This is a genomic window from Leclercia sp. UBA5076, assembly GCF_002416465.1.
In the GTDB taxonomy this organism is placed as follows: domain Bacteria; phylum Pseudomonadota; class Gammaproteobacteria; order Enterobacterales; family Enterobacteriaceae; genus Enterobacter.
On record NZ_DIAO01000023.1, the window covers coordinates 1 to 57,671 of the forward strand.

46 protein-coding genes and 2 rRNA genes (1 of these 48 running past the window's edge) are annotated in these 57,671 nt (G+C 56.3%); 21 read left to right on the forward strand and 27 right to left on the reverse strand.

All coding sequences use genetic code 11. From position 1 onward, the window contains the following. Positions 1-165 (forward strand): 23S ribosomal RNA (locus B3X29_RS21980); the annotation flags it as partial. A 196-nt stretch (positions 166-361) separates the two neighbouring features. Further along, positions 362-477 (forward strand): 5S ribosomal RNA (gene rrf / locus B3X29_RS21985). An 88-nt stretch (positions 478-565) separates the two neighbouring features. Here the strand turns inward: rrf and mobB are convergent. Continuing rightward, positions 566-1,072, reverse strand: coding sequence for a molybdopterin-guanine dinucleotide biosynthesis protein MobB (gene mobB / locus B3X29_RS21990; protein WP_159340280.1), 507 nt, complete (start codon positions 1,070-1,072; stop codon positions 566-568). Next, the gene (mobA, locus tag B3X29_RS21995; RefSeq protein ID WP_103177588.1) at positions 1,069-1,653 is read right to left on the reverse strand and encodes a molybdenum cofactor guanylyltransferase MobA; all 585 of its coding nucleotides are present in this window, start codon (positions 1,651-1,653) and stop codon (positions 1,069-1,071) included. Before mobA ends, mobB begins: the two co-directional genes overlap by 4 nt. Before the next feature lie 68 nt (positions 1,654-1,721). Here mobA and B3X29_RS22000 point away from each other — a divergent pair, with 68 nt between their 5' ends. The 3 genes from B3X29_RS22000 to dsbA all read left to right on the forward strand — a co-directional run bounded on the left by B3X29_RS22000 (position 1,722) and on the right by dsbA (position 3,704). Next, positions 1,722-1,991, forward strand: coding sequence for a YihD family protein (locus B3X29_RS22000; protein WP_039032193.1), 270 nt, complete (start codon positions 1,722-1,724; stop codon positions 1,989-1,991). Between the two features lie 75 nt (positions 1,992-2,066). Next, positions 2,067-3,053, forward strand: a complete 987-nt coding sequence (locus B3X29_RS22005) for a serine/threonine protein kinase (protein WP_103177587.1) — start codon at positions 2,067-2,069, stop codon at positions 3,051-3,053. 27 nt (positions 3,054-3,080) lie between these two features. Then, a complete protein-coding gene (gene dsbA / locus B3X29_RS22010) occupies positions 3,081-3,704 on the forward strand; it encodes a thiol:disulfide interchange protein DsbA (protein ID WP_159340281.1) in 624 nt (207 codons plus the stop codon). Between the two features lie 15 nt (positions 3,705-3,719). Here dsbA and B3X29_RS22015 read toward each other — a convergent pair whose 3' ends face one another. Further along, positions 3,720-4,628, reverse strand: a complete 909-nt coding sequence (locus B3X29_RS22015) for an acyltransferase (RefSeq protein ID WP_159340282.1) — start codon at positions 4,626-4,628, stop codon at positions 3,720-3,722. A gap of 436 nt (positions 4,629-5,064) precedes the next feature. Here B3X29_RS22015 and polA point away from each other — a divergent pair, with 436 nt between their 5' ends. Next, positions 5,065-7,857 carry a DNA polymerase I gene (polA, locus tag B3X29_RS22020; protein WP_103177584.1) on the forward strand — a complete coding sequence of 931 codons (2,793 nt, stop codon included), beginning with the start codon at positions 5,065-5,067 and terminating at the stop codon, positions 7,855-7,857. A 311-nt stretch (positions 7,858-8,168) separates the two neighbouring features. Here the strand turns inward: polA and yihA are convergent, their stop codons facing one another. Continuing rightward, positions 8,169-8,795 (reverse strand): ribosome biogenesis GTP-binding protein YihA/YsxC, encoded by a 627-nt coding sequence (gene yihA / locus B3X29_RS22025; protein WP_103177583.1) that lies wholly within the window; start codon positions 8,793-8,795, stop codon positions 8,169-8,171. A 581-nt stretch (positions 8,796-9,376) separates the two neighbouring features. Here yihA and yihI point away from each other — a divergent pair. Beyond that, positions 9,377-9,889 carry a Der GTPase-activating protein YihI gene (gene yihI, locus B3X29_RS22030; protein WP_103177582.1) on the forward strand — a complete coding sequence of 171 codons (513 nt, stop codon included), beginning with the start codon at positions 9,377-9,379 and terminating at the stop codon, positions 9,887-9,889. A gap of 188 nt (positions 9,890-10,077) precedes the next feature. Beyond that, positions 10,078-11,451, forward strand: a complete 1,374-nt coding sequence (hemN, locus tag B3X29_RS22035) for an oxygen-independent coproporphyrinogen III oxidase (RefSeq protein ID WP_159340283.1) — start codon at positions 10,078-10,080, stop codon at positions 11,449-11,451. A 74-nt stretch (positions 11,452-11,525) separates the two neighbouring features. Here hemN and B3X29_RS22040 read toward each other — a convergent pair whose 3' ends face one another. The 4 genes from B3X29_RS22040 to glnA all read right to left on the reverse strand — a co-directional run bounded on the left by B3X29_RS22040 (position 11,526) and on the right by glnA (position 15,830). Continuing rightward, positions 11,526-11,648 carry a YshB family small membrane protein gene (locus B3X29_RS22040; RefSeq protein ID WP_139156310.1) on the reverse strand — a complete coding sequence of 41 codons (123 nt, stop codon included), beginning with the start codon at positions 11,646-11,648 and terminating at the stop codon, positions 11,526-11,528. A 110-nt stretch (positions 11,649-11,758) separates the two neighbouring features. Continuing rightward, complete coding sequence (gene glnG / locus B3X29_RS22045) at positions 11,759-13,171, reverse strand: nitrogen regulation protein NR(I) (protein ID WP_103177579.1); 1,413 nt, start codon at positions 13,169-13,171, stop codon at positions 11,759-11,761. 11 nt (positions 13,172-13,182) lie between these two features. Further along, positions 13,183-14,232: a nitrogen regulation protein NR(II) gene (gene glnL, locus B3X29_RS22050; protein ID WP_103177578.1), complete on the reverse strand. Its 1,050-nt coding sequence runs from the start codon at positions 14,230-14,232 to the stop codon at positions 13,183-13,185. A gap of 188 nt (positions 14,233-14,420) precedes the next feature. Continuing rightward, positions 14,421-15,830: a glutamate--ammonia ligase gene (gene glnA, locus B3X29_RS22055; protein WP_103177577.1), complete on the reverse strand. Its 1,410-nt coding sequence runs from the start codon at positions 15,828-15,830 to the stop codon at positions 14,421-14,423. Between the two features lie 388 nt (positions 15,831-16,218). On the opposite strand from glnA, the gene typA reads away from it, so the two are divergent. Then, on the forward strand, positions 16,219-18,042 hold the full coding sequence (gene typA, locus B3X29_RS22060) for a ribosome-dependent GTPase TypA (RefSeq protein ID WP_103177576.1): 1,824 nt from the start codon (positions 16,219-16,221) through the stop codon (positions 18,040-18,042). Positions 18,043-18,121: 79 nt separating this feature from the next. Here typA and ompL read toward each other — a convergent pair whose 3' ends face one another. From ompL to yihU, 7 genes are all read right to left on the reverse strand, one after another. Further along, positions 18,122-18,808, reverse strand: coding sequence for a porin OmpL (gene ompL / locus B3X29_RS22065; RefSeq protein WP_159340284.1), 687 nt, complete (start codon positions 18,806-18,808; stop codon positions 18,122-18,124). A 75-nt stretch (positions 18,809-18,883) separates the two neighbouring features. Next, complete coding sequence (locus B3X29_RS22070) at positions 18,884-20,308, reverse strand: MFS transporter (protein WP_156655409.1); 1,425 nt, start codon at positions 20,306-20,308, stop codon at positions 18,884-18,886. A gap of 42 nt (positions 20,309-20,350) precedes the next feature. Further along, positions 20,351-21,733, reverse strand: coding sequence for an MFS transporter (locus B3X29_RS22075; protein WP_103177573.1), 1,383 nt, complete (start codon positions 21,731-21,733; stop codon positions 20,351-20,353). Positions 21,734-21,778: 45 nt separating this feature from the next. Then, a complete protein-coding gene (locus B3X29_RS22080; RefSeq protein WP_159340285.1) occupies positions 21,779-23,803 on the reverse strand; it encodes an alpha-glucosidase in 2,025 nt (674 codons plus the stop codon). Positions 23,804-23,820: 17 nt separating this feature from the next. Continuing rightward, entirely contained in the window at positions 23,821-25,062 is a 1,242-nt protein-coding gene (yihS, locus tag B3X29_RS22085) for a sulfoquinovose isomerase (RefSeq protein WP_159340286.1), read from the reverse strand. Positions 25,063-25,076: 14 nt separating this feature from the next. Next, complete coding sequence (gene yihT, locus B3X29_RS22090; protein WP_103177570.1) at positions 25,077-25,952, reverse strand: sulfofructosephosphate aldolase; 876 nt, start codon at positions 25,950-25,952, stop codon at positions 25,077-25,079. 17 nt (positions 25,953-25,969) lie between these two features. After that, a complete protein-coding gene (gene yihU, locus B3X29_RS22095; RefSeq protein ID WP_159340287.1) occupies positions 25,970-26,860 on the reverse strand; it encodes a sulfolactaldehyde 3-reductase in 891 nt (296 codons plus the stop codon). Positions 26,861-27,015: 155 nt separating this feature from the next. Between yihU and B3X29_RS22100 the strand changes: the two genes are divergently transcribed. From B3X29_RS22100 to fabY, 6 genes are all read left to right on the forward strand, one after another. Further along, positions 27,016-27,912, forward strand: a complete 897-nt coding sequence (locus B3X29_RS22100) for a sugar kinase (protein ID WP_156655400.1) — start codon at positions 27,016-27,018, stop codon at positions 27,910-27,912. Between the two features lie 34 nt (positions 27,913-27,946). After that, a complete protein-coding gene (locus B3X29_RS22105; RefSeq protein ID WP_156655399.1) occupies positions 27,947-28,747 on the forward strand; it encodes a DeoR/GlpR family DNA-binding transcription regulator in 801 nt (266 codons plus the stop codon). 119 nt (positions 28,748-28,866) lie between these two features. After that, positions 28,867-29,466: a glucose-1-phosphatase gene (gene yihX / locus B3X29_RS22110; RefSeq protein ID WP_103177566.1), complete on the forward strand. Its 600-nt coding sequence runs from the start codon at positions 28,867-28,869 to the stop codon at positions 29,464-29,466. Further along, the gene (locus tag B3X29_RS22115; RefSeq protein WP_114316354.1) at positions 29,460-30,341 is read left to right on the forward strand and encodes a virulence factor BrkB family protein; all 882 of its coding nucleotides are present in this window, start codon (positions 29,460-29,462) and stop codon (positions 30,339-30,341) included. Before yihX ends, B3X29_RS22115 begins: the two co-directional genes overlap by 7 nt. Then, positions 30,338-30,775, forward strand: coding sequence for a D-aminoacyl-tRNA deacylase (dtd, locus tag B3X29_RS22120; protein WP_103177564.1), 438 nt, complete (start codon positions 30,338-30,340; stop codon positions 30,773-30,775). Before B3X29_RS22115 ends, dtd begins: the two co-directional genes overlap by 4 nt. A gap of 44 nt (positions 30,776-30,819) precedes the next feature. Further along, the gene (fabY, locus tag B3X29_RS22125) at positions 30,820-31,761 is read left to right on the forward strand and encodes a fatty acid biosynthesis protein FabY (protein ID WP_032615389.1); all 942 of its coding nucleotides are present in this window, start codon (positions 30,820-30,822) and stop codon (positions 31,759-31,761) included. A 68-nt stretch (positions 31,762-31,829) separates the two neighbouring features. Here the strand turns inward: fabY and B3X29_RS22130 are convergent, their stop codons facing one another. The 9 genes from B3X29_RS22130 to fdnG all read right to left on the reverse strand — a co-directional run bounded on the left by B3X29_RS22130 (position 31,830) and on the right by fdnG (position 49,680). Beyond that, entirely contained in the window at positions 31,830-32,390 is a 561-nt protein-coding gene (locus B3X29_RS22130; protein ID WP_159340288.1) for an Ail/Lom family outer membrane beta-barrel protein, read from the reverse strand. A 162-nt stretch (positions 32,391-32,552) separates the two neighbouring features. After that, the gene (locus B3X29_RS22135) at positions 32,553-33,503 is read right to left on the reverse strand and encodes an alpha/beta hydrolase (RefSeq protein WP_159340289.1); all 951 of its coding nucleotides are present in this window, start codon (positions 33,501-33,503) and stop codon (positions 32,553-32,555) included. A gap of 81 nt (positions 33,504-33,584) precedes the next feature. Beyond that, positions 33,585-41,777 carry a hemagglutinin repeat-containing protein gene (locus B3X29_RS22140; protein WP_290567604.1) on the reverse strand — a complete coding sequence of 2,731 codons (8,193 nt, stop codon included), beginning with the start codon at positions 41,775-41,777 and terminating at the stop codon, positions 33,585-33,587. 19 nt (positions 41,778-41,796) lie between these two features. Continuing rightward, on the reverse strand, positions 41,797-42,309 hold the full coding sequence (locus tag B3X29_RS22145; RefSeq protein WP_159340316.1) for a toxin-activating lysine-acyltransferase: 513 nt from the start codon (positions 42,307-42,309) through the stop codon (positions 41,797-41,799). Positions 42,310-42,311: 2 nt separating this feature from the next. Continuing rightward, entirely contained in the window at positions 42,312-43,997 is a 1,686-nt protein-coding gene (locus B3X29_RS22150) for a ShlB/FhaC/HecB family hemolysin secretion/activation protein (protein ID WP_159340291.1), read from the reverse strand. 159 nt (positions 43,998-44,156) lie between these two features. Further along, positions 44,157-45,086, reverse strand: coding sequence for a formate dehydrogenase accessory protein FdhE (gene fdhE, locus B3X29_RS22155; RefSeq protein ID WP_156655390.1), 930 nt, complete (start codon positions 45,084-45,086; stop codon positions 44,157-44,159). Further along, a complete protein-coding gene (fdoI, locus tag B3X29_RS22160; RefSeq protein ID WP_103177557.1) occupies positions 45,083-45,718 on the reverse strand; it encodes a formate dehydrogenase cytochrome b556 subunit in 636 nt (211 codons plus the stop codon). Before fdoI ends, fdhE begins: the two co-directional genes overlap by 4 nt. Continuing rightward, on the reverse strand, positions 45,715-46,617 hold the full coding sequence (gene fdxH, locus B3X29_RS22165) for a formate dehydrogenase subunit beta (RefSeq protein WP_103177556.1): 903 nt from the start codon (positions 46,615-46,617) through the stop codon (positions 45,715-45,717). Before fdxH ends, fdoI begins: the two co-directional genes overlap by 4 nt. A 12-nt stretch (positions 46,618-46,629) precedes the next feature. Next, positions 46,630-49,680 (reverse strand): formate dehydrogenase-N subunit alpha, encoded by a 3,051-nt coding sequence (fdnG, locus tag B3X29_RS22170; RefSeq protein ID WP_156655520.1) that lies wholly within the window; start codon positions 49,678-49,680, stop codon positions 46,630-46,632. Between the two features lie 403 nt (positions 49,681-50,083). On the opposite strand from fdnG, the gene fdhD reads away from it, so the two are divergent. Beyond that, complete coding sequence (gene fdhD, locus B3X29_RS22175) at positions 50,084-50,920, forward strand: formate dehydrogenase accessory sulfurtransferase FdhD (RefSeq protein WP_156655389.1); 837 nt, start codon at positions 50,084-50,086, stop codon at positions 50,918-50,920. 114 nt (positions 50,921-51,034) lie between these two features. Further along, a complete protein-coding gene (locus B3X29_RS22180) occupies positions 51,035-51,247 on the forward strand; it encodes a DUF1471 domain-containing protein (RefSeq protein WP_159340292.1) in 213 nt (70 codons plus the stop codon). Between the two features lie 41 nt (positions 51,248-51,288). Here B3X29_RS22180 and B3X29_RS22185 read toward each other — a convergent pair whose 3' ends face one another. Both B3X29_RS22185 and B3X29_RS22190 read right to left on the reverse strand, forming a co-directional pair. Continuing rightward, positions 51,289-51,612 (reverse strand): AzlD domain-containing protein, encoded by a 324-nt coding sequence (locus B3X29_RS22185; protein WP_103177542.1) that lies wholly within the window; start codon positions 51,610-51,612, stop codon positions 51,289-51,291. Continuing rightward, complete coding sequence (locus B3X29_RS22190; RefSeq protein WP_103177541.1) at positions 51,612-52,271, reverse strand: AzlC family ABC transporter permease; 660 nt, start codon at positions 52,269-52,271, stop codon at positions 51,612-51,614. Before B3X29_RS22190 ends, B3X29_RS22185 begins: the two co-directional genes overlap by 1 nt. Before the next feature lie 103 nt (positions 52,272-52,374). On the opposite strand from B3X29_RS22190, the gene B3X29_RS22195 reads away from it, so the two are divergent. The 4 genes from B3X29_RS22195 to B3X29_RS22210 all read left to right on the forward strand — a co-directional run bounded on the left by B3X29_RS22195 (position 52,375) and on the right by B3X29_RS22210 (position 57,485). Then, on the forward strand, positions 52,375-52,923 hold the full coding sequence (locus B3X29_RS22195) for a helix-turn-helix domain-containing protein (RefSeq protein WP_290567606.1): 549 nt from the start codon (positions 52,375-52,377) through the stop codon (positions 52,921-52,923). 19 nt (positions 52,924-52,942) lie between these two features. After that, positions 52,943-53,938, forward strand: coding sequence for a LacI family DNA-binding transcriptional regulator (locus tag B3X29_RS22200; protein ID WP_103177539.1), 996 nt, complete (start codon positions 52,943-52,945; stop codon positions 53,936-53,938). Between the two features lie 104 nt (positions 53,939-54,042). Next, entirely contained in the window at positions 54,043-56,166 is a 2,124-nt protein-coding gene (locus B3X29_RS22205; protein ID WP_159340293.1) for an alpha-galactosidase, read from the forward strand. A gap of 44 nt (positions 56,167-56,210) precedes the next feature. Then, entirely contained in the window at positions 56,211-57,485 is a 1,275-nt protein-coding gene (locus tag B3X29_RS22210; RefSeq protein WP_103177537.1) for an MFS transporter, read from the forward strand. Here B3X29_RS22210 and rhaM read toward each other — a convergent pair. Then, a protein-coding gene (gene rhaM, locus B3X29_RS22215) for an L-rhamnose mutarotase (RefSeq protein ID WP_103177536.1) crosses the window boundary here: on the reverse strand, positions 57,473-57,671 show its 3' portion. Its footprint extends 116 nt past the window's final position; the window shows 199 of its 315 coding nt (coding positions 117-315); its start codon lies off the right edge, out of view — the gene reads right to left on this strand; it ends in the stop codon at positions 57,473-57,475. The two genes, B3X29_RS22210 and rhaM, sit on opposite strands and share 13 nt — an antisense overlap.

Genomic DNA, 57,671 nt, shown 5'->3' on the forward strand with positions numbered 1-57,671 from the left:
AAGTGCTGAAAGCATCTAAGCACGAAACTTGCCCCGAGATGAGTTCTCCCTGACCCTTTAAGGGGCCTGAAGGAACGTTGAAGACGACGACGTTGATAGGCCGGGTGTGTAAGCGCAGCGATGCGTTGAGCTAACCGGTACTAATGAACCGTGAGGCTTAACCTTACAACGCCGAAGCTGTTTCGGTGGGTTTGAGAAAATTTTCAGCATTGATTCAGAGTTAAGTACACAATAGTTTGCGCAGCAGCAAGGCGGCAAGCGAAGGAAAGAAAGGAGCATACTGAAGTATGTGACTGACTTTACGAGCGCGGCCAACGCGGCTGATGCGATAAAGTATTGCGTACAGAGCACCAAGAATTTGCCTGGCGGCTGTAGCGCGGTGGTCCCACCTGACCCCATGCCGAACTCAGAAGTGAAACGCCGTAGCGCCGATGGTAGTGTGGGGTCTCCCCATGCGAGAGTAGGGAACTGCCAGGCATCAATTAAAGCCGAAAGCCCATCCTCACGGATGGGCTTTTTGCGTTGGGCGTTAAAAAAGCCGGGCGGCGGCTTCGCCTTACCCGGCCTAATACGACCTCATCCATTGTTGAATGAACCCGACGATCTCCTCCGCATTATTGATATCCAGGACCGGTACCTGAAGCGACAGTGAAATATCACTGGCCACCGCAATAACATGCTCATCAAGCGTTAACTCATTAACCTCATGTCCGGTATCGCTGCGAAACAGCAGGATCTTTGCCACCGGTTCATGCTTAAAACCCTCTACCAGGACCAGATCCAGCGTCGAATGATCCATCCGACTGATAAGGTAAGGCAGATCAAGGTCGTTCGCGTCCGGTGTCTCGGTCATTAAGGCCCAACGTTTACTGCTGGCAACAATGGTTTGTGCCGCGCCAGCTCTGCGCAGTTCATAGCTGTCCTTACCAGGAATATCGACATCCATATTGTGATGAGTGTGTTTGATAAGCCCAGGGCGTACACCTCTGGCGCAGAGCGCCGGGATAATGGCTTTTAACAGGGTGGTTTTCCCCGTACCGCTCCAGGCGGCGATCGCTAAAACAGGTATCATTTGTGCCTCTGCATAGTGTCTATCTGTTCGAGAGTATTGATGTTAATAAACGCCTGTTTCATATCGCTAAAATCGACAGAATGTCCGCCAGCTTGTCGCATAAAGACCATCACCCGACGCTCTCCCGCCGCCAGGTAGTTCTTTAATTCCGGCATCAGCTGACGGTGCATTAGCGCAATGGTTGGATGATCGCGTTCGCCGTCATGCGCCCAGACAACCGCTGACGTTTCCCTGTGTTTAACAAAGCGCTCAGCCAGACAATAGGGGATAAACGGTGTATCGCAGGGGCAAAACAGAAACCACTCGGCATCGCACTGCTGCATAACAGAAAGCATCCCCGCCAGCGGCCCCGGGTAATCAGCCAGCGAGTCGGGATAGACGGGGTGTCCACTTTCCCGATAAACGGCGAGGTTTTTGTTAGCACTGATGGCTAGCGTACTCACTTGTTTACTCAGCGTGTGTGCCACGTGCTGCCATAACGGTGTGCCGTTCAACGTCTGCAGGCCCTTATCGACTCCCCCCATGCGGGATGCCTTGCCGCCGGCTAACACCACACCCGTGATCGTGCTTATCTGGCTCAACAATATCGCCTCTTTTATTGTGGGATTGACCCTGCTAACGTGTCACTCTCAATGAAAGGAGTATTACCATGAAATGTAAACGTCTGAATGAAGTTATTGAACTTCTCCAGCCAGCCTGGCAAAAAGAGCCAGAGCTTAACCTCGTGCAATTCTTACAGAAACTGGCGCAGGAGTCAGGTTATGAAGGCGAACTGGCCGACCTTTCCGATGACATCCTGATCTATCACCTGAAAATGCGCGATTCTGGTAAAGATGCTGTCATTCCCGGTATTCAGAAAGATTACGAAGAGGATTTCAAAACAGCCCTGCTGCGCGCACGTGGCGTAATTAAAGAGTAAAAGCTTGTAAGAGGCGCCACCGTAATCGCCGTTAAATGATATCCTCAATCATTCGTATAATTTCCGGATGATCGGATGAACGACCAGGCCTTTACTTTCCAGACCTTACACCCGGATACCATTATGGATGCTCTGTTTGAGCAGGGCATCCGGGTGGACTCAGGTCTGACCCCATTAAACAGCTATGAAAACCGCGTCTACCAGTTTCAGGATGAGGATCGTCAGCGCTTCGTCGTGAAATTTTATCGCCCGCAGCGCTGGTCAGTCGATCAGATCCAGGAAGAGCATCAGTTCGCCCTCGACCTGGTAGCCGATGACGTTCCCGTTGCCGCACCTCTTCAGTTCAATGGTCAGACGCTACTGTCGCACCAGGGTTTTTATTTTGCCGTTTTCCCAAGCCTCGGTGGCCGGCAATTTGAAGCCGATAATATCGATCAGATGGAATGGGTTGCCCGTTATTTAGGGCGCATACATCAGACGGGTAAGAAAAGCGCCTTTACTTCGCGTCCCACAATCGGCATTGCGGAATATCTGCTCGAACCGCGTCAGGTATTTGAAACCTCCACGCTCATCCCCTCAGGGCTGAAAGCTGAATTTCTGGCCGCAACGGATAATTTAATTAACGCCGTCACAGCGCGCTGGGATAACAACGTCAAAACGCTGCGCCTGCACGGTGATTGCCATGCCGGAAATATCCTCTGGCGTGACGGACCATTATTTGTCGACCTCGATGATGCGAGAATGGGACCGGCGATTCAGGATCTCTGGATGCTGCTGAATGGCGATAAGGCTGAGCAGCGGATGCAGCTTGAGACGATTATCGAAGCCTATGAGGAGTTCACCCCTTTTAATTCAGACGAAATTGCATTAATCGAACCTTTACGCGCCATGCGTTTTGTTTATTATCTTGCATGGTTAATCAGGCGTTGGGACGACCCCGCGTTTCCCAGAAACTTCCCGTGGCTTACCGGAGAAGATTACTGGCGTAACCAGATATCCACATTTATTGAACAGGTAAAGGTTCTGCAGGAACCCCCTTTGCAATTAACGCCAATGTATTAATCGAACACATCCAGGAGAGAGTTGATCATGAAAAAAATATGGCTGGCGCTGGCAGGTATGATTCTGGCATTTAGCGCTTCGGCTGCACAGTTCACCGATGGTAAACAGTATATTACCCTCGACAAACCTGTAGCTGGAGAACCTCAGGTACTGGAGTTCTTCTCATTCTATTGCCCGCACTGCTATGAGTTCGAGCAGGTTCTGCATGTTTCCGAGAACGTGAAAAAGAAGCTGCCTGAAGGCACCAAAATGACCAAGTATCACGTTGAGTTCCTTGGCCCGCTGGGCAAAGACTTAACGCAGGCGTGGGCAGTCGCTATGGCCCTGGGCGTGGAAGACAAAATTACTGCAGCGATGTTTGAAGCCGTGCAGAAAACCCAGTCTGTACAGACCACTGCTGATATCCGTAAGGTATTCGTTGATGCAGGCGTTAAGGGTGAAGAATACGATGCAGCCTGGAACAGCTTTGTCGTGAAATCTCTCGTGGCACAGCAGGAAAAAGCGGCCGCCGATCTGCAACTGCGTGGTGTTCCAGCCATGTATGTTAACGGTAAGTACCAGCTGAATATGCAGGGGATGGATACCAGCAGCATGGACATCTTCGTGCAGCAGTATGCCGACACCGTGAAGTATCTGGTTGAGAAGAAGTAATAAAGAAAACGCCGGTCAATGACCGGCGTTGTTGTATTGGGCTTTAATCCTGTCGATTAGCACGTCTTTTTCCGTCCACAACGTATTCAGCCAGAGTTGGAAACGTCGCTTAAAGTTCTTATCGTTAACATAGTCCCCATGTAGCTCTTCTGCCACAGGCACCAGATCAATACGCACCACAATCCGGGTTAACTTGCCGCTGAGCATATCGTAAAACGGCGTCCTGTCGTTTTCCGGATAACAGAGCGTCACGTCCAGTAATTTGTCGAACTGTTGGCCCAGTACGTTAAGCGCCATGGCGATCCCCGCCGCTTTTGGCGGCAGCAGGTTGCTGTACGGTGAGCGGGTTTGCTGCTTTTTCTCTTCGGTAAAGCGAGAGCCTTCCACAAAATTGACGATGGTGGTGGGGTGCGCGCGAAACTTCTCGCAGGAGCGGCGTGTCGTTTCAACATCTTTGCCGCGGCGTTCAGGATGGCGGATCAGATAGCTACGGGAATAGCGCTTCATAAACGGCATATCCAGCGCCCAACAGGCCAGCCCAATAAAGGGTACCCAGGCGAGCTGCTGTTTAAGGAAGTACTTATTCATGGGAATGTGTTTGCGGAACAGTACGCATAACACCACGATATCGGCCCAGCTATGGTGGTTGCAGATAAGCAAATACCAGTTTTTCTTGTTAAGTCCTTCCAGACCCTGAACATCCCATTTCAGATGTGGATTAAGACGCAGAAGCACCGCCAGACCTTCACACCAGCAGTACATCATAACGTTACAGAATGCAGATACGGCACGCCAGACAACGGGGATCGGTAATAGCAGTTTAATTATTCCGGCGATGATGATCGGCACAGAACAGGCGATGGTGACCAGAATAGTTAATGCGATACTTAAGAAGAGGGTGATCGCAGCCAGGAGTCTAGACATGATGAATTTTTTCAGGTAGTTAGCTATGGATGGCGCCTGATAAACAGGCACCGGGCGCTGATTTTACCAGAAAACGGTTAAAGGATGGCGCTTTAACTTGGCGGGCAAGCTGATTTGTATGCGCTGTGGAGAAAAATCCTGTTATGTCGATCCTGCGTGGCTTATATCCACATGGAGTAAATTGTCATCAACCGAAAATATGAGATCGTGATCAAATCATAACTTATTGATTAGTAAGTTCAATAATTATCTCATCGATCCTCAGTAAGCACATTTAATCCAGGTTACAGAAAATATTCACAAACTTATCCACAGTTTTAATTTGCGAGCGATCCTCAGGATCACAAAATCTTTGGCTGTATTGGCCGTGAAAAACTGATGTTTTCATCCTTCTGTGGCATCCTTTATTCATAAATTACTTAAAGGCACGGACATTATGGTTCAGATCCCCGAAAATCCGCTTATTCTCGTCGACGGCTCGTCTTACCTCTATCGGGCATATCACGCATTTCCTCCGCTGACCAACAGCGCAGGAGAGCCTACGGGCGCAATGTATGGTGTGCTGAACATGCTGCGTAGCCTGATCATGCAGTATCAGCCAAGCCATGCCGCCGTGGTCTTCGATGCGAAAGGCAAAACTTTCCGGGATGAGCTGTTCGAGCATTACAAATCTCATCGTCCGCCGATGCCGGACGATCTGCGCGCGCAAATTGAGCCTCTGCATAAGATGGTAAAAGCGATGGGGCTGCCTTTGATGGCCGTCTCGGGCGTTGAAGCGGACGATGTTATCGGTACGCTGGCGCGTGAAGCAGAGAAAATGGGCCGCCCGGTCCTGATCAGCACCGGCGATAAAGACATGGCTCAGCTGGTCACGCCGGGGATCACCCTGATTAACACCATGACCAATACCATTCTTGGGCCGGAAGAGGTCGTCGCTAAGTATGGCGTGCCGCCGGAACTGATCATCGACTTCCTCGCGCTGATGGGTGACTCCTCCGATAACATTCCTGGCGTACCGGGCGTGGGCGAAAAGACGGCCCAGGCGCTGCTGCAAGGTCTGGGCGGGCTGGATACGCTGTATAGCGAGCAGGATAAAATCGCCGGGCTGACCTTCCGCGGTGCCAAAACCATGGCCGCTAAGCTTGAGCAGAACAAAGAGGTGGCCTACCTCTCTTATCAGCTGGCAACCATCAAAACAGACGTCGAGCTGGATCTGACCTGTGAACAGCTTGAAGTGCAGCAACCTGCCGTTGAAGAGCTGCTAGGCCTGTTTAAGCAGTACGAGTTCAAACGCTGGATAACCGATGTCGAAGCGGGGAAATGGCTGCAGGCGAAAGGGGCTAAACCAGTAGCTAAGCCAAAAGAGACCCTGGTGATCGATGCAGAAGAGGAGCCGGAAGAAGAAGCCAGCGTGCTCTCTTCTGAGCATTACGAAACCATTCTGGATGAAGCGCAGCTGCAACGCTGGATTGAAAAGTTACACCAGGCACCGGTATTCGCTTTCGATACCGAAACCGACAGCCTCGATAATGTCTCCGCCAATATGGTGGGGCTGTCATTTGCCACAGAGCCGGGCGTTGCCGCCTATGTGCCGGTTGCCCACGACTATCTGGACGCGCCAGAGCAGCTTACCCGTGAGCGCGTGCTCGAACTCCTTAAGCCGATCCTTGAAGATGAAAAAGCGCTGAAGGTAGGGCAAAACCTGAAGTTCGATCGCGGTATCCTGCAAAACTACGGTATCGAACTGCGCGGCATTGCGTTCGATACCATGCTGGAGTCCTATATCCTCGACAGCGTCGCCGGTCGTCACGATATGGATTCGCTCTCCGACCGCTGGCTGAAGCATAAAACCGTCACCTTTGAGCAGATCGCCGGTAAGGGCAAGAATCAGCTGACCTTTAACCAGATCGCCCTGGAAGAGGCGGGGCACTATGCGGCAGAAGACGCTGACGTCACGCTGCAACTGCATTTAAAGATGTGGCCGAAGCTGCAAAAACACGCCGGGCCACTGAACGTGTTCCAGAATATCGAGATGCCGCTGGTGCCGGTTCTGTCCCGCATCGAGCGCAATGGCGTGAAAATCGATCCGGCTGTGTTGCACAAGCACTCAGAAGAGATCGCCCTGCGTCTGCACGAGCTGGAACAAAAAGCGCATGAGATCGCCGGCGAGCCGTTTAATCTCTCGTCCACTAAACAGCTGCAGACCATCCTGTTTGAAAAGCAGGGTATCAAGCCGCTGAAGAAAACGCCGGGCGGGGCGCCGTCCACCTCTGAAGAGGTGCTTGAGGAGCTGGCGCTGGACTATCCTCTGCCAAAAGTGATCCTTCAGTATCGTGGGCTGGCAAAGCTGAAATCGACCTATACCGATAAGCTGCCGTTGATGATCAACCCAAAAACGGGCCGCGTACACACCTCTTACCATCAGGCGGTAGCGGCTACCGGGCGACTCTCCTCAACCGATCCTAACCTGCAAAACATTCCGGTGCGTAATGAAGAAGGGCGCCGTATCCGTCAGGCGTTTATTGCGCCAGAGGATTACGTCATCGTCTCTGCTGACTATTCACAGATTGAGCTGCGCATCATGGCGCACCTCTCCCGGGATAAAGGGCTGTTGACCGCCTTTGCTGAAGGACAGGATATTCACCGGGCCACGGCAGCCGAAGTGTTTGGTATGCCACTGGAGAGCGTCACCGGGGAACAGCGCCGCAGCGCGAAGGCGATCAACTTTGGCCTTATCTACGGCATGAGCGCCTTTGGCCTCTCCCGCCAGCTCAATATTCCGCGCAAAGAGTCGCAGAAGTATATGGATCTCTATTTCGAGCGCTACCCGGGCGTGCTGCAATATATGGAGAACACGCGCGCCCAGGCAAAAGAAAAAGGCTATGTCGAAACCCTGGAAGGGCGTCGCCTCTATCTGCCGGACATCAAATCCAGTAATGCGGCCCGCCGTGCCGGTGCCGAACGTGCGGCAATCAACGCCCCGATGCAGGGGACGGCGGCAGATATCATCAAACGTGCAATGATCGCCGTTGACGCCTGGCTGGAGAAAGAGCAGCCGCGGGTGCGGATGATCATGCAGGTACACGATGAACTGGTGTTTGAGGTGCATAAAGACGATCTGGAGCCGGTCTCGAAAAAGATCCATGAACTGATGGAGAACAGCGTCAAACTGGATGTGCCGTTGCTGGTGGAAGTCGGCCAGGGAGAAAACTGGGATCAGGCTCACTAACGCTTTCTGGGATATGAACACTTTCTGTAAGTAAGCAACATATCCATGAACGTTTTGTGACGATCATTAGAATTCCCTATGTAAAGAATGAAAAAAAACTACAAAAAGTGCTTTGTCTGTAGTTCAAAAAAGGGTAGAGTTATCCACGTAGGGTACAGAGGTAAGATGTTCTATCTTTCAGACCTTTTACTTCACGTAATCGGATTTGGCTGAATATTTTAGCCGCCCCAGTCAGTAATGACTGGGGCGTTTTTTATTGCGGCAAAGAAAAGGTCAGCGCAAAAAAAGCGCGGACATCGCCGCGCTCATCTTTACTCATCCGCTTCTGACGCGGGTTCCAGCTCGCTGTACCAGATATCCAGTTTCTCACGCAGTTTGTCCACGCCTTGCTTCTTCAGCGAAGAAAACGCCTCTACCTGGATGTCGCCGTTAAACGCCAGCACGGCTTCACGCACCATATTCACCTGCGCTTTACGCGCGCCGCTGGCCAGCTTGTCGGCTTTGGTGAGCAGTACCAGCACCTGAATCCCGCTCTCTACGGCCCAGTGGATCATCTGCTGATCGAGATCTTTAAGCGGATGACGAATATCCATCAGGACGACCAGGCCCTTCAGACACAGACGTTTTTCAAGATATTCCCCCAGCGCGCGCTGCCACTTGAGTTTCATCTCTTCCGGAACTTCTGCATAGCCGTAGCCTGGTAAATCCACCAGGCGCTTGCCCGGTGCGACTTCAAACAGGTTAATCAGCTGGGTGCGGCCAGGCGTTTTAGAGGTACGCGCCAGGCTTTTCTGATTGGTCAGGGTATTCAGAGCGCTGGATTTCCCCGCGTTGGACCGGCCAGCAAATGCCACTTCAAGACCCGTATCGGCGGGTAAATGGCGAATATCAGGCGCACTGAGGAGAAAATGCGTCTGGTGATAATTCAGGTTGGTCACGTGGTTGTCTCCAGAAATTCGTAACGTTGGGGGGATTATACCTGAACAGAGAGAAAAGGCTTTTCCCATCGGCAACCCGGCTGTAAGTAAAAACCCTGAGCTTTGTGAGAGATCTGCCATTTTTACTATGGGATATTTAAGAAAAATCGCAGCGCATTAAAAAATCAAAACGATTAAAATCAACCTATTAACTTTTAGTCTTAGTCTGAAATACTCGGTAAAAGTGCGTTTGTGGCTTGTGCGTTTAGCCGGAAACGGTAAAGTAGCGTTCAACGGCGAGGATGCCGACAGGAGCCAGACTTAAGGATTAGGGTCAGGAGCGCCAGGAGGCGAAGACACAGGAAAGTCAGGAAGACGTACGCCTTGGAGGCGTTACAAAGGGAAATGGAACCTATCACGGACGGTACCTGCTAATGGATAGACAGGGTGAGTCGTAAGCAAACAGGGATTGTCAGACCCGTAATGGGTTGTGAGTCAGGAAAAAAGGCGACAGATTGCTCTGTCGCCTTTTTTCTTTGCTTGCTTTCTGCTAGATTTCGCCGCAATTCTATACTCAAGAAAACGACTTTAAGACAAAACACATGAAAAAACCGACCTCCGCTGCAGGCGCTAAACGTCCTGCTAAAGCACGCCGCAAAACGCGCGAAGAACTGAATCAGGAAGCGCGCGATCGCAAACGCGAGAAAAAACATCGTGGTCATGCTGCGGGTAGCCGCGCGAGTGGCGGTACTTCGGGCGCGTCTGCGAATAACAAGCAGCAGAAAGACCCGCGTATCGGCAGTAAAAAACCGGTTCCATTAGGCGTGACCGATGCCCCGGTCACCAGGCAGCACAAACCGAAGAGCGAGAAACCTATGCTTTCACCGCAGGCTGAGCTGGATTTGCTGGAGAATGATGAGCGCCTGGACGCGCTGCTGGAACGTCTTGAAGAGGGCGAAACCCTGAATGCCGAAGAGCAGTCATGGGTAGATGCCAAACTGGATCGCATCGATGAACTGATGCAGAAACTTGGCCTCTCTTACGACGATGAAGACGAAGAGGAAGAAGAAGAGAAACAGGAAGACATGATGCGCCTGTTGAAAGGTGGAAACTAACATTTGCACCCGGCAGGTTCTATTGTCCTGCTAATAACCCTTCCGGTTATATGTTATCTGGTGTGGTTATTCGTTAAACTACGGCGGTTGTCGCGGCGACAGAAGTGGCTGCGCACCCGATTCATGGCCCGCACAGGGGGCAGAACGGGCCGCCGTATACGAACGCGACACCAACGGAAGGAGTGAGCATGTCTGTAGCAACCATCGACTGGGATCTGGCCCTGATCCAGAAATATAACTATTCCGGGCCGCGTTATACCTCGTATCCCACTGCGCTGGAGTTTTCCGACGCGTTCGGTCAAACCCAGTTTCAGCAGGCGGTAGCGCGTTATCCTGACCGCCCGCTCTCTCTGTATGTTCATATCCCGTTCTGCCACAAGCTCTGCTATTTCTGTGGCTGCAACAAAATTGTGACCCGCCAGCAGCACAAGGCGGATCACTATCTGGATGCGCTTGAGCAGGAGATCCTGCACCGCGCGCCGCAGTTCGCCGGTCGTCACGTCAGCCAGCTCCACTGGGGCGGCGGTACGCCGACCTACCTGAATAAAGCGCAGATCAGCCGTCTGATGACCCTGCTGCGGAATAACTTCCGCTTCAATGGCGATGCTGAAATCTCTATCGAAGTAGACCCGCGGGAAATCGAGCTGGATGTGCTCGATCATCTGCGTGCCGAAGGGTTTAACCGCCTGAGTATGGGCGTGCAGGACTTTAATAAAGAGGTCCAGCGGCTGGTTAACCGTGAGCAGGATGAAGAGTTCATCTTCGCTCTGTTAAATCATGCCCGGGAGATTGGCTTCACCTCCACCAATATCGATCTGATTTATGGCCTGCCGAAGCAGACGCCAGACAGTTTCGCCTACACGTTGAAGCGCGTGGCGGAACTCAACCCGGACCGCCTGAGCGTCTTCAACTATGCGCATCTGCCGACGCTGTTTGCTGCCCAACGCAAAATCAAAGATGCCGATCTGCCATCCGCGCAGCAAAAACTGGATATCCTGCAGGAAACCATCACATCGTTAACCCAGACCGGCTACCAGTTCATCGGCATGGATCACTTTGCCCGACCGGATGACGAGCTGGCGATTGCCCAGCGAGAAGGCGTTCTGCATCGTAACTTCCAGGGTTACACCACCCAGGGCGATACGGACCTGCTGGGGATGGGCGTGTCGGCCATCAGCATGATTGGCGACTGTTATGCGCAAAACCAGAAAGAGCTGAAGCTCTACTATCAGCAGGTGGATGAGACCGGCAACGCACTGTGGCGCGGCATCGCGTTAACCCGCGACGACTGTATTCGCCGGGACGTGATCAAGGCGCTAATCTGTAACTTCCGTCTCGACTTCCGCACGGTGGAAGCGCAGTGGGATCTCGTTTTTAAAGATTACTTTGCGGAAGATATAAAGCTGCTGGCGCCGCTGGCGAAAGATGGGCTGGTGGAGGTGACGGAGAGTGCGATTGAAGTTACGCCGAAAGGGCGTTTGTTGATTCGTAATATCTGTATGTGCTTCGATGCCTATCTGCGGCAGAAAGCCCGTATGCAGCAGTTCTCGCGGGTGATTTAAGCCGCATTACCGGGTGGCGGCTTCGCCTTACCCGGCCTACATTTCGCGCTTTCGTAGGCCGGGTAAGCGAAGTGCTAGCTAAACAACCCCACCAGCGCCGCACACAGCACAGCTGCAATGGCCGTTTGTGGTGTATGTCCCGCTGCTGCGCTGGCTTCAAGGCCGCCAGACAACAAATTCACGATCGATTCCAGCATGATGACCCCCCCATTTTCCGGGCAAGATCATACTCAACTCATCAGTACAGTAAAGCGCAAAATAGCATCACTTTGCGCTTAATTAACTCTCTTTACACAGGGGGAGGCGATCACTCCATCCCCAGTTCTTTTAACTTACGCGTCAGGGTATTGCGCCCCCAGCCGAGCAGGCGTGCCGCCTCCTGCTTGTGGCCCTGGGTATGGCGCAGCGCGGTGGTCAGCAGCGTGCGCTCCATTTCGGGCTGCGCCTCGGAGAGCAGGTCCTGATGACCGGAGCGCAACGCGCGATCGGCCCACTGCGCCAGCAGTGTCGCCCAGCTGTCGGGCAGGCTCTGGCCGGTGCTGCTTTCCGGAACGTGGGTTTCGAAAAGCTCGGGCGGCAGATCCTGAATCAACACCTCCTGGCCGGCAGCCATCACCGTCAGCCAGCGGCAGGTATTTTCCAGCTGACGCACGTTACCCGGCCAGGCCAGACGCGTCAGCGCCGCTTCGGTTTCCGGGTGCAGCAGCTTGGCTTCCACGCCCAGTTCCCGGGCGGCATCCTGCAGGAAATGACGCGCCAGGCGCGGGATATCTTCCCGGCGCTCACGCAGCGGCGGCAGGTGTACGCGAATGACGTTCAGGCGGTGGAACAGGTCTTCACGGAATTTGCCCTCCTGGACGCGCAGCTCCAGGTTCTGGTGGGTGGCGGCGATAATACGCACATCCACTTTGACCGGGGCGTAGCCGCCCACGCGGTAAAACTGGCCGTCCGCCAGCACGCGCAGCAGACGTGTCTGAACGTCGAGAGGCATATCACCGATCTCATCCAGGAACAGCGTCCCGCCGTCGGCCTGCTCAAAGCGACCCTGACGGATGGTGTTAGCGCCGGTAAAGGCCCCTTTTTCATGGCCGAACAGCTCGGACTCAATCAAATCCTTGGGGATCGCCGCCATATTCAGGGCGATAAATGGGGCTTTGACGCGCGGGCTGTGGCGATGCAGGGCATGCGCGACCAGCTCTTTCCCGGTGCCTGACTCGCCGTTAATCAGCACGCTGATGGAGGAGCGTGACAGGCGACCAATGATGCGAAACACATCCTGCATCGCCGGCGCTTCACCAATGATATCGGTGGTAGGCCCGAAAACCGGGGCATTACGCGGCTGCTGCTGTTCCTGATAGTGGCTAATGGCGCGTTCAACCAGCGCCACCGCTTCGTCAATATCGAACGGTTTTGGCAGATAATCGAACGCCCCCTGCTGGTAAGCGCTGACGGCGGCGTCCAGATCGGAGTGGGCGGTCATTATGATGACCGGAAGCATCGGATGACGCTGCTTGATCTGTTTTAACAGCGCGAGCCCATCCATTCCCGGCATACGGATATCGGACAGCAGCACATCCGGGGTTTTGGTGGTGAGTGCATCAAGCACATCGGCACCGCTCTCAAAAGCGGTGCAGCTTAAACCTGCTCCGGTAAGCGCCCGTTCAAGCACCCAGCGGATGGAGCTATCGTCATCAACTACCCAGACTATCCCTCGTTGCATAACCTAACCCTCTATTTCCTGATTGGCAGGTAAACCGAAAACTCGGTATGACCCGGCCAACTGGTAAATTCAATTTTGCCGGAATGCTGATCTATCAAATTACGGGCAATCGATAAGCCAAGCCCGGTCCCGCCTTCACGGCCGCTGACCATCGGGTAAAACAGCGTGTCCTGTAAATGGGAAGGAATGCCCGGACCGTTATCTTCCACATCAATGCGGGCCGCCAGACGGTAGCGTGTGCCGTGCAGGGTGAGCTGAAAGGCGGTGCGGGTACGCAGAATAATCTCTCCGCCTTCCGCCCCCAGCGCCTGCAGGGCGTTGCGCACGATATTCAGTAAAACCTGTTCAATCTGGTCGGGATCGTGCGGCAGTTCCGGCAGGCTGGGATCGTAATCCCGAATTAACCTGACGTTATCCGGCAGTTCCATCGACACCAGCTTGACGACGCGCTCCGCCACTTTGTGAATGCTTTCGGTGACATGCATCCCGGGTTGCTGCGGTCCCAGCAGGCGATCCACCAGGTTCCGCAGGCGGTCGGCCTGTTCAATGATGACGTTGGTGTATTCCGCCAGCGCCGGGTCGGGCAGGGCTTTGGTGAGCAGCTGCGCCGCGCCGCGCAGGCCGCCGAGCGGATTTTTGATCTCATGGGCGAGGCCGCGCACCAGATCGCGGGCGGCAATCTGCTGAGCATGCTGGAGCTGCTCCTGACTCAGGCGACGCTGGTTATCCATCGGCGCCATCTCCAGCAGAATGAGCCCTTCCGGCAGCCGCTGCGCGGTCAGCGACAGAATATGCGAGCGTCCGTCGATCACCAGCGTCACTTCGTTATCGGTAAAACCTTGCCCCGCCTGCAGACTCTCCTGCATCAGGCCGATATTCAGGGAAAAATAACTCAACAGCTCGGGCAGCGGCGCGCCAAACAGTTTGCGTGAACTTTGCGCCAGTAACTGCTGGGCCGCGGGATTGGCGTAATGCACCGCCAGATCGTCATCGACCAGTAAAATGCTGTTGATAAGAGAATTGAGGATCTGCCCAGCATCGGGCAGCGTGCCAGTTGCCATTCAGCAGTCTCCTGGAGTTGTTTGCACTATTTTAGTGCAGTATAGCGTTTTTACGGCGAAAAACGCGTCAGATCAGCTTGTTGGCGGTGAAAAAAGCCCATCCGAAGATGGGCTGAAAAGTTTCCACGGCAACAAAAAAAACGGCTATCAATCTCGCGCGGAAAAGGCCGCGCGACAGGGATTGAAGATTAGACGCTGTAGTACAGTTCGAACTCAACCGGGTGCGGCGTCATGCGAACGCGGTCGTTCTCTTCCATACGCAGTGCGATGTAAGCATCGATCGCTTCGTCAGTGAACACGCCGCCCGCAGTCAGGAACTCGCGGTCTGCGTCCAGCGCCAGCAGGGCTTCTTCAAGAGAACCGGCAACCTGTGGGATCTCTTTCGCTTCTTCTGGCGGCAGGTCGTACAGGTTTTTGTCCATTGCTTCGCCCGGGTGGATCTTGTTCTTGATACCGTCCAGACCCGCCATCAGCAGTGCTGCGAAGCACAGGTATGGGTTAGCAGCTGGGTCCGGGAAGCGCACTTCGATACGACGTGCTTTCGGAGAAGCTACCACCGGAATACGGATAGAAGCAGAACGGTTACGGGCAGAGTAGGCCAGCATTACTGGCGCTTCGTAGCCTGGGACCAGACGCTTGTAGGAGTTAGTGGTTGGGTTCGCCAGGGCGTTGATCGCTTTAGCGTGTTTGATAACCCCACCAATGTAGTGCAGTGCCTGCTCGGACAGACCCGCATACTTGTCGCCAGCGAACAGGTTAGTCCCGTTCTTGGACAGGGACATGTGGCAGTGCATACCGGAACCGTTGTCGCCAAACATTGGTTTTGGCATGAAGGTCGCGGTTTTACCGAAGCGGTGCGCAACGTTGTGAACAACGTATTTGTAGATCTGAATTTCGTCCGCTTTCTTGGTCATGGTGTTGAAACGGGTGGCGATTTCGTTCTGGCCAGCAGTTGCAACTTCATGGTGATGGGCTTCAACAACCAGACCCATCTCTTCCATAATCAGACACATGGTAGAACGGATGTCCTGGGAAGAGTCAACCGGTGGAACCGGGAAGTAACCGCCTTTAACGGCTGGACGGTGACCTTTGTTACCGCCTTCGTATTTGGTGGAGGAGTTCCATGCGCCTTCGATATCATCGATAGCAACGTGGGAACCGGAAGTGGTCGCACCAAAACGGATGTCGTCGAACAGGAAGAACTCTGGCTCTGGCCCGAACAGAACGGTGTCTGCGATGCCGGTGGAGCGCAGATACTCTTCAGCGCGTTTAGCGATAGAGCGTGGGTCGCGGTCGTAACCCTGCAGGGTGCCTGGCTCAAGAATATCGCAACGGATGATCAGGGTAGACTCTTCGAAGAACGGGTCAATGAGGGCAGTAGATGCGTCAGGCATCAGAACCATGTCGGATTCGTTGATACCTTTCCAGCCACCAATGGAGGAGCCGTCAAACATTTTGCCTTCTTCAAAGAATTCGGCATTCACCTGATGAGCAGGAATAGTGACGTGCTGTTCTTTACCTTTGGTATCGGTGAAGCGCAGATCAACAAACTTCACTTCATGTTCGTTCAGCATCGTCAAAACGTGTTCAGCGGACATACTTAACTCTCCAGATTGGTCATTGTCGTCGTGGTAACGAGGTCTTCAAATTCTGTATAAGGCAGGCGGTGGTGCCTTTTGTTGCCGTATTTTTTATAAAGCGAAATCTGTGCCAACTTTTAAAACACCCCAAAAAGGCGCTATCATGCGCACCGTAGTGCAAAAGGGCTGCACCACGGTGGTTTTGTTGCACCATTATAGTGCTTCAATGTGAACATTGAGCACCATATTGGTGCAATTTACGTTAAAGTGCCCTTTTACCGCTCCGTGAAAGCGATCACAAAGCATCTCTGCGATACTTGTTTGCGGGGGATGTTTGTGATCCTGTTTTGTAGTGCGATTAATCCGTGTACAATAACGCGCTATTTCTAATGCCTGAGGCAAAGTTGTGATCGAAAATCTGCGTAATATCGCCATCATCGCGCACGTTGACCATGGTAAAACTACCCTGGTTGATAAGCTGCTGCAGCAATCCGGTACGTTCGATGCGCGTGCCGAAACTCAAGAACGCGTGATGGACTCCAACGATTTGGAGAAAGAGCGTGGGATTACCATCCTCGCTAAAAACACCGCGATCAAATGGAATGACTACCGTATCAACATCGTTGATACCCCAGGGCACGCCGACTTCGGTGGTGAAGTTGAGCGCGTGATGTCCATGGTGGATTCCGTGCTGCTGGTGGTTGACGCATTTGACGGCCCAATGCCGCAGACGCGCTTCGTAACCAAAAAAGCATTCGCCCATGGCCTGAAGCCAATCGTGGTAATCAACAAAGTTGACCGTCCTGGCGCGCGTCCTGACTGGGTTGTTGATCAGGTCTTCGACCTGTTCGTTAACCTGGATGCGACCGACGAACAGCTGGACTTCCCGATCGTTTATGCGTCTGCGCTGAACGGTATCGCTGGTCTGGACCACGAAGACATGGCTGAAGACATGACCCCGCTGTACCAGGCGATTGTTGACCATGTTCCGGCACCAAACGTCGATCTCGACGGTACCCTGCAGATGCAGATCTCTCAGCTGGACTACAACAACTACGTTGGTGTAATCGGCATTGGTCGTATCAAGCGCGGTAAAGTGAAGCCAAACCAGCAGGTCACTATCATCGATAGCGAAGGTAAAACCCGTAACGGTAAAGTCGGTAAAGTGCTGACTCACCTGGGCCTTGAGCGTATCGAGAGCGACATTGCGGAAGCTGGCGACATCATCGCTATCACCGGTCTGGGCGAGCTGAACATCTCTGACACCATCTGCGACCCGCAGAATGTGGAAGCGCTGCCAGCGCTGTCTGTTGATGAGCCGACCGTAACCATGTTCTTCAACGTCAACACCTCTCCGTTCTGTGGTAAAGAAGGTAAGTTCGTTACCTCTCGTCAGATCCTTGACCGCCTGAACAAAGAGCTGGTGCACAACGTTGCGCTGCGCGTTGAAGAAACCGAAGACGCTGATGCATTCCGCGTTTCTGGTCGTGGTGAGCTGCACCTGTCTGTTCTGATCGAAAACATGCGTCGTGAAGGTTTCGAAATGGCGGTTTCCCGTCCGAAAGTTATCTTCCGTGAAATCGATGGCCGTAAACAAGAGCCATTCGAGAACGTGACGCTGGACGTTGAAGAGCAGCATCAGGGTTCTGTAATGCAGGCTCTGGGTGAGCGTAAAGGCGACCTGAAAAACATGAATCCAGATGGCAAAGGCCGCGTACGTCTCGACTACGTGATCCCAAGCCGTGGCCTGATCGGCTTCCGTTCTGAGTTCATGACCATGACTTCCGGTACCGGTCTGCTGTACTCCACCTTCAGCCACTACGACGACGTTCGTCCGGGCGAAGTGGGCCAGCGTAACAACGGCGTTCTGATCTCCAACGGTCAGGGTAAAGCGGTTGCGTTCGCCCTGTTCAGCCTGCAGGATCGCGGTAAGCTGTTCCTGGGTCACGGTGCAGAAGTTTACGAAGGCCAGATCATCGGTATTCACAGCCGTTCTAACGACCTGACGGTAAACTGCCTGACCGGTAAGAAACTGACCAACATGCGTGCGTCCGGTACTGACGAAGCAACGGTTCTGGTTCCACCGGTTAAGATGACGCTGGAGCAGGCTCTGGAATTCATCGATGACGACGAACTGGTAGAAGTAACACCACAGTCTATCCGTATCCGTAAACGTCACCTGACTGAAAACGATCGTAAACGTGCAATGCGCGGTTCAAAAGAAGATTAATACAGTCAGTCTGTAGGCCGGGTAAGCGCATGCGCCTCCCGGCAGGTAAAAAGCCGCTGAGCGATCAGCGGCTTTTTTATTAGAACGCGTACCGCACGCCCAGACGGATTCGGTACTGCTCGCGGTTGTAATCATTCCATCTGTCCAGCCACTGGAGTTCGAGGTACGGCAGCCAGTTTCTGTCGATTTTATAGCTGAACTTGTTCGTTATTTCCCAGTGGTGATCTTTGCCATTCTTACTGTGGTAATCATTTACCCGCTGGAAAAAGTGCGGCTCAAAGGTGTAGAAAAACGCATCCGCCACTTTAAAATTCCAGTAGTTAGCAAACTCGTGCGTGTCGTTCTTATCCATCTGCCCGTTATAGTCCGGCGTATCGTAATTGTTGTGGTTATAGCGATAGCGGAACGTCAGATTGAACCCATCCGTAAATTTGTAGTTGGTATCTAAATAAACAGCGCCGCCCGACCCTGCGCTGCTGTCGTTAATTAAACCGCCCGGCTGGAAAGTGAGTTTGTCGGTGGGTTTAAAGAGCGGATACCACCCCTCTATTTCGTTATAGCTGTGCTTAAGCTCATCCCATTTCCCCACGTTATAAGCGTTGGTGAACATCAGCCCCGCGCCCATATCGAAGTTATAGCCGGCTCGCAGGATCACCTCATGTAGCTCGGAGGCCGTATTGTATGCTTCTCGTGTTTCGACATACGCCCCGGCAAATACCGGGCAGGAGACAGACGACACGATCAGTACAGTAATGATTCTTTTCATAACTTATCCATGTAACAGATAAAGAAAGGCCACCCCTCCCATAGAGAGGGAAGGGATTAATGGCCGGATTTATTGTTATAAAGTGACTGCTGACGCTTTATCGTTGGTGGTTATCTCAGGGGTATTCGCTGATGGTTTTTTTCGGTTTGCAATCTCCTCAATAATAAAGGCGAAGCGCGCTTCGTTGAGTTTATAAAAGAGTCCCATCGTGATGGCGGCGATAATCGCCAGGCCGCAGGGCCAGAGAAAAATAAGCTGGCGCAGCCCCAGCAGCGTGCCTGCGCTCTGCACCGCATGGGGCACGTAACCGATCTGGGTCAGCATAATGCCAGGCAAGAAACCGGCGAGGGCCGCGGAGATTTTGCGCGAGAAGGTATAGCCGGTATAAACCGACCCTTCGGCGCGAATGCCGGTTTTCCACTCGCCATAATCAACGGTATCCGGCACCAGGGCCCAGTTCAGACTGTTGACGAAAGCGGTGCCGAAAAAGGCCATACAGGAAAAGAGCACAAACAGCAGGGAGTTGCTCCCCCAGAAGAAGTTCAGCACGTCGCCCACCGCCCATAGCGTCAGCCCGCCCAGGTAAACCGGTTTTTTGCCGAAACGCTTAACCGCGCCGGGCACCAGAAACACGCCGACCAGAATACAGCCCATGCTGAAAAAGCCCATCCACGACAGCAGGTGCAGATCGTTCAGCACGTACTGGGTGTAATAGACCTGAATCGCCAGCTTGATGTTAAAGGCGGCAAGGGTACAGAGGTTGGCGATGCATAAGACCAGCAGCGGCGGGTTGCGGAAAATCGCGCAGAACGATTTCAGAATGCCGGGTTTATGGTGATCGGGTGTGATCTCCACATAGCGCTCTTTCACGCCGCTATAGCACCACCACATGCAGAACAGCCCGCCGGTGACAAACACCAGAGCGGCAACCAGATAGCCGAGGGAGGGCTGGCTGACGAACAGCGCCTGAATGGGCATAAAGCCGACGGTGCAGAGCAACAACCCCACCGTTGCGCCGCCCTGACGCCACGCCGCCAGCTGCGCGCGCTCGTTCGGGTTTTTGGTGATGGCCGGGACCATCGCACCGTAGGCGCAGTTCATCAGGCTATAGCAGAGGCCGAACATCATAAAGAGCACGGTGGCGATAGCCGTTTTCACCGTCAGGCTAAAGTCGTTAGCCATAAACTGCGCCGCAGCAACCAGCGCAACGGGTACCGAAGCATAGAGAATAAAGGGCCGGAATTTTCCCCGTGCGCCGATATTTCGCCGGGAGTCCACCAGCACGCCGGTCAGCATGTCGGTAAAGGCGGTAAAGAACTTCGCCACCAAAAAAATAATGCCGCCATAGAACGCGGGCATGCCCAGTTCGTCGGTGTAAAACTTCAGCAAATAGAGCGTGCCGATACAGAGCATCAGATTCGAGCCAAAATCGCCCATCCCGTAGGCGCACTTCTCTCGCAGGCTCAATTTCAGGGTTAACGGATCAGTGTTATGTGTCATGGTCGATCCTCAGAGCGCCCATAGGGCGCTCCATCTCGTCATTTATGCCGTACGTTTACGCAGTTCGATCTCTTCCACGATGCGCACATACATCTTTTCGTTGAGGTTGTAGAAACAGCCCATCGCCACGATGGTGATGACTGCCAGCAGGCTGGGGTAGATAAATATCAGCTGCCGCAGCCCTTCAACGGTCCCGGCGGATTGCACCACGTTGGGCACATAGCCGATCTGCGTAAGCATCATCCCCGGGAAGAAGCCCGCCAGTGCCTGGGATACCTTCCTGAAGAAGGTAAAGCCGGTGTAAACCGTCCCCTCAGAGCGCACGCCGGTGCGCCACTCGCCATATTCCACGGTATCGGACACCAGCGCCCAGTTCAGGCTGTTCACAAATGCGGAGCCAAAGAAGGCCAGACAGGAGAACGCCACAAAGCTCACCGAGCCACCGCCGAAGAAGTAGTTGAGCAGATCGCCCGCCACCCAAATCATCAGCCCGCTGATATAGACCTTTTTCTTGCCGAAGCGCCGCACCGCGCCGGGCATCATAAAGACGCCGATAAAAATACAGCCCATGCTGAAGAAGCCCATGTATGACAGCAGGATCGGGTCGTTCAGCACGTACTGCGTGTAGTAAACCTGAATGGCGAGCTTGACGTTAAAGGCACCCAGCGTGCAGAGGTTGGCGATGCAGAGAATAAACAGCGGACGGTTCCCGGCGATGGCGCGAAACGACTGCAACAGTCCCGGTTTTTGCGCCGGATTAGCAGGCTGCGTTTCGACGTAACGCTCGGTCACGCCCTTATAGCACCACCACATAAAGAACAGCCCGAACAGCGAGAAAAGGGTGGCGGCAAAGATATAGCCAAGCTGGTCATTGCCCTCAATCAGGTTCATTACCGGGACAAAACCGACGGTACAGAGCAGCAGGCCAAGCGTGGCACCGCCCTGACGCCAGGCGGCCAGCGAGGCGCGCTCGTCCGGGTTTTTGGTAATGGCGGGCACCATCGCGCCGTAAGAGCAGTTCATCATGCTGAAGAACAGGCCGTACAGCATGAAGAGCACCGTCGCCATCACCGTTTTACCGGTGATTTCAAACGGCGTGCCGACGAAGTTGGCAATCGCCAGCAGCGTCACCGGGAAGGCGGCATACAGTACGAACGGGCGGAATTTTCCTTTCGGGCCGATCTTGCGCCGGGCGTCGAGCATGATCCCGGTGCCCATATCGGTGAAGGCGGTAAAGAACTTGGCAATCAGGAAGATGATCCCGCCGTAGGTCCCCGGCAGGCCCAGCACATCGGTGTAGAACTTCAGCAGATAGAGCGTGCCGATATCCAGCAGGATGTTAGAGCCGAGATCGCCCATCCCGTAGGCGAGTTTTTCTTTAAACGGCAGGCGTAGGGTTGCCGGATCAGAAGTATGTTGACTCATTATTGTTCTCCGTCTGCCCGCAGGTCTCCCCGCGGGCGAGCCTTATCAGATATGACGTAAGGTGCTAAACAGATCTGCCCATTCGCTTTGCTGGCGATAGAAGACCGGCGGTTTGCCGAGTGGGGCCTCAACGGTTATGTCACCGCCCTGGCAGGTTTCACCCGTCCACGCATTCACCCAGCTGTCCTGCGGCAGATAGAGCGACCAGTCATGGCGGCCCTCTTCATGAACCGGTGCCACCAGCAGATCGCGGCCAAACAGGTACTGGTATTTCAGCGTGTAGGCGCGCGCGTCCTCTTCATAATGCAGGAACAACGGTCGCATCACCGGCAGGCCGCTTTTCGCGTTCTGCGCGACGGCAGCTTTGATATACGGTTTCAGGGTGGTGAAGACGGTGGTCATACGCGCAAAGTGAGCGATGGTTTCGGCGTCGCCATCGAACTGCCAGTTGTCGCCAGGACGGTTGCCTTCGTGGGTACGCATCATCGGCGTAAAGGCGCTGAAATCGCACCAGCGCAGCAGCAGCTCTTTGGTGCGTTTCATCTCGAACAGGGTGGTATAGCCGCCGATGTCGCTGTGGTGCAGCCCGTGACCGGTCATCGCCAGAGACAGCGCAGCAGGTACGACGGACGCCAGACCGTCGTCCAGGCTCCAGTCGACGTTCTGATCTCCCGCCCACATCATCACCGAGTGCTTCTGGCTGCCGGTATAACCCGCGCGCATGAAGAACAGGATCTCGCCGAGCTTGCCGGTCTCTTCCAGCGCCTCGTAGTTACATTTCGCCCACAGGGCAGGCCAGGCGTTATGCATGATCTCCGCGCTGACGCCGTTGTGCAGGAAGGTATCGGTTGGCAGATATTCGCCAAAATCGGCCATCCAGCCGCCGCAACCCAGTTCGATCAGGTTCTTTTTGATCACCTCTTTGTACCAGCCGTAGGCTTCCGGGTTGGTCAGGTCGATGACGCCCGCGTAGAACTCGCCGAACTCGACGTGGTACTCCTTGCCGTCGGCATTTTTGGTCAGATAGCCGCGTTTTGCCGCCTCTTCACAGAGATCTTTGTCGCTGGCGACGTACGGGTTGATATAGGAGAGGAACTGCACGCCTTCCTGTTTCCACTGTGCAATACGCTCATTAAGCTGCGGATAGAGCTCGCTGTTCCACTTCCAGTTCCACATCACGCGTTTGCCAAAGGAGGTCATGCGGATGCCGGACCAGTCCTGCGCCCAGATGCCGTTCACCTTCACGCCGCCTTCGCGCATGAGGTCGAGCTTCTGCTGGCACACGTCGGTGCCGCCCTGAATACCCAGCGTCACCCCGTCGTAAACCCAGTCCGGCAGCTCCGGCTGACGCCCCAGCAGGCCGGTGAGTTTTTCCAGCAGATCGACATAGGTTTCTGCGCAGTCGAAGCGCAGCGTGGCGTTATCTTCCCAGAACGCCAGCTCGTGGAAGTCTGGCGCACTGAAGTCGAAGTTCATGTAGCAGCTGTTATCCACGTGGCAGTAGTACTTCTGGGTGCTCACGAAGGTAGGCTGGGGGAAGAAGGTCCAGTAATAATCCCCGCCCGCGTTCTCTTTGCAGTCGGCCTGCCAGGTCACGTAGGTCTGCTTATTGCGGCCCACCCCCTGTTCGCTGGTCCACAGCGGGAACGGTTTTCCGCGCAGATCAAAGTACGAGAACTGCTCGCCGCAGCCGTAGATATGATCTTCAGGCTGGGCCGCCAGCCGCAGCCAGATGCGGTTGTGACAGGTGGCATCATTTTTCAGCTTCAGTTCCAGACGGCCTTCTGCATCCACACCCACCAGCAGCGTCGCGCTCACCGCATCGCCACGGGTAAAGCGGATCGCCCAGCCTGCGCTTTGCTGTGTAACGGTCGCGTCCGTCAGGGCGATTTTTTCGTTGAGCTTGTCTTTGATGCTGAAGTTGCCGCGAAACATTTCGATATCGGCAACGCCCGCGCCGATCCACAGGCAAGGTTCATCGGTGGAGTGGGATAAAATCAGACGGTCCTGCCAGCGCAGGGTGAAGCCATGTTCGTTATTTTTCAGATCAATATTGTGTAGGGTACGCATAGAAAACTCCGTCTTTATTATTTGGCCTGGCTATCCAGTAATCCGGCGGCTACGGCAGGGGCTAAGCCCGGGGCCAGCGGCAGGCGGGGGATCACCAGGCAGTGCAGCAGATGGTAAATATCCTGCTTGCCGTCCCAGACTTTGGTGGTCACTTCGTTGTTGATGTCCAGCTCCTGCCACCAGGATCCGTTCTCGTAATCCATCAGGTATTTGATGCAGTAATCCCACCATTTCTGATACCAGGCTTCGTACTGCGCCTCGCCGGTCACGGTATAGAGGGCATAGGCCGTGCCCATCGCTTCGACGATCGGCCAGCGCACGCGTTCGCGCACAATAGGCTTACCATCCCAGCCGACGGAGTAGACGAAGCCGTCGGCCCCGTCCGGCGCCCAGGCATCGCGGATGGTGGCGTGGAACAGTCCTTTTGCGTCTTCCAGCAGCCACGCTGGCGGGGTTTCAAAGCGGGCTTCCAGTGCGGCGCGCAGATGCAACATCAGACGGCCCCACTCAATCCAGTGTCCCGGCGTACCGCCGTAGGCGCGGAAACGGTGGGCAGGGTTATCGATGTTGTAGTCGCGGATCGGGTTCCAGTTGGTGTCAAAATGCTCGTTAACGCGATACTCACCCTTGCGCGCCACGTCGTGAATAATCACCGAGGCGATGCGCAGGGCGCGGTCGAGCCATTTGCGATCGTGGGTGACGTCATAGACGATGAGGAAGGCTTCCACAGCGTGCATATTGGCATTGCCGCCACGGTAATCTTCCGTTTTGCTGAAGGCTTCGTCCCAGGATTCCAGGCACATTTGCTCCTGTTCGCTCCAGAAGTAGCGCTCAATCACCTCGATGGCGTCGTCCAGCAGCTTGCGCGCCTGCGGATGTCCGGTGGTAACGGCGCTCGCCGCGCCGAGCAGCACGAAGAAGTGCTGATAGCCCTGCTTGGAGGCATCCATCACCCCTTCATCGTTAACGCAGGCGTACCAGCCGCCATGCTGTTTGTCGCGCAGCGGGCCGTTCAGGGCATTGATGCCATGCTCAACCAGGGCGTATGCACCCGGGCGCCCCATATTGGCGGCCACCGCGTAGACGTGCAGCATACGGGCGGTGATCCACAGATGCGTGCCCATATCGCTGCGAACCTGGCCGTTATTGCCCAGCCAGCCAAAGCCGGTGGGAACGGCGGCGTTTTTGCCGAAGTCGAGAATGCGGTCGGTCTCTTGTTCGAGCCAGCGGTTATGGCTCAGGGTGTTAAACCATTTCATATTCGGGTCCTCTCTTAACGGCGGGCCATCATTTCGTCGACGATCTCGCCCAGACGCTGTAGTTTTGGTACAGAAATATCGCGGAGCATCAGCCCGGTGTCCGGCAGGCCAATCACTGATGACCAGACGGCGCGACCAGCTAAAAAGCCTGACGCGCCCGCCTGCATCGCCACGCTTACGGCGCGCGGGAAGAGCTTGTCGTCCACGCCGGAGGAGAGGATGACCCAGGGCATGTTGATCTGTTCGTTGAGCTTCTGCGAGGCCGCCAGCAGCGCCTGCTGCGTGCCTTTGCCAAACAGCGGCATCTCCACTTTGTAGAGATCGGCACCGCTGTCTCCCAGCTCTTTGGCCGCGTCGATAATCGCCTGCTCGCGGTTAAACGCGGCACCGCGGCGCGGCGGACGCACCACCGGCTCGATAATGCTCAACAGACCGTTGTCGTGACACAGCGTGTTGAACGCCTTCACCATCTCCAGACGCTGCTGCGGATCTTCGTCGCTGCGCCACAGCACCAGCAGCTTCAGCGCCTTGCCGCCATCGCGTTTGACCGCCTGCGCGTCGACATTCTTGTCGATCACCACGCTGTCGACAGGAATACCGTTCCCCGGAATAAACTCGTCAGCGGCCACAATCATCGCGCAGCTTTTCGCAACCGCGTGCTGCTCCACGATCTGGCGATAGCAGAACTGCTGGTCGACGAGGATCGCGGAGGCGTATGGCGACAGAATTTTCGCCGCGTTGACCTTAAAATCCGTCAGATGCTGGTCCGTGACCGGCACCGGCGCGCCTGCCGCAGCAAACATCAGGCGCATCGCTTCGCGCTGATCGACGGCCAGCATGGCAAAACCGCCGGAAGGTCGGGTGATATCTTTCAGGGTGTACATCGTCATTCCTCAGTCCTTTCGTATCAGTGTGATTTTTTCAGCCCGGCGGATGCGCGAACCTGTTCGAGAATGGCTGTCCAGTCTTCGCGCCCACGCCCGGCGGCGCGGGCCTGGTTGTAAACTTCGCGGGAGGCGGCGCCCAGCGGCATCGGAACGTGGAGCTGGTTGGCCACGTCCAGAGCGATCCCCAGATCTTTATGTGCAAGGTCGATCATAAAGGCGGGAGAAAGATCCCCTTTCAGCACCTTGTTCGGCCAGGAGGTGGTGAAGTGGCCTTTGCCCGCAGGGGTGCCGCTCATCACCTTCAGCGCCACCTCGAAAGAGAGGCCGAGGGCTTCACACAGCACGGCCGCCTCGGCAGAGAGGGCGTTCAGGGCGATACTCATGTAGTTATTGATGAGCTTCACGCGGATGCCCATGCCCGGCCCGCCGGCGTTAATCAGCTCATTGCCCATCGCCATTAAGACGGGGGTAGCGCGCTCAACCTGCTGCGCCGTACCGCCTGCCAGCAGGAGCAGCGTGCCGGCGATGGCGTGGTCAGAGGTGCGCCCGACGGGCACATCCATCAGGCTGAAGCCGCGTTCAGCCATGTCGCGGATCAGGGCGTCGGTTTGCAGGGGATGAATGGTGGACATATCGATCACCAGCGCATTGCGGGATAACCCTTCGCACACGCCGTGCTCGCCGAACAGTACGCTGCGCACCAGATCACCGTTGGGCAGCATGGTGATAACGAATTCGGCGTCCATTGCAGCCTGCGCGGGCGTAGTTGCTGCCTGGGCACCGCTTGCAACCAGCGTCTGAACCGCCTGGGGGTTCACATCAAAGACATGAAGCTGGTGGCCTTGCTTCAACAGATTCTTCGCCATTGGCGCGCCCATCTGCCCTAAACCGATAAATGCGATTGCTGACATGCCTCTCTCCTGTCATATCGTGTCAATTTTTGCGCGTTTATGTTGTCTGTTTTTGATCGTATTTGTAATTTATAGTCAAAAAATAGACATGGGTCACTTTTTAAACATTTGGTGAAATTAAAATGAGCGCAACAGAAAACGCAGAAGGAATCACCATGACTCGCATCGTTTGTGTTGGCATCACCGTGCTGGATCGCATCTGGTATCTCGATGATTTACCAAAGGAAGGTGGGAAATATGTCGCAAAAAATTATACGGAAGTGGGCGGCGGCCCGGCAGCAACCGCGGCGGTGGCGGCGGCAAAGCTGGGCGCGAAGGTGGATTTTATTGGCCGGGTGGGGGACGACGATACCGGGACAAGATTGCTCACGGAGCTGGAATCCCTGGGGGTGAATACCCGCTATACGCGCGTCGTGAAAGGTGCCCGCTCGTCCCAGTCCGCCGTGCTGGTGGATGCAGGCGGGGAACGCATTATTGCCAACTATCCCAGCCCGGATCTCCCTGCTTCGGCAGACTGGCTGCACGAAATCGACTTCTCTCAGTGGGACGTCGTATTAGCAGACGTGCGCTGGCATGAAGGGGCCAGAGAGGCGTTTACCCTTGCCCGCCAGCAGGGCGTGCCGACCCTGCTTGATGCGGATGTCACCCCGCAGGATATCGCGGAGCTGATTACCTTAAGCGATCACGCAGCCTTCTCTGCGCCGGGACTGCGGCGTTTAACGCAACGGGAGGAAGTCGAAGAGGCGCTGAAAAAAGCACAAACGCTCACAAATGGACATGTGTATGTCACCCAGGGGCGAGACGGTTGCTTCTGGCTGGAGAACGGCGCGCTATGTCATCAGCCGGGCTTTGAGGTAGAGGTGGTTGATACCACCGGGGCGGGGGATGTTTTCCACGGTGCGCTGGCGGTTGGCCTGGGGCAAAAGCAATCTCCGTTGGAAGCGGTACGCTTCGCCAGCGCTGTTGCAGCACTGAAATGCACGAAGCCTGGCGGACGGGCTGGTATACCTGACTGTGATCAAACCCGCTCTTTTTTGTCACTTTTTGTATAAAATGCGGGGCGTGATGGTTTTCAGAGGACAGCCCATGAGCCTTACCGAACTGACCGGCAACCCGCGTCACGATCAGCTGCTAACGCTGATTGCCGACCGTGGCTATATGAACATTGATGAACTGGCGCAACTGCTGGATGTCTCCACGCAAACGGTGCGCCGGGATATTCGCAAGCTGAGTCAGCAGGGGCTGATTACGCGTCATCATGGCGGCGCGGGCAGGGCATCCAGCGTAGTTAACACCGCCTTCGAGCAGCGCGAAGTCTCCATGACCGAAGAGAAGCGGGCGATAGCCGAAGCCATTGCCGACTACATTCCCGATGGCTCGACCATTTTTATTACCATTGGCACGACGGTAGAGCATGTTGCCCGGGCGCTGCTTAACCATAATCATCTGCGCATCATCACCAACAGCCTGCGGGTGGCGCACATTCTTTATAAGAATCCACGTTTTGAGGTGATGGTCCCCGGCGGCACGCTGCGCCCGCACAATGGAGGCATTATCGGGCCTGCCGCCACGGCGTTCATCTCTGGCTTTCGCGCAGATTATCTGGTGACCAGCGTCGGCGCGATCGAGCAAGACGGCGCGATGATGGAGTTCGATGTCAATGAAGCCAGCGTGGTGAAAACCATGATGGCCCACGCCCGGCATATCTTACTGGCGGCCGATCATACGAAATATCACGCCTCTGCTGCGGTTGAAATTGGTAACGTGGCGCAGGCGACGGCGCTCTTTACTGACGAGCTACCCGGCTCCGCGCTGCAAACGCACCTTAAATCGAGCAAAGTTGAAGTCATTGAAGTCAATTCAAACGACGAACAGCAGGCGGGTTAACCCTCTTCCGGTCCGACGGTGAGCGTCGGGCCGTTCCTTTCTTTAAGCTGAAGCTGGCGCATAGCCAAACATCTCCTTTCCCGCTACAGTTACTTTTCACGGCAAACAAGGAGAGAGAAATGCTCTATATCTTTGATTTAGGAAACGTAATTGTCGATATCGACTTCAATCGCGTGCTGGGCGCCTGGAGTAATTTCAGTCGCGTGCCGCTGGCGACGCTTAAACAAAGTTTTACGATGGGCGAGGCTTTTCATCAGCATGAGCGCGGTGAGATTTCGGATGAAGTTTTTGCCGAAAAGCTCTGCCATGAGATGGCCCTCCCCCTCAGTTACGAGCAATTTTCCCATGGATGGCAGGCGGTCTTTGTCGGTATCCGCCCTGAAGTGATTGCCATCATGCACAAACTGCGCGAGCAGGGGCATCGGGTGGTGATACTTTCCAACACCAATCGTCTGCACACCACCTTCTGGCCAGAAGAGTATCCCGAAGTGAAAGCGGCTGCGGACAAGATCTATCTCTCTCAGGAGATGGGAATGCGTAAGCCGGAGGCGCGTATCTATCAGGCCGTCCTGCAGGCGGAAGGATTCTCTGCCGCCGATGCCGTCTTTTTTGACGATAACGTCGATAATATAGAGGGAGCTAACCAGGCAGGTATCACGTCAATTCTGGTGACCGGAAAAGAGACGATACCGAACTACTTTGCGAAGCAGTTATGCTAAAAAACGTTCATCAAAAAGCCAGCCACCACACCAGGCCGCTGCGTGCGTGGCTAAAACTCCTCTGGCACCGCATTGATGAGGACAACATGACCACGCTGGCAGGCAACCTTGCCTACGTGTCGTTGCTCTCTCTGGTGCCGCTGGTGGCGGTCATCTTTGCGCTTTTCGCCGCCTTTCCGATGTTTTCGGACGTTAGCCTGCAGCTGCGGCATTTTGTCTTTGCCAACTTTATGCCGGCAACCGGGGATGTCATCCAGAACTACATTGAGCAGTTTGTTGCTAACTCCAGCAAGATGACGGCGGTCGGGGCGGTGGGCCTTATTGTCACCGCGCTGTTGCTGATGTACGCCATTGATAGTGCCCTGAACACTATCTGGCGCAGCACCCGCGCACGGCCTAAAGTTTACTCGTTTGCGGTCTACTGGATGATCCTGACCCTGGGGCCATTACTGGCTGGAGCCAGTCTGGCGATCAGTTCCTATCTGCTCTCTTTGCGTTGGGCCAGCGATCTCAACAGCGTGATTGACGATGTGCTGCGGATCTTTCCGCTGTTCCTCTCCTGGCTCGCTTTCTGGCTGCTATACAGTATTGTGCCTACGACGCGCGTGCCTAACCGGGATGCGATGGTGGGCGCGCTGGTTGCCGCTCTGCTGTTTGAACTGGGCAAGAAAGGATTCGCGCTTTACATCACCATGTTCCCCTCCTATCAACTGATTTATGGCGTGCTAGCAGTGATCCCCATTTTGTTCCTCTGGGTTTACTGGACGTGGTGTATCGTCTTGCTTGGCGCGGAAATTACTGTCACTCTCGGGGTATACCGCGAGCTAAAAAAAGCAGCAGAAGCCGAAAAACAACGAGAAGCAGACCAACCATGATTGCATTGATTCAGCGCGTAACCCGTGCCAGCGTCACCGTGGAGGGGGAAGTGACGGGTGAAATTGGCCCGGGACTTTTAGTCCTGTTAGGTGTCGAAAGGGATGACGACGAGCAAAAAGCCAACCGCTTATGCGAACGCGTGTTGGGTTACCGCATCTTCAGCGATGCGGATGGCAAGATGAACCTTAACGTCCAGCAGGCGGGTGGCAGCGTGCTGGTGGTGTCACAGTTTACGCTGGCGGCTGATACCGAGCGCGGCATGCGCCCCAGCTTTTCTAAAGGGGCGGCGCCGGATCGGGCAGAAGCGCTCTATGAATACTTTGTTGAGCGTTGCCGCCAGCAAGAGATGCATACACAGACCGGACGATTCGCTGCGGATATGCAGGTTTCGCTGGTAAATGATGGCCCTGTCACTTTCTGGCTCCAGATATGAGTGAGCTGACGGTATGGCCGCGGGTAACCAGAGAGAGTACAGCTATGTATCACCTTCGAGTACCGCAAACGGAAGAAGAGTTAGCGCTTTACTACCAGTTCCGCTGGGAGATGTTACGTAAGCCATTACATCAGCCGAAAGGGTCGGAACGCGACGCCTGGGACGCGATGGCGCATCACCAGATGGTGATGGATGAAGAGGGCAATCTTGTCGCGGTTGGGCGGCTCTATATCAATGCCGATAATGAAGCCTCTATCCGCTTTATGGCGGTGCACCCTTCCGTACAGGATAAAGGTCTGGGCACATTAATGGCGATGACGCTGGAGTCCGTAGCCCGCCAGGAGGGTGTTAAGCGCGTCACCTGTAGCGCGCGCGAAGACGCGGTAGAGTTTTTTGCCAAGCTGGGTTTCATAAACCAGGGCGAAATCACCACCCCGCAAACCACCCCGATTCGTCATTTTTTGATGATCAAACCCATCGCCTCGCTGGATGATATTCTGCACCGCGCCGACTGGTGTGGACAGCTACAGCAGGCCTGGTATCAGCACATCCCCCTGAGCGAAAAGATGGGGGTGCGCATTCAGCAGTACACCGGGCAAAAATTTATCACCACCATGCCGGAGATCGGCAACCAGAACCCGCACCACACCCTGTTTGCCGGCAGCCTCTTCTCGCTGGCGACGCTCACCGGTTGGGGGCTTATCTGGCTCATGCTGCGCGAGCGCCATCTTGGTGGCACCATCATTCTGGCCGACGCCCATATTCGCTACAGCGCGCCAATCAGCGGCAAGCCGAGCGCAGTCGCCGACCTGGGTGCCCTGGGTGGCGATCTCGACCGCCTGGCGCGAGGCCGCAAGGCACGTGTGCAGATGCAGGTCGAACTGTTCGGCGATGAAACACCGGGCGCGGTGTTTGAAGGGACCTATATCGTTCTTCCTGCGAAGCCGTATGGCGCGTATGAAGAGGGCGGGAACGAGGAGGAGTAGTGTCCGGGTTCGAGAGTTACCGGTGGTAAAAGAGGTAACTCTCATTTTCATATCGTCAGGCTAATGACTTAAAAACGATAGCCCATGCCCACGTTAAAACCATTAATTGAATAGTCGCGATCCATACTGGCTTTTGTGCCTTCATAGCCGAGATTAATGGAGAGATTATCGACCGGGTTCATCACCATTCCCACTCCCCAGGCGAAAGACGCTGATCGCTCGGAAATACCGTCATGGTGCACTTCATTATGACCATAATTCACCCAGCGGGTATTCCCGGACGCTTTTACCCATGCGGTACCGCCGAGGGCATAGAGTGAAACATAGTCATTAATGCGGTACGCCGGTCCTGCCAGCAAAGAGTAGTAATTTACGTCTATATCATTGTGAACAATGTCGCGGGTTGCTAAATAATCCTGCTTTGTGTTGGCTTTCATCCAGGAGAAAGATCCCAGAAGGCTGACAGGTGAATTGAATTCATACCGATACTGGACGTTTACGCCGTTCAGATTGTCAAAATCGGTTGCCTCGCTGTGCGCAAAGCCAACAGAAAATGTGTGATTATTTGCAACGGCCAGGCTGCTGGTCAGAGAGGCAGCCAGTAAAATTACCAGAGCGCTTTTATTCATTGATGTAATCCATTAATCAAAGAAACTAAATATTTAATAATGATGGTAAGAGGGGAGCGTGAAGATTATTTTCCCTTTATCACACTGCCTTGGGCGATTTATTTTGCGTTGCTAGCTTTGCGGGTGCAAACCTTAATTGCTTTATCACCAATGTGGGATTTCTTAATTCGTTTTCTTTGTCTGCTCACCATGCAGAGACCCTGCTGCGGTACTCGCTCGCCAGGCTATATCCTGAATAACATCCCGGGCAGCCTGGCTAATCCCACCCAGTTGAAAGAAGCCGTGGATCACGCCAGACCAGCGTTGACAGGTAGAGTTCACCCCTTGATCGATCAGGTGATGATGCAAGGCTTCGCCTTCGTCGCACAATGGGTCATATTCGGCGGTAATGATATGAGTTTTCGGCAGGCCATAAAAATCGTCCCGCCACAATGGGCTGGCTTCAGGATGTTGGCGCTCGGTATGAAGAAGATACATGTCGTAACCGCTGAGTAGCGTGTCGCGGGTAATCACGTAGTCCGAACCATTGCGGGTGTAGCTTTCAAAACAGGCCGTTGCGTCGAGCATAGGATAGATAAGAATCAGCTGTGCAGGCTGCCACAAACCCGTGGTTTTGAGCCGCAGCGCAGTGACCAGGGCCAGGTGTCCGCCCGCGCTGTCTCCGCAAAGGGTGATACGGTTTTTATCCACCCCCAACCGTTCGGCGTTTTGCCAGAGCACGTTTGCCCCTTTCTCAGCGTCATCGTGAGCAGCCGGAAAGGTGTGCTCTGGTGCGAGCCGGTATTGCACCGCAATGACCCGGCAGTTGCCGTAATAAGCCAGCTGACGCAGCTGGTTATCATGCGTATCGAAGCCGCCACTAACAAAACAACCCCCATGATAATAGATAACGGCAGGCAGCGTTGCGGGTGCATTGAGCGGTGAGAATATGCGAAAAATAATTCCGTCGAGTTCAAGCTTTGTCACCTGTACACGGGTTTCTTTCTCTCCGGCAAGCACTGTACTGGCAACGTAACCCGCTCTCCGGTCATCAATATTCTGGCGACGAGAAGAAGGTCGCCCTGCGGTGATAAATTCCTGAACCAGTTTATTAATACCCTTTTCCAGTGCCATAGATGCCTCCCTTTTCCTGTATGGATACACAGCGTTATAGCCTGGTTTTATGCAGATGAAAACAGAGGATGGTGATGAGGATTAGAATCTGGAAAGCGGCTCGCAAATGCGAATACAACGGTTTGAATGCGCTTCAATGTATGAGGCGTAAGCGGCGTCTTTTTCATACTGTCTGCTAGCCCGGAGGGTGGTCGATAACTTCCGCCTCGTCGAGCCTGCGCTGCTCGCGCACCCAATCGCGGTCACAACGGTTTCACAGGATACAGGTGGGTTCCCACTGCACGCTTCCCTGATTTGCTCCTGCTGCTCTTTTGTCCATGAATCAACGGTTCCCGGCTTGTTGGCCTCTATAGCCGCCAGGACATGCGCCAGCGAATTATTCTCAACCACCGTCTTCCCGCTCTGCGCCCCGGCCACTGCCGCAGCCGTACCGTCACCCGCCAGGCCGCCCGCAATACCCGCCGCGATGGTTGCCAGGCTGCTGATGGTCTGCTTCTGGCTTTCACTCAGCTCAGCCACCTCCTTCCCGTACATCTCCTTCGCAATCGAGCCTGCCAGCTCCCCGGCCACGGCACCTGCTGCGCCCGCCAGGGCGCTCTGCCCCTGCATGGCGGCGAGGGCGGCATTCGCCACCGCGTGGGCCGCGGCTTTTTCCATGCCGTCCTCCAGCCCGGAACGGTGCCCGATGACCTCCGCCACGTACGGCGCAGCTGCCCCGGCCAGCGCACCCGCTATATCTCCGCCAGCCGCACCCTTCACGGCGGCGGTGGCGGCCTGGATGGCCCGCTGGATGTCGCTGCCGGTGCCGTACTCCGCCATCGCCGTGCGGCCCGCCTGTTCCGCAATCTCCTCCGGCGTCGGGCTGGCGTTGCCTCCGGCCCTGAGCTGCTCTTCGGCGGCACGCAGGGCGGCGGGGTCCTTCATGGCTTTTTGCTGCGCAATCTGGCCTTCGGTGCGGGCAATGTCCGACATCTGACTGCCGATATCGCTGATAAGCTGCGCCTCGTCGAGCCTGCGCTGCTCGCGCGCTTTGTCGAAGATAACATCGACGGTATCGTTGGCATTCGCCGTGTCGCGGGAGAGGCGGGCGGTATCCTGCTTCTGGCTGGCCGGGTCGCGGATGATGATATCGCCCTGCGCGACGGCGGAGCGGGTGGTGCCTTCGGCGCTGTCATGGTTGTTAATGCCGGCCAGCAGGTTGCTGGCCATATTGCCGGTGAACTGGCCGTCGATGCTGGCCCCGCCCGAACTGAAGCCCGCGCTCTGATGCTCAACCGAATACTCCGCGTGGTTGCGGATATCCCGCCAGCCCAGGGTCCCGGTGTCGAGGCGGTTGTTTTCAGCTGCCGCGGTGGAGGCAATAACGGCGCCATCCAGCTGGGTGTGGCCGCCCGTGCGGATATCAAAGCCGCCGTCACCCGCGAAGAGCCCGGTCTGCTCCTGCACTGATTTGTAATCGCTGTCCATTTTATCGCGACTGGCGCTGATGCCACCCGAGCCGGTCATCGTCCCGAGGCTGAAGTTGCCGCCTGCGTTGATGCCCTTCTGAGTGCTGTTATAGCTGTCGGTGTCCTGCTGGCTTTGCAGGGTAAGATTGCGGCCAACGTCCGCCACTATGTGTTCCCCGCTGGCTTGTGCGCCTCTCAGGGTGGTGTCGCGCCCGCTCACAATCACGAGATTATTCCCGGTGTTCAGCGTGGTTTCGGTGTAAGTGGTGGAATTGCCTTTCTCCTTACCTTTACCGGCATTGAGGCCAGCAGAGAAATTAATGCCCGCACCGCCGGAGCCATAGCCAATACCCATCCCCGCGCTGCCGCCGTGGCTCTCATTTTTACCGTCGAGCCGGGAGGTGTTTTGTGCGGAGATAAGGTTTACGTCGCGGCTGGCCTGAATCAGCATATCGTTCTCTGCCGCAAGGCTGCTGCCCTGTACCAGCACATCGCCATCAGTGGCTACCACGGTGAGGTTGTTCCCGGCGGTCAGGCTGCTTCCGCTGGCGTGCGTCTGCTCACGGGTCTGAGTCGTTTTTGACGACTGAGAGCCGTAAGAAAGGCTGATGCCCACAGTGTTATCGTTGCCTTTCTGGTCGCCAGTGGCCTGGTCCAGGCGTAACGCCTGTGACGTCTGCACGCCATAAAGCCCCGCTTTCACCGCCTGAAGGGCCGCCAGACGACCGCTGTCGGCTTCACTGGCGCGTGTCGTTGTACGTACGGCGCTGTCGAGCGCGCTGCCCGCACTGCCAGACAGGGCCAGCGTCAGGCCTGAGGATTTCTGCTCGACCGTATGGGTCTGGCTGCTGCTCTCCGTGGCAGCGACGATGCGCACGTCTTTACCTGCCAGCGTCATGTCGTGACCGGCCACCAGATCGGAGCCGTTCACCTGAAGCGCATTACCGGCAGTCAGCGTGACGTCGCCATTAACCGAGCCGATTGTGCTGCCCCGGTGAGATACATTCTGCGCATCATCCGTCACCTTCAGAGTGTTGCTGCCGTAGCTAAAGCCGATGCCGCCCGTGCCGGAGAAGCCGGACCTTTTCTCCTGCCGCTTATGGCTTTCCTGGCTGCGCTCTTCCGCCGTGGTGATGGTCAGGTTGTTCTGCGCCGAGAGGCGGAGATCGTTATCACCGACAACATCGCTGCCCTGAACGAGCAGGTCACGTCCTGCCTGCATGGTTACGCTGTCGCCGCTGAAGAGGGAGCCCTGCGCTGTCTCGCTGTTCACCACATCGTGGGTAATAATGGTTTTTTTAGAGAATGCGCTGCTACTGCGGGTGGATTTATGGTGCGACTCGAATTCGCTGCGATCGGTGGCGGCCACGATAGAAATGTCGCGACCTGCGCTGACGCCGAGGCTTTTGCCCGCCTCGACGGAGGCTGCTTCGGCGTTAACGTCGCGTCCGGCCATCATCAGGAGCGAGCCTTCGCCCGCCACCTCGCTGCCCACCTGCTGCAGGGCGGCCTGCTTCAGCCAGTTATCTTTATCCCACGTCAGGTTATCGCTGGCTGAGGTGGTCACGGTGGCAAGGTTCAGATCGCGTCCGGCGTTAAGTATCGTCTGGCCGTCGCTGCCGCTGTTAACGACCTGCGCGGCGGTCAGGTTGAGATCCTGTCCCGCGTTTAGCACCAGCTTGCCGTCATCCCCCTGCACGTAGATACCCGCCACGCGCTCAATAGTGGTGCGCTCAAAGCTGTTTTTACCGGTCGTGCTTTCTGCGCTGCGGGTGGTGGTAGTGAGGTTGATATCACGTCCGGCAGTCGCCAGCACTGAATTGTGGCCGGAAATCGTACCGCCGATATTGTTGATATCCGTGCGGGCCAGCAGGCTGACGTCCGCTCCCTGAATCGTGCCGGCGCGGTTGGTAAGCATGTCTGCGCTAAGCTGTACCACCTCCCGGCCATGAAGCGTACCGCTGTTCACCAGATCGCGGTTCAGGTTCATCACTACGTTCTGGCCGCCCATCAGCGCGCCAGAACCGTTAACGTCGCCCGGCTGTACGCGAACATACACCTGCGGCACCATTACCGTCTGCCAGCTTCCATCTGCAAGCTGCACGCGGGTATTGACCAGCCATACCATATCTTCTGTCAGCAGGCTCATCTGTTCGGCAGTGAGCGCCACGCCAGGTATGAGCTGATGCGCCTTGCCGAAGGCAATGCCTGCATCCATCAGCGCTCTGAATTGTGTTTCGTCGTCACGGTGATCGCCCAGGTAACGGCCGCCTGTCAGGGCAATGATCTGCTCACGAACCAGCCGCTGTTCGTAGTAACCGTCACCCAGACGTTTGTGCATGTTGTCATGGTTCAGCGCGAATGCGTCCTGCATGTAGTCGCTACCCAGCCACATTTTATTGTTTGTGAATCGCGGATCGGTTTCAATCAGATAATGGGCCTCCGGCGCCGGTAGGGTGTTGAACAGGCTGGTATCCGGCAGACGTGTATCGGGAGCGATCGCGCGGATCACGCCATTCTCCGCGCCGCTGGCAGGCGTTTCGATCCATTTTCCTGACGTATCGCTGGCAGGTGATTCCGGCGAGGCCACATCCACACCGACGGACAGGTCACCGGTTCCATTGAGCACGGCATCTGTCCCGCGTGCGGTGGCGGGGGAGAGGGTCATGCCGCTACCTTCGGCCTGGCTGTTGCCGTCCATCCTGCCGGGTGAGAGGGTAATCGACTGGATCACCGTGGGTGGCACATAGTCTGAGGTGCTTTTGCCCTGCGAGTCGCCGCCTTTTTTGGACTTACGGCTGTAGTGGGTCACGGAACCTTCATCGGTGATCCGCCGGCTGCCTTCTGGCATCACGTTATCTACCGTATCGGCGAAGATACCGAGCGTTCCTCCCGCCACAATCTGGCTTTTGTCGTTCAGAACGTGGTTCGCGCTGATGACCATCTGGCCGCCCGAGAGGATCTTGCCCGGGTCGCTCTCTACAATCACCTCCTCTTCAATGGTGCGGGTATAGTTGTACTCGTAAAAGTTGTCATTATTGGCCCCGGTATCATCCGGCGTGTTGAGGTTCAACAGCTTGTCAGCAGAGTTGCGGTCGACAAACACGCCTTCAGTGCTGGCGTCCCAGCGGTCAGGCGATCCCTTATGCTGGTACTCGTGCATCTGCTCGGTGGAGATCCACTGCATTTCGGTGCTGAAATGATCGTTGATGTTATTGAGCTGGCTGACAGAAAGGATCATATCGCCAGCAGATTCAATGGTCGCGCTGTGGTTGTTCAACGTGCGTGCCTGGCCGGTGGCAAAGCCATTTTCGTTCACCTGACCGCCGATAGCCAGCACGCCATCGCTGTAGATAAGCGCGTGGTCGCGGTTGTTGATTGTGTCCGCACCGATGTCCACGCGTTGACGACCGGCGATGGTTGCCGCTTTTTCACCTTGCGCGAGGTTGTTTAGCGTGGCCGCCTGGAGTGAAAGATGATCGCCATAGATGCGACCCGTTCCGGCGTTGGTCAGCGTGCCTGCTTTAAGCCACGTCTGGCTACCGTCGATAAGGCCGTAATTGTTGAAATCAGCGGTGACCGTAAGCCACGTCGCGCCAGCGGCAATCTCACCAGTCGTGGTATTCAGCAGGCTGGCGGCGCTGAAGTTAAGCTTCTCACCTGCCAGCAGGTTGCCGCTGTTGGTCACGCTGCCCAGCGTGGTAAAGGTGAGATTATCATTGGCGATGACATCCCCCTGGTTGTCAAAGGCCTGACGCGTGTTGATGGTCATCTCCCCGAGCGAAAGCAATCGCCCATCTCCCGTCAGCTCCTCCGCGTCAATGGTGGCCTTCTCACCGGCTAACGTCACGCCGCCAGTGTTGACAAGGCGCAGAGCCGCACCGCTCAGCGACAGTTCCCCTGCGGCAGACAGTTCGCCCTGGGTATTATCAAGGGTTCCGGCGTTAGCAATATCCAGCGTATCGCCGGAAAGCACCGTTCCTTGGGTGTTATCGAGCTGCTGGCTGACGATTTTTATCTCCAGCCCCTCTATACCTTTCTCCGCCGCCTGGGTGTTGCGGTTAACCAGGGAAGCGGCGTGAAGCGTCACCGTAGCGCCGCTGCGCATCAGCCCCAGGGTGTTGTCGATAAGCCCGGATACGGCGTTAACCATCAGGTTGCCGAGAGACTGTATCTCACCCTGCTGGTTATCCACACGCTCAAGATCCAACGCGATCGCCTGTTCGCTTACCACGCGCCCACCGGTACGGTTGTCCAGCGAAGTTGCCTTCAGCGTAACGTCGCCCTTCGCCCCGAGTGTGCCGTTCTGGTTGTTCAGCTCACCCGTTGCCAGCTGCATCGCCGCCAGGCTATAGAGCGTGCCCTGCTGGTTATTCAGCAGATGGCCGTGCGTATCAAGGGAGATGCCTGCGCCCTGAATAATCCCCTCGCGGTTATCCGTATCGCTTTGTGTTGCGAGCTTCAGCGCCTCCAGTGCGACCAGCGTGCCAGCGATATTGCTGAAGCGGGCGGCGTTCACCGTCGCCCCTTTTCCTGCCAGCACGACCCCGGTATTGTTTTGCAGGTCGTTTGTGGTGATCGACATATTTCCCTGACTGACGATCCCGCCCGCGTCCCCGCTGTCGCGGTTGCTGATATGTTCACTGTTTAGCGTGAGATCGCCACCGCTCTGCACCAGCCCGCCGCTGTCGTTATCCAGCCGTTGCGCAGTAAGGCTGAGATCGCGTTGAGCAACCATAGTCCCTTGCTGATTGACGATCCCGGCCGTTTCCAGACGCGCGTTATCGCCAGAGACCAGCACTCCCTGCGTGTTGTCCAGCGTTTCGGTACTGGCGTTCAGTGCTCCCCCTGCGTGGATGGCGCCGAGCTGGTTATCGATGGCGCTGGCGTGAATATTCAGCTCACCAACACTGACGATGCCCCCCGTGGCGAGGGTATTTTTGTTTGAAAGGCGGCTACCGTGAGTATTGATGGCCATTCCTGCGCCGGACTGGATAAGCCCTTCGTCGTTATTCAGTGCGCCGCTGTCGAGGGCCAGGGTGCTGCGGGCAGCGATTTGCCCGCCGACGTTCGTTACCTGGTTTTTACTGGTGAGTGCGATGTGGCCGTTTTCAGCACTGATAAGCCCGTCGTCATTGCGCAATGTGTCTGTCGTCACGCTGACGTTTTGCGCGGCAGCCAGCACGCCCTCGTGGTTATCCACTCCGCCGGTTGTCTGCAATGAAAGACTGCCCATCTCAGCCGCCAGAATGTGGCCTTTACGGTTATCCAGCGAGGCGGTATTCACAGTTATCGCGGCATTGGCGGCAATCATGCCGTCGCGGTTATCGATTCCGCCCTGTTGGTTGAGTGCCAGCGCCTCTGTCCCGCTCTGGCTGATCTGACCTTTCTGGTTCAGTAACGCTTTCGCCGTAAGCGTGAGTTTCCCGGCAGCCAGCAGGCCGCTGCGGTTATCGTGGGTGCCGGGCGTTATGGCGCTAAGCGTGTCATCCGCCACAATCTGTGCGCTGGCGGTACTTAGATCGCCTTGTCCAGAGTTGAGGGTAATGTTTTTCGCCTGCGTCAGGCTGCCGGAAGCGTCCAAACCTTGGCCGGAGGCGTTCAGGTTACCACCGGCCAGATTCTGTCCGTGCAGTTCTAGCTTACCGCTGGCGCTGAGCATCAGATCTCCACCGCTGCCCATTGTGCCGTCTGGCTGAACGCCTGCGGCCAAGGTACCGGTGTTGGTAATCGTTTTGCCTGTGAGGCTGACATTATGCTGAGCGGCGATAGATCCGCTGTTCTGCACCTCGGCGGTGCCAGAGATGGCAATATCTTCTGAAGACCAGACGGCGCCGCTGTTCTGGATTTGTCCATCGGCGGAGAGGGTGACCATTCCGGCTTCTGCGCCGATGTTGCCCGCATTACGTACGCCGACGCCTTTTTCCGTCCCGCGAAGGCGAATTTTCCCCGCGTACATGCCGCCCACTTGCGAGACATCCAGCGCCAGGCTGGGTTTTGCCGTGCCGTTATCCGCGAGCGCGTCGATCTGTTCATGAGCAGCATCGACGCGGTTACGCCCGGTTGTCACACGTAAATCCTGAGCATGAATGGCGGCGTTTACCTTCACCGCACGACCAATAATATCGGTGTGGTTCTGGCCGGTTGAATCCAGCCCGTTGCCGTTAATGTGAATTTCACCTTGCTCAACCTGATAGCCGGTTATCTTTCCGTTCTGCATCTGCGCGGTACCGGTGGTGAGCGTGGCGCGTCCGGCATTGATAAATCCACAGCCATTACAGGTAATGCCCGACGGGCTGGCGATGACCACGTCCGCTTTTTGGCCTGCCACTTCGATAAAGCCGTTAAGCTGGCTTGGATTGCGAGCGTTAACCTCGTTGAGGATAATTTTCGCCTCGCCTTTGGCCAGCCATGGGTTGGCAGCGACCATTCCGCCAAGCTGAGTAGCGGTATTTTTATGAGAGTTGTTAAGGATGACCCCGTTCTGGCCAACGTCGAACTGGCTATAAGTATTCCTGGAGACGCCTCCTGGAGATGGCGTCTGGATATTCACCTGCGGTGTACCATTGGCGGTGCTGATGATGGTCGCCTGCTGTTTATTCGGCGCTGATTGATCTGCCACAATCCCGGCCGCCTGTACCGCTATCGCACCGCTTGCCAGCCACAGACCGAGGCTAATCGCACCTATACGGCAGATAAGGCACTGGTGGTTATGCGAAATCCCGGAAGAGGGCGCGCTGCCGGAACAGCCACGGGCAAGCTCCGATACCACCATCAGCATGCCGCGCGCTTTGTTGAAGACGATACGGTAAAGAAGTTTGTTCATGTGAAAATCCTTTTATTTTTTATCCGTGCAGCGGATGCGTCTTTTTCCAGTCCAGCAGCGTGTCGCGCGTCACCCGTTTGCCATAAAAGGTTCTGATACGACGCCCCTTTTCACCGCCGCGATGCCATAGCGAGCGGCCAATCTGATGCGGGAAAATCTCCTCGCGCAACAGGCGGAACAGGGCTTCCGTATGGCCAAAGGGGGCGATAAAGTCGCGAAACCACAACCGATCCCCGTTGCACCAGTCGGCTTCCGGCAGGACAACCGTCGCGTCGTTGAGATAGCGATGTTCAGCCTCTTCGTTCATCCATGCCCAGCTCAGAAAAAAGATCGGGCGGCCTTCCTTTTCCACCAGCACGTACTGCTGACGTTTGATAACCGGTAGAAGGACAACGGGCAGCACGTGCAGCGGAGCATCCCGGTGGTTGAAAGAGTGCATCCAAAGCCAGACCGATGCGCCAAAGGCTTCCGCTTCATTAAGGGTATTGCCCAGCACCAGCGGGCAGTGGACCGTAAATTCACCGTAGCGCATCGTCATAACGCCATATTCAGGTTAAAGCCGAAGGTGGCGGGGCTGGTTTTAAAGCCTTCTGGACGAGAGAACGGAACGCCGGCAAACATGTCAAAGCCCACTTTCCACAGTGTGCCGCGCAGCCCGGTGGCCCCCCCGGCGAGGTGGTTTCCGGTCAGGTATTCCGTTCCTTTGCCTGCCACTTCGCCGTAATCGGCAGCCAGATAGAATTCGGTGTCCGGAAGAGGGATCTGCCAAGAGAGATCGTTACGCACCAGCCAGCCGCGATCGGCATTTAGCGTGCGTTCCCCATCGAAACCGCGGACGGTCCAGCGACCGCCGATAGAGAACTGATCCTGCGTGGTGAGCGGCGTATTACTGGTCTGACGCTGCCATGCAATGTCGTAACGGAAACGCTGGTTGACCAGCGCAAACGGCAGACTCAGACGTGCATCGGTACGCAGAATGCGGCTTAGCGCCGTGGCTTCACCGAACATCTCTTCTGGCGCTGGCTGAGCGCCAAACCAGCGAGTACCGCGTTGATAGCTTATTCCGGCATCCAGCGTTGCCGGGCCAAGGTAGTGGCGATGCTGGAGCCCGGCTTTCCATGAGGAGACGTGTCGGCGTTGAACTTCAATTTCTGTGTCGCTGATGTAGTTACGCGTCGTACGACTCTCGACGTCCCAGGTGAATGAGGTTTTTTGCGCGCTGCTGCGGTGCAGAACCCGGCTGAGTTGCGCCACCAGACTCTGGCTCTTACCGCTATAACGGTAATCGTCGCTCAGCCCGGCCACCGTCTGGTGATAGTGATAATCGCTGCCGGTAAGAGAAAAGGCCCACCAGCCCACCGGAACAGACCAGTGGGCGCTAAGGTTCTGGTTACCTTTTTCCGGCCCGGTTTGCAGATCGTGGTTAACGGAAAACCAGAACAGATCGCTCAACGCCAGCGGGTTATCCAGTGAGAGGGTGAGTCCCCCCTGATAGCGCCCGGTTGACGTCGAACCTGCGTCATCCAACGACAGACCAAGCCGCCAGAATTTGCTCTGCTGGCGGGAGATAATGATATCACTCTCGCCAGGTTGCTCGGCGGGAACAATCTCCATCTCCACCTGCACGGTGGGCAGGCGCTGCAGATTTTCCAGCCCTTGCTCAATGTCCCGCAGATCCAGCAAATTGCCGTCATGAGCCGGAAAGGCGCTATAGAGCCAAAGCCAGCGGCTGCTGTCATCGGTAAAGGTGACGTGCCGAATGGTTCCCGGGATAACGGCCAGCTTTAAATGACCATTTTTAATATCCTGTCCAGGAGCCAGCACGCGTGCGGTCGTCCAGCCGTGAGATATCAGCCGGTTCTGAAGCGAACTCATCAGCTGATTAATGCCGTGTGCGCCCAGGCATCTGCCGACCGCACGATCGGCGAGGCGCTGCAATAGCAACCAGGGCGGTAGGGCTTCCTGACCGGTAAGCGTGACATCATGGATAACGAAACAGGGAGATTCGTCAGGAAACGCTGCGCTTGCGCCGTCTTCCACGGTAGTGGCAAGCCGGACATCCGGCACAGGTGGGTTCAGTTGCGCTTCCAGCACCTGCTGGCGTTGCTGCTGAAGGATAAACTGCCCATCCCCTGGCGCAGCGTTAGTAGCCGTCGTAAGGCAGAATAAAGCGCTGTTGAGGAAAATCGGTATGCACGTCGCCAGGCGTCGAAGTTCCATTTCGATACCATCCCTTACAAAATGTAATGTTTTAGGGGGGCAATAGTGAAGAAGGAGAGGCGGATTATCTATACAGAGAAGGTAAACAGAATCCTAAAATGCAGCGTGCACGTACTGTAGGCCGGGCAAGCTTGCGCCGCCCGGCACTCTCACAGGAGATTACTCCCCTTCACCCGGGAACAGGAACGGGTTAATAGAGCTGCGGGCAAAGCCCTCCTGCTCCATTTTGGCGTCCAGTATCAGCGTGGCAAGATCGTCGGCGACGGCCTCCACTTTCGGGTCTTTTTCCTGATACAAAATCTTCAGGTAGGTGCCGCAATCGCCGCAGCTCTCGGCTTTCACCGCGGACTGTTCATTTTCCAGCGACCAGTAGTGCAGATCGCGGGTCTGTTCACAGTTGCTGCACTTCACGCGCACCACGTGCCACTCGGTTTCACACAGGTTGCAGTGCAGGTAGCGCAACCCCTGAGTGGTCCCAATTTGCACCATGCTGGAGACCGGCATCGAACCGCACACCGGGCAGAACTGGCGGGCTTCACCATATTCAGCGCGGGCTTTACCCGGGATGAGGCTCGCCATTTGCGCCCAGTAGAGCGACAGGGCAGCCCAGATGAACGGGGCTTTATCGCTGCTGACCGAGGCAAAATCAGAGGCAAACAGCGCGCTCGCCATCTGCTCCAGCTCCTGCTCGGAGGCTTTCTCAAGATTCTCGATCACCGCCAGCGCCGGGCCGCTCATCTCAGGCTTCAGTTCGGCAATAAGCGAATGCAGCAGCTTATGCCAGTGCTTGTCGCGCGGCAGAACGTGGATATCCAGCGGCGGTTTGCCCTGCTCGTTCGCCTCTTTAATGCGCGCGGTCAGGTCCATCTGCAGCGGATGGTCGTACAGCACCACTTCCTGGGCGTGGGCGATCAGCGCCGCAAAGCGCAGATAGTCGCCAAGCGGGTTGCTCTCAGCCAGCTCACGCAGGCGTTCCGCGCGGCGGTTGTAGAGGTTTTTTAGTCTGGGGAACAGTAACGGCGGAATCACTTCCGCCGTGCGTTTCTCGCTCGAACCCAGCTCATCTTGCGGGATTATGCGAATACTCATTCAGTTTTCTTTTCCGTTGTCTTTCGGACTTCGCGGTACCAGCGCGGGTGATGTTTCTTCGCCCACGTTTTGGTAACCCAGCCCTCCACCATCGCGGTAATGGTGCCTTTCACCCAGAGGGCGGCGTAGATATGCACCATGATAACCACAATTAACGCCACTGCGGCAAATGAATGCAGCATTAACGCAAATCGGATTACCGGGATTGAGAAAGCAGGCGCAAAGTACGGACGCCAGATGATCACGCCGCTCACCAGCAACAGGACCAGGAAGATAATCGCCGCCCAGAATACGCACTTCTGGCCGAAGTTATAACGCCCGGTGTCACCCACTTCCTCGTTGACGACGATCTTACGAATATTCTTCGCCCAAAAGATATCATCCCGATTGATTAGGTTATGGTGCCAGTAACGGAAAAACATGATGATGAACGAGGCAAACATCACCACACCCACGAACGGGTGCAGGATGCGCGCCAGCTGCGGCGTACCCAGGATCTGCATCAGCCAGTTGAAGGAGGGGAAGAAGAACCCCAGCCCGCTTATCGCCGCCAGCATGAAGCAGAAGGCGGTGACCCAGTGGTTGATACGTTCCGGCGCCGTGTAGCGCACGATGGTGTCACGTCTTTTCATTTGCGCACCTCGTCTTTCTCTTCATCCAGGTTGTCCTCTTCCTCTTCCGCACGGTTCGGACCGACACCCACGTAGTGGAAGATGCTCGCGGCGAAGGTGGCAGCAAAGCCCACCGCTGCCAGCGGCTTCCAGATACCTTTCCAGAACTTCACGGTCGCGCTGATCTCCGGGTTCTCCGGCAGGCCGTGGTACAGATTCGGCTTGTCGGCGTGGTGCAGCACGTACATGACGTGCGTGCCGCCAACACCGGCCGGATCGTACAGGCCCGCGTTGTCGTAGCCGCGGGTTTTCAGCTCGGCTACGCGCTCACCCGCCAGGGTTTTCATATCCTCTTTGGAGCCAAAGTGGATAGCGCCGGTCGGGCAGGTCTTCACGCACGCCGGCTCCTGGCCGACGTTCACGCGGTCAACGCACAGCGTGCATTTGTAGACGCGGTTGTCTTCCGGGTTCATGCGCGGCACGTCGAACGGGCAGCCGGCGATGCAGTAGCCGCAGCCGATGCACTGCTCGGACTGGAAGTCGACGATGCCGTTGGCATACTGAATGATCGCTCCTTCCGACGGACACGCCTTAAGGCAGCCCGGATCCGCACAGTGCATACAGCCATCTTTGCGGATCAGCCACTCCAGTTTGTCGTTCTGCTCCACTTCCGAGAAGCGCATTACCGTCCAGGACTTGGCGGTCAGGTCGGCGGGGTTATCATAAACCCCGACGTTGTGACCCACTTCGTCACGGATGTCGTTCCACTCTGAACAGGCCACCTGACAGGCTTTACAGCCGATACAGGTGGTTACGTCGATAAGCTTCGCCACTTCCTGCTGGTGGTCCCGCGCCTGGGGCGCGGGGGTGAACCCGTTAGTCGCGGAACGACGAATGATGTCTTGCGATTGATAAGCCATAAGTCGTCTCCGTTACACCTTTTCCACGTTCACGAGGAAGGCCTTAAACTCCGGCGTCTGCGTGTTCGCATCGCCGACGAACGGCGTCAGGGTGTTGGCAATAAACCCTTTCTTCGCCACGCCCTCATAACCCCAGTGAATCGGAATACCGATGGTATCCACATCCTGACCGTGAACGTTCAGCGTGCGAATACGCTTGGTCACCACTGCCTTGGCCTTGATGTAGCCGCGGTTAGAGGAGACCTTCACGGTGTCGCCATGGGCGATGCCGAGCTTGTTCGCCAGCTTCTCGCCGATCTCCACAAACTGCTCCGGCTGCGCGATGGCGTTCAGCAGCGCGTGCTTGGTCCAGTAGTGGAAGTGCTCGGTCAGACGGTAAGTGGTGCCCACATACGGGAACTTGTCTTTTTTGCCCAACGCCTCGAAATCGCTCTTAAAGATACGGGCGGCCGGGTTAGAGACCACGTTCGGGTGCAGCGGGTTAGTGCCCAGCGGCGTCTCAAACGGCTCGTAGTGTTCCGGGAATGGCCCTTCCGCCATCTTATCGATAGCAAACAGGCGTCCCATCCCTTCAGGCTGCATGATAAACGGCCCGACATCGCTGCCCGGAGGCGCGGTGCTGTAGTCCGGAATATCCACGCCGCCCCACTTCGCGCCGTCCCACTTCAGCAGCTGACGCTTCGGATCCCACGGGTTGCCCTGCGGGTCAGCAGAGGCACGGTTATAGAGAATGCGGCGGTTCAGCGGCCAAGACCATGCCCAGCCCAGCGTATTGCCGAGGCCCGACGGGTCGGCGTTATCGCGGTTAGCCATCTGGTTGCCTTTCGGCGTCCAGCTACCGGCAAAGATCCAGCAGCCGCTGGAGGTGGTGCCGTCGTCGCGCAGATGGGCAAAGGTACTCAGCTGATCGCCTTTCTTCGCCAGCACCGCCCCGGTGGCCGGGTCGATAACGTCTGCCAGCGCCTTACCGTTGCTCTCCATCGCCACCTCTTCCGGGGATGGATTCTCCGGCGTCGAGTAGTTCCAGGTCATGTTCAGCACCGGTTCCGGGTTCGCGCCGCCTTCAGCCGCGTACATCTTACGCAGGCGTAAGAAGATACCGGCCAGGATCTCGCCGTCGTTCATGGCGATGCCCGGGGCGTCTGCACCCTTCCAGTGCCACTGCAGCCAGCGGCCGGAGTTAACGATAGAGCCGTTCTCTTCCGCGAAGCAGGTGGATGGCAGACGGAACACTTCGGTCTGAATCGTCGACGGATCGACGTCGTTCGATTCGCCGTGGTTCTGCCAGAAGGTCGAGGTCTCGGTATTGAGCGGGTCAATGGTGACCAGGAACTTCAGTTTCGACAGGGATGCCACAACCTTGTTCTTGTTCGGGAACGAGGCAACCGGGTTAAAGCCCTGGCAGATATAGCCGTTGACCTGGCCCTGGTGCATCATCTCGAAGTACTGCAGAACGTCGTAGCCTTTGTCCCACTTCGGCAGCCAGTCAAAGCCCCAGCTGTTTTCCGCCGTCGCCTTGTCACCGAAGAAGGCTTTCATCATCGAGACGAAGAACTTCGGATAGTTGCTCCAGTAGTTCACCTGACCTTCAAGCAGCGGTTTTGGCGTGCTGGCCGTCAGGTAGGTTTGGAGATCGGTCTGTTTCTCACTTGGCAGGCTCATGTAACCGGTCAGGCTCTGCGACAGCAGGCCGAGGTCGGTCAGACCCTGAATGTTGGAGTGGCCGCGCAGGGCGTTCACGCCGCCGCCTGCCATTCCCATGTTGCCGAGCAGCAGCTGAACCATCGCCATAGTACGAATGTTCTGCGCGCCGATGGAGTGTTGCGTCCAGCCGAGGGCATACAGGAACGAGGCGGTTTTATCGTGAACGCTGGTTTCAGCGATCATCTCGCACACCTTCAGGAAGTCCGCTTTCGGCGTCCCGCAGATGTTTTCGACAACCTCCGGCGTATAGCGGGAAACGTGCTCTTTCAGCAGATTCCACACGCAGCGCGGGTGTTGCAGGGTGGTGTCGCGCTTCGCAAAGCCATTCTCGTCCAGCTCGTAGTTCCAGCTGGTTTTGTCGTACTTGCGTTTTTCGGCGTCGTAACCGCTGAACAGGCCATCTTCGAAGTGGTAATCCTCACGCACGATCAGGCTGGCGTTGGTATAGGCTTCGGTGTATTCGCGGTTATATTTTTCGTTAGTCATCAGGTACAGCAGTACGCCTGACAGGAAAGTGATGTCAGTACCTGAACGAATAGGGGTGTAGAAATCCGCCACCGACGCTGTACGCGTAAAGCGGGGATCGATCACAATCAGTTTCGCACCGTTGTGGATTTTGGCTTCCATCGCCCAGCGGAACCCAACAGGGTGCGCTTCAGCGGCGTTACCGCCCATCACCACAATAAGGTTGGCGTTCTTGATGTCGACCCAGTGGTTGGTCATCGCACCGCGACCAAATGTTGGAGCAAGACTTGCTACCGTTGGTCCGTGTCAGACACGCGCCTGGTTGTCGACCGCGAGCATACCGAGTGCGCGCGTAAATTTCTGGGTTAAATAGCCGGTTTCGTTGCTGGAGGCCGAGGCGCACAGCATGCCGGTGGAGAGCCAGCGGTTTACCGTTACGCCATCTGCATTCTGGGCAATAAAGTTGGCATCGCGATCTTTTTTAATCAGTGTGGCGATGCGGTCAAATGCCTCTTCCCAGCTGATTTGCTGCCATTTATCTGAACCTGGCGCACGATACTCAGGATATTTCAGGCGGCTTTCGGAGTGAATAAAGTCCACCAGACCGGCCCCTTTCGGGCAGAGCGCGCCGCGGTTAACCGGATGATCCGGGTCCCCTTCAATATGGAAAATAGATGCTTTGGCGTTTTTCGCGCCGTCGCCGAGGCTATACATTAACAGCCCACAGCCGACGGAGCAGTATGTACAGGTATTACGGGTTTCGCGGGTGCGCAGCAGTTTATACTGCCGCGTTTCCGCCAGCGCGACGCCGGGCGCAAAGCCCAGTGCTGCTGCCGTGGTGCCTGCCATACCGCCAGCGCAGATCTTAAAGAACTGCCTTCTGCTGACCTGCATGGGTCACTCCTTGTTTCGACATTGCTACCCTTCACTCTTCACGCCTGCGCGAATTATTTGGGGTCATTATTGTTTTACTTCACGGTTGATTTTTTGACCGCAAAGTTGAAAATTTGCGTTAAACCCTCATTTCCACGAGGGGTATGCCAGAATACCACAATGTCGGTACGCTTGTTCCAACGGCGTTAAAACAAAGTGAACGTATTATCACGGTGATGATTATAAAATGTGATATTGATCACATGGTGCCCCCGAACTGTTACAAACCTGTTCATGCGTCGGGTTTGTCCCTCAGGTAAAGTTGCGCGGACAGAGCGGTAAAAATTGATCCATACTATGCGCCAGGCCGGAAAAGTATGGTGCAATAGCAGGCCTCCCCACGTGGTTGCTCAGGAAATGCGTTGTGTTGAAACAAAATGGTGATACCCACCTTACGTCACTGCCTGCCGGTGTGGCAGAACGCCGGGTACACAGACCCCCTCAGATTAGCCTCCCGACTCCCGATTTTCTGGCGGAAGAGGTGCCCGTCGCGCTGGTTTATAACGGTATCTCCCATGTGGTAATGATGGCCTCCCCCAAAGATTTGGCGCTGTTTGCCATCGGCTTTTCGCTGTCTGAAGGCATCATTGAGCACCCGCGTGAGATCTACGGCATGGAGGTGATATCCGTTTGCAATGGTCTCGAAGTGCAGATTGAGCTCTCCAGCCGTCGTTTTATGGCCCTCAAAGAGCGCCGCCGCGCGCTGGCCGGACGCACCGGCTGCGGCGTCTGTGGCGTGGAGCAGCTTAACGATATTGGCAAGCCCGTGGTGCCGCTGCCGTTCACCCAGCGCTTTAACCTGGCCCACCTCGATCGGGCGCTTGCGCATCTCAACGACGTGCAGCCTATCGGGCAGCTAAGCGGATGTACCCATGCCGCCGCCTGGGTATTACCGAACGGCGAGATTGCGGGCGGGCATGAGGACGTCGGGCGACATGTGGCGCTGGATAAACTGTTGGGCCGTCGGGCCGGGGAAAGCGACGTCTGGCAGCAGGGCGCTGCGCTTGTCTCCAGCCGCGCCAGCTATGAGATGGTGCAGAAGGCCGCTATGTGCGGCGTTGAGATCCTGTTTGCCGTCTCGGCCGCCACCACCCTGGCGGTGGAGGTGGCAGAGCGCTGTAACCTGACGCTGGTGGGCTTCTGCAAGCCGGGAAGGGCCACGGTGTATACCCATCCGGGGCGTCTGATAATTGATCAATAATTTTGAATGTTTAGAGCAAATCCTTCCGCTATCAGTTGTCGGTGATGAGGTCTATTATTTATCACATCAAGGCACGGCGCCTTACACCAACAACTTACTGAAAGGATTTACATCATGAAAAGCATCAAAACTTTTGTCGCAGTAATCGCTCTGGCTACTTCTTTCGGTTCTTTCGCTGCCCAGTCCGTCACCGCCTCAGCCAGCACCATTGAAGGCGCGGAAGCGAAAATTGCCGCTCAGGCTGAGCAGGCCGGCGCCTCCTCTTACACCATTACCCAGGCCTTCTCCGGTAACCGTGTACACATGACCGCTGAACTGAACAAATAAGCACAAAGCATCTGTCGAAAGAGCGCCCCCGGGGCGCTTTTTTAGTTTATGCCCGCCAGACGTAATAGCGCCGTAACCACCGCCGCCGCGACAATCACGAAAATCAACGGCACCTTGCGCCAGGCGAGGAACACCGCAAAGGCCACACCCAACACCCGCGCCATCCCGGCGAAATGTTCTCCTTCATAGAAGGTGGTCGCCAGCGCCACCGAAAAGAGCAACACCGTTGCCGCATCCGAGAGCAGCGCCTGGGAGCGTTCAGACAGCGCTAACCGGCTGCCCAGTTTCGCCCCGCCGAGACGCATCAGGTAGGTGCCTGCGGAAAGCAGGGCGATGCCAAGAATAAAGACGGTTATATTTTCCATTATTTCTTCCTCGCCGCGAGGCCAAGCAGGGAGAGCAGCACCGGCAGCCCCACCGGCGCAAACGGCACCGCGGCCAGGGACAACGCCGCCCCGCTACAGGCGCGAATCAGCGTGGTGCGGTTTTTAAAGGCGGGCACGACTAAGGCCAGCAAAATGGCCGGGAAGACCGCATCCAGCCCGATGGTCTCCGGCTCCGGCAGCAGTTTGCCGACCATCGCTCCCAGCAGGGTGCCCAGCGGCCAGATGATGGCCACCCCCAGGCCGCAGAGCCAGTAGGCGGCTTTACGCTGTTCCGGCGTTTTTTGCGACAGGCCAAAGACCACGCTTTCGTCATTCATAATGTGACAGCCCAGCAAGCTGGCGCCGCGTTTGCCCACCAGCTCACGCACCGTTACGCCAAATGGTACGTGGCGGGCATTGACCAGCAGCCCGGCGGCGGCCGCGGCAAGGGGATTACCGCCGCTGGCGACAATGCCGATAAACATAAATTCCGAGGCGCCCGCCAGCACCGAAATGGAGAGAACAAACGGCACCCACAGCGGAAAACCGTACGCCATCGCCAGCGAGCCGTAGGACATCCCCACGACGCCCACCGCCAGACAGACCAGGATGATGGCTTTGACCGTGTCGCCATTGAGACAAGAGAATGTGTGCTTCATACAAATTTAGCCATATCGAACGAGTATCCATTATAATGAACGCAATAAGATCGTTTATCAAGATGAACGATTCGTTCGTTTTAACAGTGTGTGAGATCGTTTTATGACGCAGCCAATTAGCGTGATCGCCAAAAGTCTGGTGCGAGAGCGCACGCGGACCGGGCTTTCACTGGCGGAGATCGCCCGCCGTGCCGGGATCGCCAAATCCACGCTCTCCCAGCTGGAGTCCGGTAACGGCAACCCCAGCCTCGAAACGTTATGGTCGCTATGTGTGGCGCTGGATATTCCGTTTGCCCGCCTGCTTGAACCGCAGCAGCCTGCCACCCAGGTGATCCGCCTGGGTGAAGGCACAAAAGTGATGGCGGAACAGGCAAACTATGAGGCCATTTTACTGGCGGCATGCCCGCCGGGCGCCCGACGCGATATCTATATTTTGATGGCCCAGCCCGGCGCGGATCGTATCTCCCATCCGCACCCGCCGGGTTCGGTTGAGCATATTATTGTGATGAAGGGGCGGGCGCTGATTGGCCTGACCGAATCGCCCGAGGAGCTGGGGCCAGGGGACTATATTTGCTATCCTGCCGACCAGCCGCATCTCTTCAAAGCCCTTGAGCCCGATACGTATGCGCTCATGGTGGCGGAACAAAACTAACCCAAAGACACGGATAATCATGTCGCTTAAAGCCATTGCTAAAGAACTGGGACTGTCGGTAACGACGGTAAGCCGCGCCCTCAACGGCTATTATGACGTTTCCAGCGAGACGCGGGCCCGTGTGGAGGCTGAAGCGCAGCGGCGCGGCTATCGCCCGAATACCTTTGCCCGGCGTCTGAAGATGGGCAAGATCGACGCCGTGGGGCTGGTCTTTCCGGTTCATCCCGTTCCGCTCAATAACAGCGTCTTTATGGACATGGTCGGCGAAATTAGCCACCAATTAGCGCGTCATGAGATCGACTTACTGCTCATTGCCGACGACGATCTGGCTGATAAACACAGCTATATGCGGATGGTGCAGAGCCGTCGTGTGGATGCGCTGATTGTGGCCCATACGCTGGATAACGATCCGCGTCTGGAGCAGTTGCAGGCCGCCGGGTTCCCCTTCCTGGCGCTCGGGCGCAGCCATCTGCCAAAGCCCTATGCCTGGTTCGACTTTGATAACTATGCGGGCACGCATACTGCCACCCAGCACCTGATTGCGCGCGGGCATCAACGCATCGCGTACCTGGGCGAAAGCCACAATCAGGCTTTTATCACTCAGCGCCGTCAGGGTTATCTCGATGCCCTGAAAGAGGCCGGACTCTCCAGCGAATGGCTGCGCACCATGCCGCCTTCACGCCGCGCAGGCTATACCACTACCCAACAATTGCTGGCGCTGGATGCGCCCCCGACAGCGATCGTCACCGATTGCAACACTCACGGCGATGGTGCGGCGATGGCGCTGGCGCAGATGGGACGCTTAACCGGCGAGCATGCCGTGTCGCTGGTGGTGTATGACGGCCTGCCGCAGGACAGCATTGTCGATATCGACGTGGCGGCGGTGATCCAGTCCACCCGTCAGGGCGTGGGTAAGCAGATCGCCGATATGGTGCTGCAACTGATTAATGGCAGCGAAATAAGCCAGCTTCAGGTGTTATGGCAACCGGAATTCTCTCCGGGCCAGACGGCATAATTCTCCCTAATTTCTAAACCCGATCACAAATCCGAAACGTTTTGGTTTGTATCCGAAACGTTTCGGATCAACACTCAGGATATCCCGATGACAGGAGATGTCCGATGCAAGAGGCTATTTTACGACTCGCGAGCGAAACGGTGGATGTGATGATCAAAACCCATCCGTTCGCCGAAATTCTTTACTGGGGGCCACACCTTCGCCACTTTTCGCCGCAAGATGCGGCCACGCTTTCCCGCCCGATTGCTAACGGCCGGCTTGACGTTGACTCGCCGGTGACGCTGATGGCGGAGCTTGCCCACGGCCTGTTTGGCGCGCCGGGCATTGAAGGCCACCGTCAGGGTCTGGATGGTTCGCCACGGTTTCGGACCGTGGCCGTCGCGCAGCAGGGGCAAAGTCTGACTCTCACCGCCGAAGATGAGATCGCTGGCCTGCGTCTGACCAGCGAGATAGCCCTTGATGACAGCGGCGTGCTGGCGGTTCGTCACGGCCTGACTAACCTCAAAAGCCAGCCGTGGCAGGTGGAGCGCCTGGCTGTCACCCTGCCGCTGGCGGAGCGTGCCCGCGAAGTGATGGCCTTTCATGGCCGCTGGATCCGCGAATTTCAGCCGCATCGCCTGCTGCTGGAGCACGACAGCTTTGTGATTGAAAACCGCCGGGGCCGCAGCTCCCATGAGCATTTCCCGGCGCTGATCGGCGGCACGCCGGGCTTTAGCGAAATGCAGGGTGACGTCTGGGGCGTGCATCTGGGCTGGAGCGGCAACCATCGCCTGCGCGCGGAGGCCAAAACCGATGGCCGCCGTTATCTGCAGGCCGAAGCGCTTTACCTGCCGGGGGAAATGGCGGTGGAGGAGGGGGAAACCCTGTGGACGCCACGCCTTTATGCCAGCTACTCCGCGCACGGGCTGAACGGTATGAGCCAGCAGTTCCACCGCTATCTGCGCGCCAACATCATCCGCTTTCCGGAGAACAAACCGCGCCCGGTGCATCTCAACACCTGGGAGGGGATCTACTTTAACCACGACCCGGAATACATCATGCGGATGGCGGATGAAGCGGCCTCGCTGGGGGTGGAGCGCTTTATCATCGACGACGGCTGGTTCAAAGGCCGCAATGACGACCATGCCGCGCTGGGGGACTGGTATCTCGACGAGCAGAAATACCCCAACGGCCTGACGCCGGTGATCAACCACGTCAAAGATCTCGGGATGGAGTTTGGCATCTGGGTTGAGCCGGAGATGATTAACCCGAACTCCGATCTCTGTCGCGCCCACCCGGACTGGGTGCTGGCCCTGCCGGGGTATGAACAGGCCACCGGCCGCCACCAGTGGGTGCTGAACCTCAACATTCCTGCCGCTTTCGACTACCTGCTGGAGCGCATGAGCTGGCTGCTGGGTGAGCATCAGGTTGACTATGTGAAGTGGGACATGAACCGCGAGCTGGTGCAGCCGGGCCATAACGGTAAGGCCGCGGCCGATGCCCAGACCCGCCAGTTCTACCGCCTGCTGGATATCCTGGGCGAGCGCTTCCCGCACGTGGAGTTTGAATCCTGCTCCTCCGGCGGCGGGCGTATTGACTATGAAGTGCTGACCCGCTGCCATCGCTTCTGGGCCTCGGATAACAACGACGCGCTGGAACGTAATACTATCCAGCGTGGCATGAGCTACTTCTTCCCGCCGGAGGTGATGGGCGCGCACATCGGTCATCATAAATGTCACGCCACTTTCCGCCAGCACAGCATCGCCTTCCGGGGCCTGACGGCGCTGTTCGGCCATATGGGGCTGGAGCTGGATCCCCTCGCCGTGGATGAGCAGGAGCGCGAAGGCTACCGGCACTACGCGGCCCTGCATAAGCAGTGGCGCGAGGTGATCCACCACGGCACCCAGTGGCGGGTGGATATGCCGGACAGCACCACCCTGGCGCAGGGAATTGTGAGCGCGGATCAGCGTCAGGGGCTGTTTATTGTCAGCCAGATGGCGATGCCGGACTACACCCTGATGATGCCGCTGCGTATGCCGGGGCTGGCGGCCAACGCCCGGTACCGCATCACGCTGCTCGATCACCCCAATATCCGCCTGACCGGGGAGGGAGGGCACACCATGCGCAAGCTGCCGGCCTGGATGGAGACGCCGCAAACGGTGAGCGGCGAATGGTTGATGCAGGCGGGGCTGGCCCTGCCGGTTCTGGATCCGGAAACCGCCATTCTGATTGGCGTTGAACGCGTATAAGGGTAACGGGCCGGGCAACCGGCCCTGAGTTGAGGATAAAAATAATGAACACGACTGCCTGTACCCATAAAGACAATCCGAACTTCTGGATCTTCGGGTCGTTCTTCTTTCTCTACTTCTTCATCATGGCCACCTGCTTTCCGTTCCTGCCGATCTGGCTGTCGGATATCATTGGTCTGAATAAAACCCATACCGGGATCGTCTTCTCCTGCATCTCGCTGTTTGCCATCTCATTCCAGCCGGTGCTGGGGGTGGTGTCGGACAAGCTGGGGCTGAAAAAACATCTGCTGTGGATCATCGCGGTCCTGCTGTTTCTCTTCGCGCCCTTTTTCCTCTACGTCTTCGCCCCGCTGCTGAAGACCAACATCTGGCTCGGGGCGTTAAGCGGTGGGGTCTATATCGGCTTTGTCTTTTCGGCGGGATCGGGCGCCATTGAGGCCTATATTGAGCGCGTAAGCCGCAACAGCTTCTTTGAGTACGGCAAGGCGCGCATGTTTGGCTGCCTCGGCTGGGGGCTGTGCGCCTCGACGGGCGGCATCCTGTTTGGCATCGATCCGTCGTATGTCTTCTGGATGGGCTCCGCCGCGGCGCTGGTCCTGATGCTGCTGCTGGTGGTGGCTAAACCGAAGCCGAACCAGACCGCGCAGGTGATGAACGCCCTTGGCGCAAACCAGCCGCAGATCACCGTCAAAACCGTCATCAACCTGTTCCGCCAGCGCAAAATGTGGATGTTTATTTTGTACGTGATTGGCGTGGCCTGCGTCTATGACGTCTTCGATCAGCAGTTCGCCACCTTCTTTAAAACCTTCTTCGCCACGCCGGAGGAGGGCACGCGGGCGTTCGGTTTTGCGACCACTGCCGGAGAGATTTGCAACGCCATCATCATGTTCTGCTCGCCGTGGATCATAAACCGCATTGGCGCGAAAAATACGCTGCTGATTGCCGGGGTGATCATGGCGACGCGTATTATCGGTTCGTCATTTGCCACCACCGCCGTCGAAGTGGTGGCCCTGAAGATGCTCCACGCGCTGGAAGTCCCGTTCCTGCTGGTGGGGGCGTTCAAGTACATCACGGGGGTGTTCGATACCCGGCTGTCTGCAACCATCTACTTGATTGGCTTCAACTTCGCCAAACAGCTGGCGGCGATTTTTCTCTCCGCCTTTGCCGGGAATATGTATGACCGGATCGGCTTCCAGGATACCTACCTGATGCTGGGCTGTTTTGTGCTGGCGGTGACGGTGTTGTCGGCGTTTACGTTGAGCAGTAAGCGGGAGATCGCTGCCGCGAGCGCGGCAGCGTTAACACATCAGGCCAGGTAAAACACCTCTTTCAGCCCGGTGCTCACCGGGCTGTTGTCCGGGTTAGCGGGCATCACCTCCCCCATATATTTCCACCAGCGCTGGCAGACATCGGTGTTCGCCACCGCATTCCAGCGCTCTTCCGATTCGATCTCCACCGTGGCAAACAGCAGGTGACGTTCTTTATCGAGATAAATGGCGTAGTGG

Bases quoted from the DNA above. Each gene is read 5' to 3' on its own strand.
- mobB (WP_159340280.1), bottom strand. From the start codon at position 1,072: ATGATACCTGTTTTAGCGATCGCCGCCTGGAGCGGTACGGGGAAAACC.
- B3X29_RS22000 (WP_039032193.1), top strand. From the start codon at position 1,722: ATGAAATGTAAACGTCTGAATGAAGTTATTGAACTTCTCCAGCCAGCC.
- B3X29_RS22005 (WP_103177587.1), top strand. From the start codon at position 2,067: ATGAACGACCAGGCCTTTACTTTCCAGACCTTACACCCGGATACCATT.
- dsbA (WP_159340281.1), top strand. From the start codon at position 3,081: ATGAAAAAAATATGGCTGGCGCTGGCAGGTATGATTCTGGCATTTAGC.
- B3X29_RS22015 (WP_159340282.1), bottom strand. From the start codon at position 4,628: ATGTCTAGACTCCTGGCTGCGATCACCCTCTTCTTAAGTATCGCATTA.
- polA (WP_103177584.1), top strand. From the start codon at position 5,065: ATGGTTCAGATCCCCGAAAATCCGCTTATTCTCGTCGACGGCTCGTCT.
- yihI (WP_103177582.1), top strand. From the start codon at position 9,377: ATGAAAAAACCGACCTCCGCTGCAGGCGCTAAACGTCCTGCTAAAGCA.
- hemN (WP_159340283.1), top strand. From the start codon at position 10,078: ATGTCTGTAGCAACCATCGACTGGGATCTGGCCCTGATCCAGAAATAT.
- B3X29_RS22040 (WP_139156310.1), bottom strand. From the start codon at position 11,648: ATGCTGGAATCGATCGTGAATTTGTTGTCTGGCGGCCTTGAAGCCAGC.
- glnG (WP_103177579.1), bottom strand. From the start codon at position 13,171: ATGCAACGAGGGATAGTCTGGGTAGTTGATGACGATAGCTCCATCCGC.
- glnL (WP_103177578.1), bottom strand. From the start codon at position 14,232: ATGGCAACTGGCACGCTGCCCGATGCTGGGCAGATCCTCAATTCTCTT.
- glnA (WP_103177577.1), bottom strand. From the start codon at position 15,830: ATGTCCGCTGAACACGTTTTGACGATGCTGAACGAACATGAAGTGAAG.
- ompL (WP_159340284.1), bottom strand. From the start codon at position 18,808: ATGAAAAGAATCATTACTGTACTGATCGTGTCGTCTGTCTCCTGCCCG.
- B3X29_RS22070 (WP_156655409.1), bottom strand. From the start codon at position 20,308: ATGACACATAACACTGATCCGTTAACCCTGAAATTGAGCCTGCGAGAG.
- B3X29_RS22075 (WP_103177573.1), bottom strand. From the start codon at position 21,733: ATGAGTCAACATACTTCTGATCCGGCAACCCTACGCCTGCCGTTTAAA.
- B3X29_RS22080 (WP_159340285.1), bottom strand. From the start codon at position 23,803: ATGCGTACCCTACACAATATTGATCTGAAAAATAACGAACATGGCTTC.
- yihS (WP_159340286.1), bottom strand. From the start codon at position 25,062: ATGAAATGGTTTAACACCCTGAGCCATAACCGCTGGCTCGAACAAGAG.
- yihT (WP_103177570.1), bottom strand. From the start codon at position 25,952: ATGACGATGTACACCCTGAAAGATATCACCCGACCTTCCGGCGGTTTT.
- yihU (WP_159340287.1), bottom strand. From the start codon at position 26,860: ATGTCAGCAATCGCATTTATCGGTTTAGGGCAGATGGGCGCGCCAATG.
- B3X29_RS22100 (WP_156655400.1), top strand. From the start codon at position 27,016: ATGACTCGCATCGTTTGTGTTGGCATCACCGTGCTGGATCGCATCTGG.
- B3X29_RS22105 (WP_156655399.1), top strand. From the start codon at position 27,947: ATGAGCCTTACCGAACTGACCGGCAACCCGCGTCACGATCAGCTGCTA.
- yihX (WP_103177566.1), top strand. From the start codon at position 28,867: ATGCTCTATATCTTTGATTTAGGAAACGTAATTGTCGATATCGACTTC.
- B3X29_RS22115 (WP_114316354.1), top strand. From the start codon at position 29,460: ATGCTAAAAAACGTTCATCAAAAAGCCAGCCACCACACCAGGCCGCTG.
- dtd (WP_103177564.1), top strand. From the start codon at position 30,338: ATGATTGCATTGATTCAGCGCGTAACCCGTGCCAGCGTCACCGTGGAG.
- fabY (WP_032615389.1), top strand. From the start codon at position 30,820: ATGTATCACCTTCGAGTACCGCAAACGGAAGAAGAGTTAGCGCTTTAC.
- B3X29_RS22130 (WP_159340288.1), bottom strand. From the start codon at position 32,390: ATGAATAAAAGCGCTCTGGTAATTTTACTGGCTGCCTCTCTGACCAGC.
- B3X29_RS22135 (WP_159340289.1), bottom strand. From the start codon at position 33,503: ATGGCACTGGAAAAGGGTATTAATAAACTGGTTCAGGAATTTATCACC.
- B3X29_RS22140 (WP_290567604.1), bottom strand. From the start codon at position 41,777: ATGAACAAACTTCTTTACCGTATCGTCTTCAACAAAGCGCGCGGCATG.
- B3X29_RS22145 (WP_159340316.1), bottom strand. From the start codon at position 42,309: ATGCGCTACGGTGAATTTACGGTCCACTGCCCGCTGGTGCTGGGCAAT.
- B3X29_RS22150 (WP_159340291.1), bottom strand. From the start codon at position 43,997: ATGGAACTTCGACGCCTGGCGACGTGCATACCGATTTTCCTCAACAGC.
- fdhE (WP_156655390.1), bottom strand. From the start codon at position 45,086: ATGAGTATTCGCATAATCCCGCAAGATGAGCTGGGTTCGAGCGAGAAA.
- fdoI (WP_103177557.1), bottom strand. From the start codon at position 45,718: ATGAAAAGACGTGACACCATCGTGCGCTACACGGCGCCGGAACGTATC.
- fdxH (WP_103177556.1), bottom strand. From the start codon at position 46,617: ATGGCTTATCAATCGCAAGACATCATTCGTCGTTCCGCGACTAACGGG.
- B3X29_RS22180 (WP_159340292.1), top strand. From the start codon at position 51,035: ATGAAAAGCATCAAAACTTTTGTCGCAGTAATCGCTCTGGCTACTTCT.
- B3X29_RS22185 (WP_103177542.1), bottom strand. From the start codon at position 51,612: ATGGAAAATATAACCGTCTTTATTCTTGGCATCGCCCTGCTTTCCGCA.
- B3X29_RS22190 (WP_103177541.1), bottom strand. From the start codon at position 52,271: ATGAAGCACACATTCTCTTGTCTCAATGGCGACACGGTCAAAGCCATC.
- B3X29_RS22195 (WP_290567606.1), top strand. From the start codon at position 52,375: ATGACGCAGCCAATTAGCGTGATCGCCAAAAGTCTGGTGCGAGAGCGC.
- B3X29_RS22200 (WP_103177539.1), top strand. From the start codon at position 52,943: ATGTCGCTTAAAGCCATTGCTAAAGAACTGGGACTGTCGGTAACGACG.
- B3X29_RS22205 (WP_159340293.1), top strand. From the start codon at position 54,043: ATGCAAGAGGCTATTTTACGACTCGCGAGCGAAACGGTGGATGTGATG.
- B3X29_RS22210 (WP_103177537.1), top strand. From the start codon at position 56,211: ATGAACACGACTGCCTGTACCCATAAAGACAATCCGAACTTCTGGATC.